The sequence below is a fragment of the Bacillus sp. T-10(2022) genome (assembly GCF_056502895.1).
Window position 1 is genome coordinate 3,872,435 of record NZ_CP113518.1, and the last position, 57,671, is coordinate 3,930,105.

Below are 57,671 nucleotides of genomic sequence, written 5' to 3' on the forward strand. Positions count from 1 at the left end.
TCTCAATTCCTTCTTAAAATAAAAAAAGAAGAGGTCAGACCTCCACTCGTACAGGATGATGTACGAACGGGGATTCTTGACCTCTTTATTATTTACTGGCTACAAACAAGATTCTTTCGGTTTCCGTTACGAGCGGTGCTTCTTCAAGATCCGCCAGAATTTCAGAAACCGTAAAACCTGCTTGCTCCAACCACTTTTTATATTGTTCAACCGGATAGGTCCGTTGATAATGCAACTCATCAAAACGGTCATACAGTCCGCTTTCATCGTCCCTTACGAAAAAACTTAAATCATGCTCAACACTGTAAAGTTCTTCACCCGGGAAGCAGTCCCATATATAGGATACTTCTTCACCGTTGACAGCAAACGTATTATCGCGAAAGATTTCTTCCATTTTATAAATGGAATGGATATCAAACAAGAATAATCCGCCATCCTTCAAATGCTCATGAACCCGGCTGAACGTCTTGACTATATCCTCCTCATCGCGAAGGTAGTTCAGCGAATCACAAAAAATCGTGACACAATCAAATTGGCCAAGTCCCTCGAGTTCTGCCATATTCTGCTGAAAAAGCGGAATTGATAATCCAAGCTTAACCGCCTTTTCATTGGCAACAAGAAGCATTTCATCAGATAAATCCACGCCGGTGACTTCGAATCCGTGCTGCGCCAATTCAACGGTCATTTCCCCGGTTCCACACGCTAAATCCAGGACTTTCCTTCCACCAATTCCATACTGTTCCAGCTTCGCCGTAAGGATCATCAGCCATTTTTCATAAGGTGCGTCCTTCATCAATTCATCGTATACATAGGCAAAGCGTTCATAAGTCATGTAGTCAGTTCACTCTCTAGATCTTCAAAAGGTGCATCTCCCCATAAACGTTCAAGATTATAGTAGTTTCTTTCATCTTTATGGAAAATATGGGCCACTACATCTCCAAGATCCACAAGCACCCATTTCGCCTCGTCAAAGCCTTCAAGACGTTTTACATTGATTCCTGATTCATCAGCTTTGCTCTTCATTTCACGAGCTATTGCTTGTACTTGTTTTTCAGAATTACCGTGGCAGATCAAAAAGTAATCCGCTACAAGGGAAATACCTTGCATGTTCAATGCCACGATATCCTCCGCTCTTTTATCATCCGCCGCTTTTGCTGCAATTACAAGAAGTTCACGTTCAGTCATTACATCTTCTCCTTCAAATTCATGATCAAATCATTATATGTCTTAAATGTGTCAGGGTAAATTGCCTGATTTCTTTTCATTAAAAAAACAACAGTATTCCTTAAAGCCTGGATGACAGCATGATCCAAGTTTTGCTTTGCCGTCTGCCTGACTTCTTCGACACCGGGAAAAGAACGTCCCGGCTCAATATAGTCGGCAAGGTATACGACTTTATCCAAAAGGCTCATGCCAACCCTGCCAGACGTGTGATAGGCAATCGCATCCAAGACTTCAGCGTCCTGAATGCCAGCTTCCTTTTTCACCAGATAAGCCCCGACAGGAGCGTGCCACAGCTCCATATTGTATTCAAGTAACGCCTGGTCCATTTTTTCAGCGATTATAATTTGCTCCATTTCCTCTTTTGGACGGAATTTTGCATAATCATGGAAAATGGCTGCCAGTTCCGCTTTTTGGACGTCGGCACCATACCGTTCAGCAAGTTCAATCGCTGACTCGACCACACCCAAGGTATGAATGTACCTGTGCTCAGTGATTTGTTCTTTGACCAGTGCCAATGCTTCCTCACGATTCATATAAACCATTCCCTTTAATATACTTCACCACTGGATCTGCTATTAAATATTTCACGGTTTTCCCCGTTCTTAACTTCCTTCGTATCATGGAAGAAGAAATGAACATTTGAGGGACTTTCACCATCGTGATTGGGTATACGGTCTTTTCATTATATCCAGGGCGCTTCACCCCGACGAAATTTACCATATGCACCAGCTCGTCGATACGGTGCCAATTCGGTAAGTACTCAATCATGTCTGCGCCAATTATGAAATAGAACTCATTGGTTGGCTCAAGCTCTTTAAGCAATTTTATCGTGTCATACGTATAAGATGTGCCTTTTCTTTCTATTTCAATACCCTCAATATAAAAAGATGGGTTTCCGGCTATCGCGTTTTCCAACATAGCCAGCCTGTCCATGTCCGTTACTTCCTCCGATTTTTCCTTATGTGGAGGAACGTGATTTGGCATGAACCTGATTTCATCTAGCTCAAGGGCATCAAGCACTTCATTCGCTATAATCAAATGCCCGATATGCGGAGGATTGAATGTACCGCCAAGAATTCCAATTTTTTTCATAGATAGGTTCCTTAAGGTAATTTAAGTTGTTTGTTTTCTTTTGATTCTTTATACAGCACAATTGTGTTGCCGATAATCTGAACCAATTCCGCCCGTGCACCCTTTGATAAAGAAAGTCCCACATCATCGCGGTCCTCTTCACAGTTTTGCAGGATGCTGACCTTGATTAATTCACGTACTTCAAGCGCCTCACCAATTTGCTTGATGAGATTATCATTGACGCCGCCTTTACCAACTTGAAAAATTGGATTGAGGTGGTGGGCCTTTGATCGTAAAAATCTTTTTTGTTTTCCTGTTAACATGTGTTACCTCCTAGTTTGTTCAAGACAATATCTGTCATTCTTGCTGTATCCGGCATAATGCCTGTCCATATCTCAAAAGCGAGCGCAGCCTGGTTGATGAACATCCCCAGCCCATTTTGCGTTTCCGCCCCTTTTTCCCCCGCTTCACGCAGCAGCTTGGTTTGCAGAGGGTTATAAATGATATCACTGACAATGGCACCGGTTTTAAGCTGGTCGACCTTTAACGGTGAATGATCCAATTCAGGACTCATTCCAGAAGAAGTCGTTTGGATGATTAAATCATATTGTGATAAGCTTTCTTCCGCTTCGATAATCGAGAGTGCCTTCGATACTTTATCATATGGGCAATCAGAAACAAGCTGGGCCGCTCTTTCCTTTGTCCGGTTTGCAATATCAACTTGCTTTACCCCTTCTTTCACGAGGGTAAAATAAATCGCACGCGCAGCACCGCCCGCTCCGATCACTAACGTTTTTTTAGCCTTGATGTCACCTGATATTTCATCGCATAAAGATTTGAAAAATCCTTTTCCGTCTGTATTATACCCTATAAACCGACCATTTTTGTTAACAACCGTATTTACAGCCCCGATTGCAAGGGCCAGTTCATCCACTTCATCAAGGAAAGGGATGATTGAAGTCTTATGAGGAATCGTGATGTTAAACCCTTCAATACCAAGGGCTTTCATGCCTTTTACGGCATCGTTCAATCGCTCAGGTGTCACATGAAAATGATGATAAACCGCTTCTATATTTTCTTTTTCAAAAGCATCATTATGAATGTCCGGTGACATCGAATGCGCAATTGGATCTCCCATTACCCCATATATCTTTTTCATAGACTAGACGACCCCTATATTTAGATTAATGATTTGCGAACGATCACATTGACGCCCTTTGGAACATGTGCAACGACTTTCGCTCCTGGCTCATTGACCGTCACCCAGCCAAGACCAGAAAACACAATATCCATTTTACCATCTTTCAAGGAGAATTCATGTGGAATCAGCTTCGGAAACTCCTCGATTTGTTCAGGCCGTGGGGGCGTCAATAATTCCCCGGCATGGTTTTTATACAATTCATCGGCATTTTCCAGTTTCGTACGGTGAATATTCAATTCATTCGAAAGGTAGCAAGTCAGTGAACGCCTTCCGCCTGAGACATAGTCCAGCCGGGCCAACCCTCCGAAAAATAGCGTCTGTCCTTCATTCAGTTGGTAAACTCTCGGCTTGATTTCCTTTTTCGGCATAATCACCTTGAAGTCCCGTTTGTCCACATAGTGAGCCATTTGATGATGATTAATGATTCCTGGTGTATCGATCAATGCCTGTTCATCATCCAAAGGAATTTCGATCATATCCAAGGTAGTCCCAGGGAAGTGGGAAGTCGTGATGATATCGTCTTCACCGCTCAATTCTTTTATAAGACGGTTAATGAAAGTGGATTTACCTACATTCGTACAGCCCACCACGTAGACATCTTTACCTTTGCGGTACCGCTCAATCGCATCAGCCGCTTCCAGTATGTGCTTTCCCTTTTCCGCACTGACAAGCAGGACATCAACCGGGTTTAGACCCAATTCCTTGGACGATTGCTTCATCCAATTGATCAACTTGTTCGTTTTTACGGATTTAGGCAATAAATCGACCTTATTTCCGATCAAAAGAACATCATTTCTTCCTACAAATCGATGAAGGCCAGGCAGCCAGCTTCCATTGAAATCAAAAATATCGACGACTTTGACGATTAAAGAGTCGGTTTCGCCTACTTTATTCAAGATTTTCAAGAAGTCATCGTCTGTTAAGGATACATCCTGAACTTCGTTATAATGTTTCAATTTAAAGCAGCGCTGACAAACGATCGTCTCTTTTTCCAGGGCTGATTTAGGGGCATAGCCCAACTCCTTCGGATCTTCAGTCTGGACCTTCACACCGCAGCCGATGCACACTAATTCTTGATGATTGTTCAATTGTGATCCTCCCATTCTATCATTCCTTTTCGTTTAAAGAACGCCATGATCTTTCTTTCAAAATAACGATTGATCCTTGTTCTGAATTCGTCGGTTTGTGCTACAGGGAGCACTAAGATCGTATGAAACCCGCCTCTGTTCCCTCCCAATACATCCGTCAATAACTGATCGCCGATTACCACCGTTTCTTCCAATTTCAATCCCATTGACTTACGGGCTTTATTGAAAGCTCTTACCATCGGTTTTCTGGCCTGGAAGATAAACGGAATGTGAAGCGGATCGGAAAAAGCCCGAACCCGATTTTCATTATTATTGGACACGATCGTCACTAAAATCCCATGATCCCGCAAATTGTCGAACCATTTGATTAAATCGGGGGTGGCAGTTGGCCTGTCCCATTCAACGAGAGTATTATCCAAATCGGTAATGACTCCCTTGATCCCTCTTTTTTTCAATTCTTGAGGATCTATATTAAAAATGCTTTTAACATGTTCACTCGGCAAAAATAATTTAAGCATATTGACACCTCTATATTTTCATTAAAATTTACCGTTTCCATCATATCGAATTTTTAGCTCACTTTCAAAAAAAATTAGGAAAGAAGGGCTGACGGTAAAGAAACATCATAATGGATGTTTTAAGATATGGAAAGGCATTTTTTATTAAATAATGGGAAATTTGCAGGCAGACCAGAACCAAAGAACTAATTATTCATAAAAGATTTCGACAAAAATTTCATTTGTTCAACCTGTGGATAACTTTACTAACATTTTCCATACTGATGTGCACCATTTCGTTCACCTTGTAAACAACTTAACCACAGGTTATCCACTTTCAACTGTGGATAACAGAACGATTGTTCTCCACGTTTATTTCTGATACAGTAGGGGTACATCAAGGAAGACTTATCAATATATGCAAGTAAACACCAAATTATTCCTCGCAATCCCTACTGGAGGTGAGCAGCCGTATATGGCGTTCTGATGCAAAAACTATCTGATGACCTGTTGCTTGAATCCTATTTTAAAGCACAGAATTTAAAGTTGAGTACCGATTTCATCCGCCTCATAGAAACGGAAATTCATCGAAGATCCCTAACGCATAAAATCCGATCAATATTTTAATATGGAATACATAGGCTGACATCAAATGTCAGCCTCTTATTTTCAATTGAAGTTAGACGGCCCTCATGAAACCGATCGTTTCACCTACACGGACATCTGCGGGAATGGATATGTTTCCTTCAAGTTCAAAACTGCCTTTTTCAAAAAGAAGCACCACTGTTGACCCAAAGCTGAAATAAGAAAATTCCTGCCCTTTTTCCAATTCATGAGATTCATCAGTAATGACGATCGAATTTATGAACATGGCCCCGACTTTCACCATAGCCAGACTTCCCGCTTCATTTTGCAATTCAGTTACTGTCCGATAATTTTTTGATAAAGGCTCTTTTCCATATTTCATCCCCCATTTATTGACGGGGTACGATTTCCTTCCAAGGGTCCAGCGTTTGACTACGGAACCCTTGATTGGTGAATGGATCCTATGGTAATGACTCGGGCTTAAGTATAACACGAGATATTTGCCCCCTAAGTACTTTTCCAAAAAAAGCTCATCCCCGAGCATTTCCTCCATTGAATATATCTTTCCCTTAACGACGATCTTTTTATCAGCCTGTATCTCCCCTGAATCCTCGAGAACACCGTCCACAGGACAAGCTACCGCAGAAGGATCTGCCGTAATTGGCCTGGCGTCCGCCTTTAACTGCCTTGTAAATAGCTCGTGCAGATTGGTATAAGCTTTTAACTCTTTACCAAATTCTTGTTGATTAAGGTTGAATGTTTTTACATACAGTAAAATTAAGGGCCTGCTCCAACGAGATTGGCTAAAATGCTTTAATAATCCTGATGAATACTGACCATTCGTCAGTTCAATAAGAATGCGATATAAAGACTGAAACAAATAAAACCACTCCAAATTGTAAAATTATTCTAAAATTCCCTTGCATAAATTGTGTTAAGTAAAATATTATTATATAATAAATACTTATGTTTACTATATATTGTTTTAATTTGTTTCATTTGAAAGGAGTGAAAAGATGTTTTTATTACACGCCCTCGATCAAACCATTAAAAAAGTGAAAGCACAAACAGCAAATATACTTACTTTAATGAATTTATCCCTTGGTGGATTTGCAATAATTGCCGTGATGCACGGCCAATTGAATTTAAGCCTGCTTTTAATCTTCCTGGCTGCCCTTGCAGATCGCTTTGACGGTATGGTTGCACGGAAGTTCAACATTGAATCGGAATTGGGTAAGCAGCTTGATTCCATGTGTGACATCATATCTTTCGGCGTCGCACCAGCTCTATTATTATACCAAGGAATATTGATAGAATTCGGAGCACCTGGCACACTCTTCACCGTTTTCTATATTGGCTGTGGCGCATTTCGTCTCGCCCGCTTCAATATAAGTGAAAGCAATGGATATTTTATGGGAGTGCCAATTACGGTTGCGGGCTGCATCGCTACATTAAGTTATCTCGCCATCCCGTATTTCCATCCGGTCTTTTTCTTATCCCTCATGATTATATTATCATTGCTTATGGTCAGTCCATTTAAACTGAAGAAAGTTTAAATAAGAAAGCGGATGTCCTATGGACATCCGCTTTTTTTCGTTCATATTCAGCCTAAACCCCTTTTATGCTTTTCGGACTAAGGGGTCGGTCAAACGCATGAATTCTTCAACATCCTCCATACAGGCATTGACCGCTTCTTCCCAAAAATCCCGGGTCTTCAAATCGACGCCTAAATGTTTCTCCGCCAGATCCTCGACCTTCATGGAACCGGTATCCTTTAATAGAGCGATATATTTTTCTTCGAATCCTGCAGGTTCTTTCAGGGCATTCGCGTAAATGCCTAATGAGAATAAGTAACCGAATGTGTACGGAAAATTATAAAATGGTACACCTGTAATATAGAAATGGAGCTTTGAAGCCCAGAACGTTGGATTATAATCACTTAAAGCATCGCCATAAGCTTCTTTTTGTGCATCGACCATCAGTTCATTCAACCGTTCGGCACTGACATACCCTTGTTTCCTCTCATCATAAAACCTTGTCTCGAATAAGTAGCGGGCATGGATATTCATGAGTAATGCAACCGAACGCTGTATTTTATCTTCTAAAAGCACAAGCTTTTCTTCCTCACTGGCCGCTTCCTTCACAGCCGCATCCGCTACGACCATTTCAGCAAAGGTTGAGGCGGTTTCAGCCACATTCATGGCATATGACCGATTCAATGGATGGATATCCCTCATTGCATAAGAATGGAATGCATGTCCCAATTCATGAGCCAATGTCGATACATTGGATGGGGTGCCCGAATACGTCATGAAAATCCTTGACTGCTTATTTAATGGGAAGCCGGTGCAAAAACCGCCTGGTCTCTTACCTGGTCTGTCCTCCGCTTCAATCCAGCTGTCTTCAAAAGCTTTTTGGGTGAAGCTTGCTAATTGAGAACCGAACTTAGAGAATTGCTGTATGATGAAGTCTGCACCTTCTTGATAATCCATTACTTTGGACTGTGCCGTAACAGCAAGCGGTGCATCCAAATCCGCCCAACTTAATTTATCCAAATCCAATAACTCCGCTTTCCTTTTTAAAAACCTCACAAGCGGCTCCTTATGATCGGCAATGACATTCCACATGCTTTCGAGGGTTTCTTTTTTCATCCTCCCTATTTCAAGAGGCTCTTTCAAAATATCATCCCAGCCCCTTTTTTCATTCACACTGAGACGGAATCCAGCCAAGTGGTTCAGCGTCCGGGCAAAAAGGTCACTCTTTTCCTCCCAAGCCTGTTCCCACCCGGTAAATAACTCTTTCCGGGCCCCTTCATCAGGATCAGAAAATTTATTCGCCGCTTGGCCTACAGAAAGCTTTTCACCCTTATAAGGGATCGTCATTGAACCGACGATTGTATCATACATTTGGCTCCATCCTTCGAAACCATCCATGGCCAATTGGGTGATTAATGCTTCTTCCTTTACGGAAAGCTTTTCCTTTGCCTTTTCCCGACGTTCATCCAATACAAATTTCAATTCATTCAATGGTTCTTTTTCGAGGATTTCTTTAAAAAACGCATCATCAAGCTGTATCAACTTTTCATCCAGCTTGCTTACCACCATTTTTAGTGAAGCGACTATCTTCATTTGTTTGATCCGCAGCTGACCAGCCTTTTTATCGTGCGCATTTTGAGCTTCCAGGCATCCAATGAATGCACTGGCCTGCGTGGATTTCATATTTGTATTTTTATAAAGATCAAATGCCTGGATTAAACTGCTTTCATCATTTCCTTCTGGATTGATATTGCTTACAACCCGGTCTAATTCTTTTACCTCTTCGTTAATTTCATCTAAAAAAATCAGGAACTCCTTAGAAGAGCTTCCTCCTTTAAAAAAGATATCCAAATCCCACGTCAAAGAATATCCCATCCTGCTTTGCCCCCTTTTTATCACTAATCCCATTATAGAGGTAAATTCAATATTTTTCTAATTAAAAGGAATTTTCAGTATTTTTGCCAGAACATTTTTCTATATCCCAGATTAAAAGCATGTTATGATGAATATATTCTTGGGAAAGGAGTGGTTGATTCATATGAAATTCTTTATTCACATGTCTGCCATCATCCTGCTCCTTTGGACGCTGCCCATACAGTTCCATCATCATGCACAGCAGCTGACCATTGAAGAACATACCGATGTTCACCATTGGGATAAGGCCGACAAGAAGCAGCCTTTCGTGCCTTCCTTCAATTCCTGGCAGTCACTTATCATTGTTCTCATTTTCGAATTTTCCATTTTGAGTTATCTTTATTTTCACTCAAATCTACGCCTGCGATATCTCAGTCCGGTTTTTTTTCAGGCGAATTACGTAGCCTTACGCTCTGACATTTTATAAAAACAATAAAATGGAGGAGTGATTCATATGTGGTTCCGACTAATTATGATAGGGGTATTTTCTTTAACCGCTTCACGTCTGTTCCTTTTTCAGGGAATCGAGATTTATCATGCATTTACGGATTTGATCCGAAATAAATATTAAAAAGAAGAGTGCGGGGAAATTCCCCGCACTCTCTTTGACTTTAACATTCCTATCCTTTAGCTTTCTTTTCCTTTTCTTTTTCTGCTCTGTAAAATTCGTGGAACATCTTCATCAATGCACGTTTTTCGATCCTTGATACATAACTGCGGGATATGCCAAGCTCCTTAGCGATTTCCCTCTGGGTTTTTTCCTTTTTCAAATCCAGTCCGAACCTGCCTACAATGACTTCCTTTTCGCGTTCATCCAAAATATCAATATACTTTTTCACTTTTTCTATTTCCATATTGAGCTGAATCGTATCGATGACATCTTCCGATTCCGATTTCAGTACATCGATTAAACTGATTTCATTTCCTTCTTTATCCTGACCGATCGGATCATGCAGGGAAATATCTTTCTTCGTTTTCTTTGTCGCTCGTAAATGCATCAGGATCTCATTCTCAATGCATCGTGCCGCATATGTGGCCAGCTTCGTACCCTTCCCATCCGAATAACTCTCAATGGCCTTGATCAAACCAATTGTCCCAATCGAAATCAAATCCTCTGTATCTTCGCCCGTATTCTCGAATTTCTTGACGATATGGGCAACAAGCCTGAGATTATGCTCGATCAGGATGTTACGGGCATCACCATCACCCTCACTCATAAGCTTCAGATATTTCTTTTCATCCTGAGATGACAGAGGCTGGGGAAAAGCGTTGTTTTTCACATAGGAAACGAATAAGTAAAATTCTTTGATAATATAACCGACAACTGTAAGTATTCCGGGCATTGGTTTCATCCCCCGTTTCTTTGGTTTCCCTATTCATACCTATGCAGCAGTGGGCTTGTTCGTGTCTGTCCCACTAAAAGAAATCAGGAAAGTGTTAAATGTTCAAACCAGCCTGGAGGAATTCCCAAACGAACGAAGGCAAATGTTCAAATGATAGGGAATTTTTTAGGGAAGGGGGTTTTTACGATGCGATATAACTATGGACCATACGGATGCAGCTATGGTTATCCGGCTCCTGTTCCTGCGCCTTGCTATGCAGGGTCCGGTTACGGCTTTGGTTATGGCCTGTTTATTGTCCTCTTGATTTTATTGCTCATTTTCGGGTTTTGGTGGTTGCCGGGATGTGGATTTGGTTATGGAGGATCAGGTCCGTGCTGCTGATTCAGGCAAAGAAAAAAACTCGGCCCGAGTGCCGAGTTTCCCCCTTTACATATTCATCTCTACCGTTGCAGTTCTGAGTTAGCGTCATAACAACATACCTTCAATTTTATCATGTTTCCAATAGCCTCTTCCGCTGTACATATATACATACAAACGCTGGCAATACACCGGCAGATCCGTTAGCCGGTATCCTTCTCCTGCCAATAGCAACGCTTCTCTCCTTTTACATAAAACAAATTCAACATTTTAACCTCCACCTTTCTTTAAATTTTATTTTAATGAACGGGATACCAACCTCGTATGTTTTTAGAAAAATGGACGGTGCTTCATCGCTTTATCTAGATGTTCTTCTCGAATCTTGTGAATTCTCTCCTGCTGCAAACATTCCTCGGCAGTCATTTTTTTCATTTTAATCGTGATTGTGAAAAAAAGCATATTCAGTGTCATAATATCACCTCCTTTAAAGGGGCGGCCCATCAAAAAGGCATAAAAAGGCCGCAGAAAGTTAAGTTCTCCTGCGGCTTCTTTTTGAAAATATAAAAAGGCCGCAGGATAAAACACTTCTCCCTGCGGCCGCTATGTTTGAATGATTAATAAAGCCAAATTGCTTTAGAAATATTCCGCTTGGCACAGGTCGAATGTTATTTGATTGTCATTTGAAACGGACCGGCTAATAGTGACGACTCCATGTAGATACAATGTCATTTTCTTCGACCTCCTTTGGAATATTTTTTATTACTTGGTAAGTATATCCACAAATCCGATATTTGTAAACGGCTTTTGCCTATTTATTTGAAAATTTCGATCTTTTTACCCATTTTCAAGAGCTATTATTACCTAAAGGAGGTAAGTGGTATGATAATCTGCCCCTTAATGGGCAACACCAACAGAAAAATAAAAAAACCTGATTCCATTAAAGAATCAGGTTTGCTTTTATTGTTTTAAAGAGTCCTGGTCATCCATTTCGGCCAAGATCTTTTTATATTTTTTGGATAATGAGAAAAATACTATGGATATGCCCAGGAATGTTATTGTCGCTCCCATATAGACATATGTGTCAATGATCGCTTTGTCGCCAGAGGGAAGGATGGTTCCTAAATAGAAGAACGAACCTACACATAACAAAGTGATCGCAAATTGTTTAAAATCGACCATTTTCGAACGCAGCATTGCCGCCGTTTGCATTTTGCGGTTTTTCATGCCATTCCACCTTCTTTCAAGCTAATAAGATATCGATATCTCATTCTACCATATTTATTCCAAATTCCAGGGTGTAAATAATGGCAGTAAGCTTGGAAGCGTTCCCTCTCCGATTATCCTTGTAGCGCTTGTTCCAAGTCTTCCAACAGGTCTTCAACATCTTCCAGGCCAACTGAAATGCGAATCAACCCATCGGTTATTCCAAGCTCTGCACGGCGCTCAGCCGGAATGGAGGCATGTGTCATCAAGGCTGGAATCGAAATTAAGCTCTCCACTGCTCCCAGACTTTCCGCAAGTGTAAAGAATCTCACTTTATTCAAAACGGATGCGGCTTTTTCGGCACTGCCGACATCAAATGAAACCATACCGCCGAATCCACGCGATTGTTTTTTGGCAATATCATGATTTGGGTGGTTTTCAAGACCAGGGTAATAGATTTTCGAAACGTCTTTATGCCCGGATAGGAAACGGACGATTTCGGATGTGTTTTTTTCATGTTCTTCCATCCGGATACCCAGCGTTTTAATGCCTCGCATCAGCAGCCATGAATCCTGGGGCCCTAGCACGCCTCCTGTAGAGTTTTGGATGAAATGAAGGTCATTGCCAAGTTTTTCATCATTCACCACGACAAGACCCGCTACAACATCGCTGTGTCCCCCCAGGTACTTCGTAGCGCTATGAAGCACGACGTCGGCTCCAAGTGTAAGTGGATTTTGCCAGTATGGCGTACTGAAGGTATTATCAACAATGGTCAGGATGCCGTTTTCTTTAGCTATTTTTGATACTTCCTCCAGATCGGTGATTTTCAATAATGGATTCGTCGGGGTTTCTATGAACAATGCCTTCGTATTGTCTTTTATCTCTTTTTCGATCGAGTGCATGTCACTCGTATTGATGAACGTAGCCTCCACCCCGAAGCGGTTAAGCACTTTAGTGATGACCCGGAAAGACCCTCCATAAACGTCATCGGTCATCAATACATGATCACCTTGATTGAACAGCATCATAACCGCGGTCATCGCTGCCATTCCTGATCCGAAGGCAAAGCCTCTTTTTCCTTCTTCTAGATCCTTGATCAACTCTTCGAGGGCATGGCGGGTTGGGTTGCCTGTACGGGAATATTCATATCCCCGGTGATCTCCCGGTCCATCTTGTTTATATGTGCTCACTTGATAAATCGGCACCGAAACCGCTCCTGTTTTTTCATCACCAACAATGCCGCCATGAATCAATTGTGTTTTTTTTCTCATTTCAAATACCTCCTTGATAAATTTTTTTGCTTAAGTATCGTTCACTGGAATCCGGAAATATGACGACGATATTCGACCCACGGGAAGCCTTCGCTGCTTCTTTCATGGCCGCTGCAAATGCCGCGCCCGAAGAACTGCCGACAAGGAGGCCTTCTTTAAGCGCCAATTCCTTTACCATATGGAAAGCATCATGATCGCTTATCGTATGGATTTGATCAAAATACGTTTCATCCATATAGGTTGGCAAAAATTCCATCCCGATGCCCTCTGTTTTATGGGGTCCTGCTTTGCCGCCGTTTAAAATCGATCCTTCTGGTTCGACAATGACCGTTTTGACAGCAGCGTTCTTTTCTTTTATATATCGCGATGTTCCCATGAATGTCCCGCCCGTCCCGGCACCGGCAACAAACACATCTACATCGCCTTCCATCTGTTCCCATATTTCAGGTCCCAGCGTTTTATAATATGCTTCAGGATTGGATGGGTTGGCGAATTGCTGAGGACAATAAGATCCCGGAATTTCAGCCAGCAGCGCCTTAGCCTTGGCAATCGCTCCTGTCATTCCTTCCTCTGTCGGGGTCTGGATCACATTCGCTCCAAGAGCACGCATCAATTCCTGTTTCTCTGCACTGAATTTCTCCGGAACGCAAAAAATCACGTCCACGCCACTGTTTATCGCAGCCAACGCCAAGCCAATTCCAGTATTTCCGGCAGTCGGTTCGATGATCGTCCCGCCCTTTTTCACCTTCCCTGTCTGTAACGCTTGGGCTAACAATTCTTGACCAAGCCGATCCTTCACACTGCCTCCCGGATTAAAGTATTCCAGTTTGGCAAAGATGCGGACTTCATCCGGAAGCGGGAACTGGGTGATTTCCATCATCGGTGTTTCCCCTATCAACTCATGAATGTTTTGAAAGACTTTCATATTCGGACATCCTTTCATAGTTATCCTACCAATTTAATAAGAATTATGCAATAAAGAATGATCAGCGGAAAGGCTTCCGCTGATCACTTACCATTCATTTCATTTTTTCGACCATTTTCAAAATCAGTGCCGCTGAATGAAGAGCCGCAGTTTCCAGGAATTTATCAAAGGAAATATTGGACTCCTTACCTGCGATATCCGAAAGGGAACGAATGATGACAAACGGTGTTTTGAATTGGAAGGCTACCTGTGCAATGGCTGCCGCTTCCATTTCCACCGCATATAAATCAGAGAATTTCCCTCTGACGAATTCAACCCTGACAGGATCATTCATGAAAGAATCCCCCGTAACGATCAACCCTTTCGCCACTTGAATATCCTCGATTTCTTTTGCTGCTTCTTCTGCGATTGCGAGAAGCTTTTCATCCGGGATGAAAGCTGCCGGAAGCTGAGGGACTTGACCGTACTCATATCCAAAAATCGTCACATCGACATCATGGTGGCGAACTTCCGTGGATATGACCACATCCCCTACATTAAGTGCTGGATGATATCCGCCGGCAGAGCCAGTATTGATGACTGCATCCGGTTTGAATTTTTCTAACAGAATCGTTGTGGACATTGCCGCATTCACTTTACCGATTCCCGATTTAAGCAAAATGACCTCGACACCATTCAGTGTTCCTGTATTAAACTCGGAACCGGCAATGGTCACCCGCTCCAAACCTTCCAATTTATCACGTAAAATCGTAACTTCTTCTTCCATTGCTCCGATTATGGCTACCTTCATTAGTATAACCTCTTCCTATAATTTTTCCGCCTCCATAATCCAGACAAATTGATTGCAGCGCTCGAAGTTCACTTTATATCCATTTGCTTCAAGTGCTTTTTCCAAAAAAGGAATAGTAGTATAATATTCCGTTTGCAAATCGTTCGCCAAATTATGAAAGCCTGCCTGCCTTGCATCTTGAATCGCTCGTTCATGAGCTTCCCTTGATTGATACATCGTATCCGCAAACACTATTTTACCACCAGTATTCAGTAACTTTCCATAGTTGGCTATCGCTTTTTCTTTTTCTTCATCGGTTAAATGATGAAACGCATACGTGCTCACGATCGAATCAACCTGTTCCGGCTTCGGAAAATCGATAAAATCCCCATCTGCAATTTCTGTTTTTCCACGCAGCTTGCTTACCGCTATTTCCCTCATCGCAGGTGAGGGTTCAATTCCCGATACCTTTAGGCCTTTCATCAAAAGCCTTTCCGTCAAATTCCCGGTACCTACGCCGAACTCCAACACATGACCATGAGCCCGGTCCGTGACGCTATCCAATATCCTATCATAATGTTTAAAAACCTCTTGATACTCAATATCGTGTCCACTAACCGTATCATCATACGATTTCGACCATTCTTCAAATAAATCGATAAATTCTCTGCCCATTTTTAATCACCTTTTTATGATAAGATAATAAAACCTATAAGCATAATATGAAATAAACGCAGAAACAGTTCTTGTTTTTTAGGCAAATCCATCATTCGGTTCAGATTCGGCGAAAATGGTGTTAAACTAACAGTATCTAAAATGTTGGAGGGGAACAGTCATGAGTTTTCAACTTGACTTAAACTTATTCGAAGATAAAATAGAATTTTTCGAGGCAGAAAGCATCAAGAATCTTGAAGAAAAAATCCAATCACAAATTGAAATCAATAAAGCGATCATGCTCCAGGTGGAATCCGTATCACACCAAATGTATGTAAGTGAGGAAGGCAGACGTTTTTATAGTGCAGTCGTCCACTTTAAAGCAAAAAAGTGATCACGATGAAAACCCCCGAAATGCGGAATACCTTTCGGGGGTTTTAAGTTTATGATTTTGAACATTACCTTTTATCGTTTGTCTTCAGCTCTTCAACTTTTACAGGCTTCCAACCTGATCCGTCCACCCATTCAATATAAACACGGAAGGTTTTAGGACTATCTCCTTCAGAAACGGTTCCGATTGCCGTATTGGGCGAACCGCCGTTTTGCAGCCACCATATTCTCATGCTGCCTTCATCGATTCCAGCCCCAGTTGCTATGGCTTTACTCATTTCATTCCAATCGACCGAGTCCTTTTCGAAGCTTGTAGTGTGTTCCCCGGATTGCTCAGTTCCTACTGGTTCCCAGCCCTCACTCGTATATGTGGCCGCAACATTGCTATCGCCGCTGCCTTCCACTTCCACAAGTTCGGCATCCCCTGCTTTTTCTGGATCTGCACCATCTTCTGCCTTCTCTTCTGAATCTTCCTCTGTTGCTTTACTATCTTCTTCTGAATCTTCCTCTTTTGCTTCACTATCTCCTACTGCGTCTTCCTTCTCTGAATCCGTTTCTTCCTTTTTGCCAGCAGGCTTGTCCGCTACCTTCCCTGAATCTGTATCGGCGATTTGCTTTGGTTCTGTCGTGGCTTTTTTTGTTTCGGTGCCATCGTCACTTAAGAAAATCGTGACTGCGACAATGACGATTAAAATGGAAACAATGGTGATAGCAATATTATATATTTTATTTACTTTTCTTTTTTGATCTCTCTGATTAAAACGTGAGCCCAAGGTCCATTCCTCCCTTACCTTTTCTTACTGCCTCATTTTAACATGATTTAGCTAGAGATAGAAGGGAAGGGTTTCCTACACTTTTCGTCAATTCTCGCTATTGTCCTGGTCCTTGGAGTACAGGACTTTTACAATATCTGAAAAAAGAGGCGTCATGCTGGAACTGTTTTCCTTTGTTTCAAAACTTACGGTAACAAGAGCATATTTGGGATCTTTATATGGAAAGTAGCCCGCAAACCATTTATTGAGCTCCCCTTTTTCGATATTGGTCTGAGCTGTTCCAGACTTGCCGGCGACCTCAACAGGCAAATCTCTCAAGGCAGCGCCCGTCCCTTTCTCTTCCGTCACGACCTTCCTAAGAAGATGCTGCATCTTCATCGCCGTATATGGAGACAGTGTCTCGCCGCCAATACTTTGATTGGGAAAATCGACTACGGTCGTACTGTTGTTAAATTCGACCTTTGAAACGGCTTTGACCTGTTCCTTCTTGCCGCCGCGGGCAATCGTAGCCATCATATTCGCTATAGCGAGCGGTGTCGTTTGGACATCCTGCTGGCCAATTGCCGTTTTGGCAATCATTTTCGGATCTTTTTTTAAATCGTCATCATGCCAGACCTTACCGGCTTGTTCATGATGCAACTGAGTGACTTCGGTGTGATACACATCCCCTTGCCAGCCCGTTTCACCAACCAGACCTAACATTTCAGCATATTTATCCAAAAATTCCGGATCCTTCTCAGCTATTTCCTGTGACAACTCGGCAAACGTCCTGTTGCAGCTTTGGGCAAAGCTATTTTCAAAATTAAGCATGCCCAGTTCCCTCTGTTTATCCGTTTTCCCGTCTATCGTCAAATTACAATTAAATGTCCGGGTGTGACTAGCGGCTTCATAATCGATGGCAGCTGCTGCCGTGACCGTTTTAAAGACGGAGCCCGGTGTTTTTTGAGTCAGCATCATATTGACGGCCCCTTCGCCATTCGGATCTTTTATATTAAGCGCCGGACGTGATACCATTGCGACGATTTCACTTTTTTCAATATCGATCAGTACAAGACCGCCTTTTTTTATCCCGCGGTCATCGACGAGCTTCTCCGCTTTTTCCTGAATTTCTTTATCGATCGTCGTCACGACCTTCACCGGGTAAAGCGGATTTGCAGGTTCCACATATTTAACATCGACACCGAACATTGGTCCTCCGCTGGCGTCCACGTGAAAAACGAGCTTCGATTCCCCAGCGGAAAGCAAGAACTCATCGAAGGTCCTTTGCAGCCCCGTATTGCCTATTTTCGTTTCAGGGGATAAATTCATGTCAGGATAACGTTTTTTCTTTTCTGCATCTGATATATTCGTCGTGCCGATCAATTGCGCTGCAGGGGTTTGATCATGATATAATTTCTCGTTCACGGCAAAGACCCCGGGAATCTTCAGTTCATTGATTGCCTTCGATTGGCTCGATGTCAACTCTATCGGTTCATCCCCGCCAAATACGAATGGTTCCTCTGCCAGTTCTATCGCCCGTTTTAACTCCGCTTCCGATTTGCCTATTATCGAGGCCACTTCATCTATAGGCCATGTCATTTTTTTCAAAAATGGAAATAGGACGAGCGTTGGGATTTCTTCATGTGCAAGCGGTTCTCCATTTCTGTCATAAAACTTTCCGCGTCCATCATCAATCTTTAATATCTGTGAACGCTGATTCACGCTTGCTTCTAATAGGTTCACATCATGCTTTGAAAAAGATTCTGTCGATACAAGTTGGATATAGGCAAGCCTGCCTATGAGCATCAGCATGAAAGCGGTCAAAAAAAGAGCCAGCAACCTCATTCGTTTCTTTTTCATAAAATACACCTCGTAACCATTGTTGACGAGGTGCGAATTTTTAAACAATTATGAACAAATTTAACGCGGCATTTTTCCGATAAAAAAGAGGATGCCCCATGGACATCCCCTTTTGCATTTAATTAGTCGATGGAAACAATCTTGACGCTCATTTCGCCGCCAGGAGTCATGATAGAAACCTTGTCGCCGACCCTTTTTCCTATCAGGCTTTTCGCGATCGGGGAATCATTGGAGATTTTCCCTTCGAATGGATCCGCTTCAACGCTTCCTACGATGGAATATGTTTCTTCGTCACCATTTGGAAGCTCAACGAATGTTACCGACTTTCCAAGTGAAACTGTATCTGTATTCGAATCATTGCCTTCAATGATTTTTGCATTACGGATCATGTTTTCGATTGTTGTAATCCGTCCTTCAACGAAAGCCTGCTCTTCTTTTGCGGAATCGTACTCTGAGTTCTCGGAAAGGTCCCCAAAACTGCGGGCGATTTTGATTCTTTCCACCACTTCTTTACGTTTAACCGTTTTTAACTGTTCCAGTTCCTGTTCAAGCTTTAACTTACCTTCAATAGTCATTGGATATTCTTTTTCAATTGCCAAAACCCTTCACTCCTTCAAATTCTTTACAGCAAGCATTCGCTGTCACAAGTTTATGTACTATATAGTGCTTAACCCTGAAATCGAGTCAGAATATATAATTGCGCGACTTAAAAAGTACGCGCTTCGATACTAAGAAACATCCGTTCCTTAGTATATAAACCGACTGCGGTGTGCAGCCGGTTCGTTCTGTATCAAGAATAGAGTATTGCGTTTTCCAACATTTGTCCAGTCTTTCCCAATAAATAGTTGGGATTATTTAAATAAACGGAGGAAAATGGCACCTATCATTATTTATGCTATGTTATTACAAAAAAGACTTTTGTTCAAGGATTGTTTGAATTTTTGTCACCATGAGGTCAATTGCCACATGGTTTTGACCGCCTTCCGGAATGATGATGTCGGCATAACGCTTCGTCGGTTCTATGAACTGATTATGCATCGGGCGAACGACACTGATGTATTGTTCGATGACGGAATCTATGGAACGGCCGCGTTCTTTAATATCACGGGTCATCCGACGAAGGATCCGCAAGTCTGCGTCCGTATCAACATATAGCTTCATATCCATCAAGTCTCGGAGGCGCTCGTCCTCCAGCACAAGAATCCCTTCAAGGATGATGACATCCTGGGGTTCAACTGTAATGACTTCTTCCGAACGCGTATGGATCGAATAATCATAAACCGGTTTTTCTATCGTTTCATAGCGCAGCAATGCGTTAATGTGATCGATTAGCAAATCATTATCAAATGCAAGCGGATGATCATAGTTCGTTTTCAAGCGCTCTTCAAAAGGCAGATGACTTTGATCTTTATAGTAATAATCTTGTTCGATCATCAAGATGGAATGTCCTTGAAAGAATTCAAAAATGGAACGGGTAACACTTGTTTTACCTGATCCAGACCCTCCGGTAACTCCGATGACCACTGGTTTCTTTCTTGTCATGTCAATTCTCCTTCCGCATCATATTGTTCACATAAACTCTATTATCTACTTGAATGCGGACAATTTGAAGCGGATGGCGGGCTGCCTCCAGCTCCTTACCTGACTCATCCCAGATCGTACCGATTTTTTGAGTGAAGTTTTCGATTTCCGGTCCAAAAAACTCCACTTCATCTCCAGGCTTGAAGAAGTTACGTTGCTGCATGGTAACGATTTTAGTTTCCTCGTCGTAATCAAGCACCAACCCTGCGAAGTCGAAGCGAGTCTTTACGGTATGATTCCCGAACATTTGCTGTTTATACCCAGGAATTTCACCTTCCATGAACGATGATGCCGTCTCACGATTCGCACACTTATCAAGCTCTTCCAGCCATTCTTGTTTAATCTTGAAATTGTCCGGATCGGCACAATACGCATCAATCACTTTACGATAGACGCTGACAACTGTTGCAATATAATGAATGGACTTCATTCTTCCTTCGACTTTTAAGCTGTCTATGCCAATTTCAATCATGCCTGGCAGTGATTCAATCAGCTTCAAGTCTTTTGGACTCATTGCGAATGGTGCATCTTCTTTATCGAATAAAGCCTTTTCCCCGTCTTGATCCAACTCATATAAATCATAATCCCAACGGCAAGACTGACAGCAGCCGCCGCGATTCGAATCACGCGCCGTCATATGGTTCGAAAGGGTGCAGCGTCCAGAATAGGCAATGCACATGGCTCCATGAACGAAAGCCTCGATTTCGATATCGACCTTCTCCTTCATTTCACGGATTTCATCAGCACTCGTCTCACGTGCCAAAACAACCCGCTCCAAGCCTTCCTCTTTCCAATACTGAACAGCCTTCCAGTTCGATAGGGATTGCTGTGTGCTTAAATGGATCTCGACGTTCGGAGCGACCCGTTTACAGGTTTCGATGATTAATGGATCGGCTACGATGATACCATGAACCCCAGCCTCCTGAAGTCCTTCCAGGTATTCATCCAAACCATCTATATTTTCATTATGAGCGAAGATATTTGTCGTTACATATACTTTAGCGCCATACTTTTTAGCGAATTCGACGCCTTCCTTCATTTCCTCAAACGTGAAGTTGCCGGCATTGGAACGAAGACCATATTCCTGACCGCCAATGAACACGGCATCCGCGCCGTAATGGACGGCAATTTTTAATTTTTCAAGGTTGCCGGCCGGAGCCAGCAATTCCGGTTTTTTTACAATGACTCTCTTTCCATCAACGATCTTGGAAATTTTATCAGCAATAGCATTCAAGGCTATTCCTCCTCTTTCTCTTACCCTTTTCTTTAATAAACCGATTCTTTAAAGAAGAACCCGGTATCCAACTCGCGATTATCCGGCTGAACCGCTTTGACTTTTTCAAAGAGCTCAGATTTAATATCATCATAGCGGTCAGGGTCTTCAGCACATACGTCAATCGCTTCCCGATATAGCTTTGTCATTTCAATGATATATTCCGGTGTTTGCAATAGCCCTTCGATTTTCAGTGAATCGATTTCCGTTTCAATCAATTCCTGAAGTTCATCAATCATGCACATATCATTCGGACTCATGATATGTGTGCCATTTTCATCCTCATAAATCGGGTATTTATTTTCACGTTCCTTATCATGCAAGAACATACTTCTATTTCCCTTCCGATTTTCCACTTCCATTGCCTTGCCTTGGTATTCAAAGTAATTACCTAGAAGCGTACGCTTCGATTGGAACATGCATGTCATGCCGTGCACTTGCACTTCCATCTCCACTTCGGCATTTTCCTTCATTTCCACTATCTCGTCCAGACTTATCTCACGGGCAGCCACGGCACGGACAGCACCGCGTTTCCCCCAGTAATTACATGTATACCAGTTCGTTACCGTCATCTCTGTATTCCAGTGCAGGGGCATATCAGGTGCCACGGCACGGACAGCCATTAAGACTGCGGGATCACCGAATATGATCCGATCGGCACCAGCTTCTTTAAGGAAGGTGACATACCCTTCAAGCTCGTCCACTTTTTCATTATGAAATATGGCGTTCATGGATACATACACTTTCTTGCCCGCAGCATGTGCAAGCTCAATCGCCTTCTCGACAGCTTCACGTTTGAACTCTCCTGCCAGCCTTAGTGCATAACGTTGTTCGCCAATGACGAAGGCATCAGCGCCGGCATCGATGAGTTCTGTTATATGTTCGACACTTGTCGGAGTCACGAGTAATTCAGGCTTTTTCATTTTTGTCACCTCTATGTTTACTTATGGCCACACCATCACCAATCGGCAAAATTACGGTATCGAAATTGGGATGGTCATGTAACCAGATGTTAAAATCTCTGATTTTTTTGATGAGAGCTCGCTTTCTTCTCGTCATTTCCATTTCTTCAATGTTTTCGGCAACCAGGCCTTTGAATAAAACATTATCAGTAATGATGATGCCAGCACTAGCAAGGAATGGTTCAAACAGTTCAAAGAATCGCTTGTACTGCCCTTTAGCTGCATCAACGAAGATGATATCAAACGGACCATGTTCCATGACTTTCGGCCCAGCTTCAAGGGCATCCCCTTCAATGAGGGTGATCCTTTCCGACAGTCCCGCCTTCTTGAAGTTAGCTCTTGCCTGCTCAATACGGGCTTCATTCCGTTCAAGTGTGACGATACGAGCATCCGGAAGGGTCTCAGCCATCCTTATAGCCGAATAGCCAATCGCCGAACCTACTTCCAATATCGCCTTTGGCTGATGAAGCCTTAAAATCTGTAGCAGTACCTCAATGCCTTCGGGCTCCATGATTGGCACATTATTTTCCAACGCAAAATCTTCCAACTCCTTAAGCAAACCCGTACGCTCCGGTATTAAGGAATGAAGATATTGTTCTATTTTTCCGTTCAAAACGTTTCCTCCAATTATAAGGAAAACAAAAGCGCTTGGTCAGTAACATGAAGAAATTGATAGGTCAATTTCTTCACAAGGAGCAGCTGAAACAAGTATGCTTGACGATCTACATTTCCTTATCTTTCAAAATAAAACCCGGCATTCGCCGAGTTACGTCACCGATAGGAATCGGATCTAAAATTCACTTGTACTATTCTATCATAAAAACAAGGGGAAAGTAATATCTCTCCCCCCTCAGTCTCATTGCATTTTTTTATTTATTTATTGGAAATATGCTCTGCCTTTTTGATATTGTGGTCATCCAAGGTCTTCGAGTAAAGGACTTCCCCTTCAGGTGTTGCCAAAAAGTATAGGTAATCCGTTTTCTCAGGTTTCAGTACCGCATCGATTGATGTCGTTCCGGCATTTGCAATCGGCCCTGGAGGCAGCCCCTTATTCTTATACGTATTATAAGGTGATTTCACCTCAAGGTCTTTATAATACACCCTGCTCTTATGTGAACCTTTCGCATACAAAACGGTCGGATCCGTTTGAAGCGGCATCTCTTCCTCAATACGATTGTAAAAGACGGAAGCTATTTTTCCGCGATCGACCTGTGCCGTCGCCTCTTCTTCAACAAGCGAAGCGAAGGTCAGCATCTCATGTACGGAATAATCGTTTTTGTCCATCTGGGTCTCGTATGCCTGCAATGTCTCTTCGGTTTTCTTCAGCATCTCGATGACGATCGATTCCAGTGTCGGCTTTTCCTCATAAAAGTCATAAGTAGCTGGGAAAAGGTATCCTTCAAGCGGATATAAAACCTTTTCATTTTCAATTTCCGAGGTCAAGAGCTGCGGAAATTTCTCTTGCATGGCATTAACGAATTTCTTATCATTCAATTCCTTAAATACCTTTTTCGGATCTTCACCCGTCTTGACTGCGATGATATCGGCAATTTGGACAAGCTGCTTTCCTTCAGGGATCGTTATCTTCATTGCAGCTTCCTTCATGAGTTTTCCGGTTTTGATGCTTGTGACGATATCTTCAATTGGCATGGAAGGTGATAATTTATACTCACCTGCCTGAAAACCGGATTCATTGCGGAATTTAATATAATATTTGAATACGCGTGCGTCCTTGATTATCCCCTGCTCTTCAAGCAGTGTCGAAATTCCGTTAACGGAAGAACCGATTGGGATTTTCACTTTCTTGATGGTGTCATCTTCAGGATCGACTGGTTTCATGGCTGAGTTGATATATAAAAAGCCCACAAGACCAACTATCCCAATTAGTACAATAAGCGAAGCTATCGTAATCATGATGATTTTACGAACCAGCTTGGCTTCTCCTTGCTGTTCTAACAATTTCATTCGGATATGTTCCTTTTTAGATAAATTTTTATCTTTTTCATCCATTTTCATTCCCCCTGCAAACTCACACCAACTACAGAATGGTTTCTAGATGATGCTTTCTCTAATTAGTCTTTGCTTCGAACATTATACTAAAATCAACAAATAATTACATGTTTTTTGCAAAACTACATTCATCAATACTCTATTTATGGCAAAAATGCACTAGTTTTGTCAATATACAGGTATTATTTAATAGGAAAATAGTGATATATTTGTCTAAGTTTTTTTGAGGGTATATTGATTTCCGCTCCAGGCACTCGCTTTCCGCGGGCGGTCCGGGAGCCACCTCGGCTACGCCTGCGGGGTCTCCCCTAGACGCGCTTTTCCCGCAGGAGTCTCGCACCTTACTCTCCAATCAACTTTGTTTTAATTATTTACTCAGCTTAAAAATTTGTTCCCTGCATGTATTAGGCATTTCAAGAAATGGCAGGAATATTCATATAGGAATGCCCTAATAATTTTGAGGAAAAGGAAAGGTGTGGAGGAGTTGGATAATTCTTATTTTGTAGGTTGGGGGACATTGGCACTCATAAACGCCGGACTTGCTCAAGGTAAAAATAGAACGGCGTTGAATTGGTTCTTGCTATCTTTATTTTTGGGTCCGCTCGCCACTTTTATGCTTTTATTCGCAGAGAAAAGATAAGGTGTTACTGGTACATAAATGAAAAAACCGACCTTTTTAAGGGTTTGTACAATTTGAACGTTGATTTCCTTTCCAGGCACTCGCTTTCCGCGGGCGGTCCGCCCTCGGCGCCTTTGCGCCTTTGGTGTCTCCCCTTGACACGCTTTTCCCGCAGGAGTCTCGCACCTTCCAATCAACTTTATTTTAAAATTTTAGATTGAGCCTTTTTTCAAAAAAAAAACCGACCTTTAGGGGCCGGTTTTTTTCTAATCTTATTCTTCTTCTGCTTCTTCTTGGTCAAGGAATGTATTTAACATTTCTTCGACAAGATCCCACTCTTCTTCTGTTTCGATCGGTGTAAGTTCACCATCTTTATTATCTTCGCTCGGTACGAATGATGAAGCGTGGATTTCGATTTCTTCCTCATCATCTTCCGCAGACATCGGATAGTAAAGTACATAAGATTTGTTGAATTTATCTGAGTCGAATGTGAAAAGGATTTCGCAAAGTTGCTCGTTTCCGTTTTCATCTACTACTGTAATGTTGTTTTCGCCGTGTTCCATTTGTATTCACCTCATATTGAATTTGTTTGTCTGTCCAAGAATCCTTGCAGAATCATGACAGCTGCCATTTTATCAATGACTTTCTTGCGTTTGCTTCGGCTCACGTCCGCCTCAAGAAGGACACGTTCAGCCGCCATAGTTGTCAACCGTTCATCCCAGAGAAACACCGGCAGCTTGAATTTGTTTTCTAATCGTTTAGCGAAATCTTGACTGATCTCGCCTCGCGGTCCAACGGTCCCATTCATGTTTTTAGGTAAACCGAGGACAATTTTAGAAACATCATGCTCTTTTATGATTTCATTGAGGCGTTTAAAGCCGAAGTCATTTCCAGCTTCGTTAATTTTGATCGTTTCCAATCCTTGTGCAGTCCAACCCATCGCGTCACTCAGGGCGACGCCGATGGTTTTTGAACCTAAATCAAGTCCCATTGTGCGCATTAGTATTCCTCTCGATGGTTCTTAAGATACGACTTAACCAATTCTTCGATGATTTCATCGCGTTCAAGCTTACGAATAATGTTTCGAGCATCCATATGGCGCGGGATGTAGGCCGGGTCACCAGATAATAGATAACCGACAATCTGGTTTATCGGGTTATAACCTTTTTCCTGAAGTGCAACATAAACTTGAGACAATACTTCTTGTACATCTCTTTCGAATGGTTCTTCGGGAAAATTAAATTTCATCGTTTTATCAAAGGAACTCATAAACATGCACCTCTCCTCAGCGTCCAGAATCCACTATTACCTACATTGTACAACACTTTCCATTGATTATGAAATCGATAAGACCCATTCTTCAACAAAATTAAGCGCTGCATCCAATTTTTCTGGGTCTTTTCCGCCGGCTTGGGCCATATCCGGACGTCCACCACCGCCGCCGCCGCAACGGGAAGCAACTTCTTTGACCAATTTACCAGCATGGAAGCCGCGGTCGATGTAATCCTTAGTCACTCCGGCAATCAAATTGACTTTATCACCTTGGGCCGAACCTAATACGATAATGACAGAATCGAGCTTTTGTTTCAAATCATCTGCCATTGCACGCAGATTATTCATGTCGGTAGCTTGAACCTTGGCCACCAATACTTGAACGCCATTTACGTCTTTTACGTTAGAAACAAGGCTGCTTGCTTCAATATTACTTAATTTTGCAGTAAGGCTTTCATTCTCACGATGAAGATCCTTCACTTCAGCCAGTACCGTTTCAATTCTTGAAGGTACATCTTTCAAGTTCGTTTTCAATTTGGCAGCCGCGTCTTTCAAGACACCGATTTGATCAGTCATCAATTTGTATGCCCCTGCACCCGTTACCGCTTCAATACGGCGAGTACCTGCGCCGATGCCGCTTTCGGATACGATTTTGAACAAGCCGATTACGGCTGTATTCGGAACGTGGACACCCCCGCAAAGCTCAAGGCTGTAATCGCCGATTTGAACGACACGGACAATCTTGCCGTATTTTTCGCCGAACAACGCCATTGCGCCCATAGCCTTTGCTTCCTCGATGTTTTTATAGTCCGTATTCACTTGTAAGCTTTGCCAAATCTTTTCATTTACAATCGTTTCGATTTGTTCAATCTCTTCCGCCGTTATCTGGCCAAAATGAGAGAAATCGAAGCGAAGGCGTTCAGCCTGTACGAGTGACCCTGCTTGATTGACATGTGTTCCAAGCACATCTTTCAACGCCTGATGCAGAAGATGCGTCGCTGTATGGTTTTTCGTGATATGGATCCGATTTTCTTGATTTACCGTAGCAACGATATTGGAATCTGCTGTTAAAGTGCCGGCAGTAACCGTTACACGGTGCAGATTTTGGCCATTAGGGGCCTTTTGGACATCATGGACATCAACCTTCACGGATTCACTGGCCATCGTTCCTATATCGGCTATTTGTCCGCCGCTTTCAGCATAGAAAGGAGTCTTGTTCAGTATCACTTGAACTTCTTCACCTTCTTGTGCCTCCGTTACAAGCTCGCCATTTTTTACTATGGCAGCAACTTTGGCTTCGACAGCGACTTGATCATAGCCGACAAATTCACTTTCAACTTTAATATCTCCCAATACCCCGCCTTGGATTTGCATAGAATCCACATCTTGACGCGCTGAACGGGCACGTTCACGCTGTGCATCCATTTCCTTCTCGAATCCAGCCTGATCGACCGTCATGCCTTCTTCTTCTGCATATTCTTCCGTTAACTCGATCGGGAAGCCATATGTGTCATATAAACGGAATGCATCACTGCCAGGAATGGTTGTACCGCCTTTTTCCTTTTCCTTTTTAATAACTTCAGAAAGGATGGCGAGTCCATCATTTAGAGTTTCATGGAAGCGTTCCTCTTCATTCTTGATTACTTTTGCAATGAACTCTTTATTCTTAAGGACTTCAGGGTAGAAGTCTTTCATGATTTCGCCGACGACCGTCACAAGCTCGAACATGAATGGTCGATTGATGTTGATTTGCTTAGCATACCGGACCGCTCTCCGGAGTAAACGGCGCAATACATAACCGCGGCCTTCGTTGGATGGAAGAGCCCCGTCACCTACTGCAAAGGCTACCGTACGAATATGGTCGGCAATGACCTTGAAGGCAACATCTTTTTCTGAATCAACACCATATTTCACATCGGAAATCTCTTCGACTGCCCGGATGATTGGCATGAATAAATCTGTATCATAGTTCGTCGCCACATCTTGAACGACGGAAGCCATACGTTCAAGGCCCATCCCTGTATCGATATTTTTCTTCGGAAGCGGTGTGTAAGAACCGTCCGGATTATGGTTGAATTGGGAAAACACAAGATTCCAGACTTCTAGATGCCGTTCATTCTCCCCGCCTGGATATAGTTCCGGATCATTCGGATCATCGCCATATGCTGGTCCGCGGTCATAGAAAATCTCTGTATTCGGGCCACTTGGACCTTCACCGATATCCCAGAAGTTCTCTTCCAGGCGAATGATCCTTTCAGCAGGAACACCGATTTTCTTATTCCAGAGTTCGAATGCTTCATCATCTTCAGGATGGATCGTCACAGCCAATTTCTCTTTGTCGAACCCAATCCATTTTTCATCCGTCAAAAATTCCCATGCCCATGTGATGGCTTCTTCTTTGAAATATTCGCCAATGGAGAAGTTTCCGAGCATTTCGAAGAACGTATGATGACGTGCCGTTTTCCCCACGTTTTCAATATCGTTTGTACGGATGGCCTTTTGAGCATTTGTGATCCTTGGATTTTCAGGAATCACCCGTCCATCAAAATATTTCTTTAACGTCGCCACCCCGGAATTGATCCAAAGCAATGATGGATCTTCATGTGGAACCAATGACGCACTTGGTTCGATGGTATGGCCTTTTTCACTAAAAAAATCTAAATACATTTGGCGGATTTGAGCACCAGTTAAATACTTCATATATATATCCTCCTTTAAAAATTATGTAATTTTGAGCACACAAAAAACCCCCATCCCAAAAACAGGGACGAGAGTTGACTCGCGGTACCACCCTGATTATGGACGCAGGAATTCATCCCAGGCCCATCACCTTCATAAAAGCCTTAACGCGGCATGACGGCAGGTATTAGCTGCTCTCAGGACTAGCTTTCTGCTGCTCTTCACCTTGCAGCCCCTTTCAGCCTGGGGGACCACTCTCTTTTAGATGGACTTCAGCATACTTCATCCTTCAACGAATTATCTTATGTTATGGATTATATTCACAAGACTTTTATTTGTCAATAAGGGGCGGCTTCTTTCTAAAGTGAACGCGGGCATGAAGTACAAAAACTTTCAATACAGCCAAGATGGGAATCGAAAGGACCATGCCCATGATACCTCCTATTTCACCCCCGGCCAATAATGCGAGCATGATGAACAGCGGATGCATATGGAGGCTTTTACCGACTATAAGCGGCGAAAGGATATTTCCCTCAAGAAATTGAAGTACAAGCACGATGACCGCGATGATCAACACCATTTTAACTGACATTGTCGCGGCAATGACCAGTGCAGGAATCGCCCCAATAATCGGTCCGAAATACGGAATGACATTCGTTATCCCGATTATCGCCCCCAATAGAAGCGGATATTGCATTCCGACTATCCAGAAGAGCAGCGAGGAAATCAAACCGATCACGACACAGACGATGATTTGTCCGCGGATATAGCCGCCAAGCGACGCATCCACATCACGAATGAATGCCCGTCCCTGCTTGCGCCATTTTTTCGGCGTCATATACCATGCCATTTTTTTTAAAACGGTGAAATCTTTCAGGATATAAAATGCGATGAATGGAATCAACGCAATCAGGACGATGAAATCAATCATCTTCATTGCATACTCCATCGCCTTTTCAGGTATACGCTTCAGCCAATCTTCGAAAAGGGTGACACCTTCTTCGAATCTTTCATGAATTCCGAACGGCCAGGCCGCCGTTTGATGATTGAGTTTATCAATGCTGCCCCGGTACTGTTCAACCAGTTCCGGCACGCTTTCCGACAGCTCGCGAACCTGGCTCACTATCACTGGAATGCCTTTATAAACAGCAAAGCCAATCCCTCCAAAAAACAATAAATAGATAATCGTAATCGAAAGCCAGCGACGCATCCCTTTCTCATTTAAATATTCCACTACAGGGTGCAGCAAGTAACTGATGAACGCACCAATCAAAAAAGGCAGCAGTACCGTCACACATACAGTAACGAAAGGTCCCCACATGGGCTTAAGTTTCATAAAGATATAGATAACAAAAAATAAGAGCAATAAAAAACCCAGGCGATAAAACCACTTTAGACGAATACTCACAATAAACACCTCCCGCTCATTTATTCTTCGAAAGGCGGAAGGTTTTCATACATGAAAAAAGAGTGCCCTCATTACCAGGACACCCATTGCCGCTATAATAATGACTTTAATCTTTTGCGTATTTTCTTCATGTTCCGTTTAATCATCTTCGAGTTCATCAAGTCCGAACCCAAGTTCATTAGAGTATTGCGTGAACGTCTAGCCATTGCAAACACCTCTTCCGTTATTTACATACCGAAGCGGCGGTCATTTTCCTCAAACAAATCGTCCAATGAGCTTAAACTTCCATCTTCCTCGACTTGGTGCGTATTTATGAGCCCTTCGGATAGAGTCATTTCAATAAAGCAATTCCAACAATAATATTGATTTACGCCAATCTTCCCAACATCTTTACTGCGGCAATTCGGACATTTAATTTCCAAAATGGACACCTCACTGTTCATAAACTGAAACAATGATGGTATCCTTCCCTAATGCAGGCGGCTGTTTTGATTCTATCACTGTCGACTCCGAGAAAAACCCATCCGTTGTTTCATACGCTATAATCGTGCCCATTTTCTCCTTGAAATATACATCCTGCAGTAAACCAAGCTCTTCGCCCATTTCTGAAAAAAGCATGCGTCCCAATAATTCGTCCTTCGAAAGGCAAATGGAATCCGCAGGCACCTTCCTGAAGGTTGAATCCTGTTGCATGATGACGATCCCATCTGGACCGAATGAAGAAATATCGTCGAGTTTTAAATGAAAAGCCCTTTTGAACAATGCTTGTTGATGAACGACCAAGCCTGTTACCTTACCCATTTCAGAAATTGATAAATCGTGGACCGTGCCGATTCTTTCTCCTTTGATTGTAAAAACCGGCATCCCTTTCAATAAAGAAAACGTCCGCAAGGTCATCCCGCCTTTCCGAACATTTTTATTATCTCTTTACTAATGTAAATAGATGTGCTGAAAGGTTTTCCATTGTTGGTCCCTCTTCCGTCAATACAGAATCCAGGCCACAAAAAAAAGACCGGTTTCCCGGTCTAATACACTTACCTTACCATCCTCTGCTGGCACCTCCGCCACCGGAACTTCCTCCGCCGCCGCCCCGTGGACCGCCGCTGCCGCCTCCACGGCCGCCGCCACCTCCGCGACTGATGAATATCAAAAGGATATTGATTAGCGTTTGAAGGAAAAATCCTTTAAAGAACTTGGCATCGAGGATGAATACGATGATGACTACGATGATAATGAGGAAAATCTGTAAACCTGATGGCTGAAAGGTTTCTGACTCGGGCTGAACGGTGAGATCTTGATAAAACTCGTCACCTAGGTCGTATTCTTTCGTGACATCGTTATATACAGCCTTATAGGTCTCCGTCAGGGCAACATCATATTTACCCTCTTTCAACGCAGGGATAGCCACATCATCCAAAATCTGTCCAGATCTTATATCGGTAATGGCCCCTTCCAAACCGTACCCCACTTCAATGTGGATTTTCTGTTCTTCCATGGCCAGCACAATGAGGACTCCATTGTTTAACTCGGCATCACCAAGCTTGAATGATCTAAATGCCTCGACCGAGTACTCCTCGATTTCGGATTCTTCCATCGAATCAACCGTCAAAACGGAAATTTGTGCTTTTGTGGCATCATCCAATCGTTTCCCAAGTTCGATGAGTTCGGATTTTTCCTGATCATCCAGGACTCCAGCAAAGTCCTGAACATATATATCCCCAACTGGTTCAGGGATGTTAGGTTGTGCTGCGGCTACGTTTGCTAAACCGAACGTGAGAATGAAGAATAGCGCAAACACAGCGAGTCTTTTCATTATTTATCGCTCCCGAAATCAACCTTTGGCGTTTCTTTTTCTTGATCGGTCACTTCAAAATATGGTTTGGCATCGAACCCGAACGCTCCTGCCATCATATTCTTCGGAAAGCGTTTAATCATTTTATTATAGTTGGTAACTTCATCATTATAGTCTTTTCGTGCTACCGTCAGCCGATTTTCCGTTCCTTCCAAACTATCCATGAGACCCTTAAAGTTCTCATTGGCCTTTAAATCCGGATAGTTTTCGACAACCACCAAAAGTCGGCTCAAGGCCCCACTCAATTCTTGATCGGCATCAATCGCTTCTTCAGTCGAATTGGCACCGGCCAGCTTCGAGCGTGCATCACTCACCGCTTTAATGGCTTCCGTTTCATGCGAAGCATAACCCTTCACCGTTTCGACAAGATTTGGAATCAAATCCGCTCTTCGTTTTAATTGATTATCCACCTGCGACCATTTATTGTCGACGTCTTCACTTGCACTTACAAGGCCGTTGTATGAAGATGCCCCATAAATGATAAGTAAAACGACCACGACTATTCCTATTATCCAACCTTTTTTCATCAAATCCCCCCTACTCTTTCACATATTAGTTATAGTTCCACCAAAACTATGAATTTTAAACAAAATTCATCCAAAAGAACCCGCTACATAAAATCATAAGGCGTGACATTCTCCATCCCGATCATCGGGTCAGCATGCATGAGAATATCAAGATAACTTGATTGTTGAGGTACCTCTCCCTTTTCCGCCGGCATTTCTTCTTCACTCAAAATTCCCTGCAGCTTTTCACGCAAAGTCGTTTTGCGGCGCATCTCATCATTACGCTCGATCCCTAAACGGAATGCATCTTCTTCACCACAAAGGATCAAGAAATTTTTACTGCGCGTAATCGCCGTATACAATAAATTACGTCGGAGCATCCGATAATAGCTTTTCACTACAGGTAAAATGACAATGGGGAATTCACTTCCCTGGGACTTATGGATGGAGCAGCAATAGGCATGTGTGATCTGGTTCAAGTCCTGCTTCGTGTATGTCACTTCGATGCCTTCGAACGATATGATTACTTTATCGACAGAATCGGTATTTTCTTTAGCGAACAATATCGACACGATTTCTCCCATATCGCCATTAAAGACGCCCTCCTCTGGCTGGTTCACCAGTTGAAGCACCTTATCTCCCGTTCTGTATATTACGTCTCCGAATTTTATTTCCCGCCGCTTTTCATCCGCATTGCTATTGAACACTTCCTGAAGCATTTTATTCAATGCATCAATGCCGGCAGGTCCTCTATACATGGGAGCCAGCACCTGTATATCCTTGGCCGTGAAGCCTTTCGTCCTGGCATTGGCAACCACTTTCTCGATAACTTGGGCGATTTGACCAGTTTGGCAGCGAATGAACGATCGATCTTCTTGCTGTTTCGTGACATCATCCGGAAGCCTTCCTTTTTTGATTTCATGTGCCAATTCAATGATCGACGAGCCATCGGCTTGACGATAAATATGTTCAAGACTGACAGTCGGTACACAATTCGATGCAAGCAAATCCTTTAAAACCTGCCCAGGTCCAACAGATGGCAGCTGATCTTCATCACCAACCAATATCACTTGGACATTTTCCGGCAGAGCTTTAAACAATTGATGGGCCAGCCACGTATCCACCATGGAAACCTCATCGATGATTACGATACGGCCATCCAGCTGATTATCCTCATCATGGGAAAAGCCTTCACTCCCGTTCCACCCGAGCAAACGATGGATCGTAACAGCGGGAAGCCCAGTCGATTCCGCCATGCGTTTCGCTGCACGGCCAGTAGGAGCCGCAAGTACGAATGGAAATGGATCGCTTCCTTCTTTTTTATAATCGTTAATGTCCATGGAAACGCCATGCAGCTCTGCATATAGCTCAACGATTCCTTTGATGACTGTCGTCTTACCCGTACCCGGTCCGCCCGTCAAGATTAACATGGGTGATTGCAGGGCCGTTTGGATCGCTTCCTTTTGGGCCGGGGCATAGGAAACATCCAGCCGCTCTTCAAGCTCCCCAAGTGCCAGCAAGAACTCTGATTCGGGGAACTGGTCCTCATACTCGGTTTGAGCAAGCAGCCGCTTGATGTTCATCACGATTCCCTTTTCCGAATAGAAAAGCGAAGGCGGATAAATTCGTTGATCCTCGACAACTATTTTCCCCTCTTGCGTCAATTCGATTATTTCCGAGGAAATGTTCGTGAACTCAATGCGGTCCCGCTTATTTTCCTCAAGCAGCCGTTTGACCGCTTCCAATAGCTGCTCAGCTTCTATGTAGATATTTCCGTCCTGCAGGCATTGAGATTCAAGCGTATACAAGCACGCAGCCTTGATTCGGTCGGGATGGCTGCCGGAAATGCCCAGCTGATGCCCAAGCTCATCCGCCCGTCCAAAACCAATCCCTTCAATATCCTCTACGAGCTTATACGGATTTCCCTGAACCATCGTGATCGTATCCTGTTTATACATTTGATAAATCTTCATCGACAGCTGCGGACCGAAGCCATATTGATTCAGGGCGATCATCACCTGCTCCAGACCTTGATGCTCGACCAATGTATCATAGAGGCCCTTTGCCTTTTCCCCGGATAGCTTCGGGATATCATCAAGTAGCGAGGGCTGAGCCAGAATTTTTGAAATTGCCTTTTCACCCAGTGTCTCAACAATGCTTTCTGCTGTTTTCTTCCCAATGCCCTTGAAAAGGTCACCTGATAAATAACTGACGATGCCTTCCTTGGATTGAGGCAGATCCTTGCGAAAATGCTCTACATGAAATTGAAGGCCAAAACGCGGATGTTCCTTCATCGCCCCATAAAAAATATAGATCTCATCCTCATGCATCCTTGGAAAATAACCAGTTACGACCGCTTCCTTCTCTTCATAATTCAGATTCGTTTCATGCACACGAATTCTTACAACCGAGTACATATTTTCTTCATTATGAAAGATCGTCACTAAATGACTTCCTTTCATGAACATTTTCTCTTCTGAAAACAAATCCAACGAATCTTGCTGGCTCAACTCTTCTCCCCACCTTTCCATGCATATGCTTTTTATTTACTCAGCATTCATTTCTTCCAACAGTTTCTTACCGTGCGCAGCAAGCATATGGTCAGGCTGTGCTTCCAAAGCCTTATCAAAATAAGCCATCGCTGCTTGCGCATCCTCACGATACCCTGCAAACGCAACACCTAAATTATAATAAGCATCCGCATGATTCGGATCCTGTTCCACAACTAAATTCAGTTGATTGATCAATTCATCATATAATTCCGCATTAGCAAGACATAACGCATATTGGAATCTTGCATCAACGTCCTCAGGGCTCAGCTCCACCGTTCTCTGTAAATAAGGCATCGCCAATTTCGGCTGATCTAATGCCATCAATGTCAATCCAAGCATGAAGTAAGCATCGCTGTTATCCAGCCCTAAACGGATTGCCTTTTCGAACATATCCTTCGCTTCGACTAGTTTAGAATCTGATTCATAATATAAGTTTCCTAAAGAATAGTAAGCCGCTGCTGCATTTTCATCCAGCTCGATCGCCTTTTTGTAAAACTTGACCGCTTTATCCGTTTCACCAACGGCAGTCAATACATTCCCAAAGTTTATGTAGGCAACAGGCTCATTCGGATTTTCCTCGATCGCCTCATTAAAAACTTTCGCCGCTTCTTCGTATTTCCCTTGCTCCATAAATTCAATTCCTTGTTGATTCTTATCCATATCCATTCACACTCCATTTTTATATTAAAAAGTATAGCATAAGCCAGTGGTCGAATTCAGGCGGTACACCCGCAATCCAAAAGAAGTCCCCAACCGCAAACACAGCTGGGGACATGCTTATTTTACCCTACGTAAGTCAGTTTTTCACCTTTTTTAAATACTTCATCAATCGTACCTCCGCCAAGGCACACTTCACCTTCATAGAATACGACTGCTTGTCCAGGTGTGATCGCGCGGACTGGCTCGTCAAAGATGACTTCGACGTCACCATTGTCCAAGACCTTCACCTTAACACCGCTATCCTCTTGACGATACCTGAACTTTGCCGTACAAGTAAATTCACCCGCAGGTATATGTTCCGCTACCCAGCTGACATTCACTGCACGAAGGGAATTGGAATACAGCACATCATTATCAAAGCCTTGACACACATATAAAACATTGCGCTTCAAGTCTTTTCCCGCAACAAACCAAGGTTCGCCGCTGCCGCCAATCCCTAGACCGTGACGCTGACCGATGGTGTAATACATCAATCCGTCATGCTTGCCCATGACCTTGCCATCCATCGTGACCATATCACCAGGCTGAGCTGGTAGGTAATTGCTTAAAAACTCTTTGAAATTGCGTTCACCGATAAAACAGATGCCTGTAGAATCTTTTTTCGTTGCCGTGGCAAGACCCGCTTCTTTCGCAATTTCACGGACTTCCTTCTTATCAATGTGTCCAAGCGGAAACATGACTTTTTCCAACTGTTCTTGAGTAAGCTGGTTCAAGAAGTACGTTTGATCTTTATTATTATCGACACCGCGAAGCATTTTGTATTCGCCATCCCGGTATTCAACCTGTGCGTAATGACCTGTAGCCACATAATCGGCACCAAGGCTTACTGCATGTTCAAGAAATGCCTTGAACTTGATTTCCTTATTGCACATTACATCCGGATTCGGGGTACGGCCCGCTTTATACTCATCCAAGAAATAAGTGAAAACTTTATCCCAATACTGCTTCTCGAAATTGACCGCATAATAAGGGATGCCGATTTGATTACATACGGCAATTACATCATTGTAATCTTCCGTTGCCGTACAGACTCCGTTTTCATCTGTATCATCCCAGTTCTTCATGAAAATCCCGACAACATCATAGCCTTGATTCTTCAATAGCAGGGCTGACACAGAAGAATCCACGCCTCCTGACATACCCACGACGACGCGGGTGTCCTGTGGTGCTTTTCTCATTCTGTCACCTCATTTATTTAAAGTAAGAATTATCTTCTCACTAATCTATTAACGATTTTAACGGTGGTTTCAGCCGCCTGCCTTACTTCCTCTTCCGTGTTGTTCAGACCGAAGCTGAAACGAATCGAATTCTTCGTCCGCTCCGAATCTTTCCCGAACATCGCCACAAGCACATGCGACGGATCGATTGACCCAGCTGTACAAGCGGATCCGCTCGATACAGCAACACCTGCCAAGTCCATATTAACGAGCATCGATTCCACATTCGTACCCGGAAAACTAACATTCAGCACATGCGGCAGCGACTGTTCCATAGATCCGTTAATTTCATATTGTACATCCGCCTCATCAAAGACGGCAAGCAATACGTCTTTAAATCGCTTGTATTGCTCCTTTTTCTCTTTCATCATGCTTTGTGCAATTGAAACGGCTTCTGCAAAACCGGCAATTGCAGGCACGCTTTCCGTACCAGCACGGCGCTTGCGTTCTTGTTCCCCGCCATATAATTGCGGATTCAGCTTCAAGCCTTCACGCATATAAAGAAAGCCAATTCCTTTTGGACCGTTGATTTTATGCGCGGTTACACTAAGCAAATCCACACCCAACTCTCGAACGTCGATAGAGATCAAACCATATGCCTGAACCGCATCCGTATGGAAAATGGCTTGATGCCCCTTGAGCAGCTCTCCAATTTCAGCAATCGGCTGGACCGTTCCAACCTCATTATTGCCGAACATGACCGAAACCAAAATCGTGTCATCCCGCAATGCGGCCTTTAGATCGGCAATTGAAATAAGCCCCGCTTCATTCACAGGTAAATATGTGACCTCAAAGCCAGACTTTTCAAGGAATTGGCATGTATGCAAAACCGCATGATGCTCAATCTCCGTCGTAATGATGTGCTTCCCTTTATCTTTATAAGCATTCGCAACACCCATGATCGCCGTATTATCCGCCTCGGTTCCGCCGCTCGTGAAAATGATTTCATTCCGCCCCGCACCGATGCTCGCCGCAATACTCGAACGCGCCTCATCCAAAACATGGCGTGCCTCCCGACCGAAAGCATGAATGCTCGACGGATTCCCGAAGTCATGGCTCATGACCGTCATCATCCTTTCGATCACATTCGGATGCATCGGTGAAGTCGCAGCATGATCTAAATATATTCTGTCCACTTTTTTGTCGCCTCCATTAAAAAACGCAAGCGCCTACATAATAGGCGCATTGCTAATCACTTAAATATAATACATATAAGAATCGATTTCACCCGTATCCTTGTAGCTTGCCAAATCCATAAGCGTCGTATTATCCAATACGTCCTTCACAGCATCGCGAATCCGGATCCAAAGCTGGCGCTTCACCGGCTCCTCATCCTCAATTCCTTCAACAGGGGTAATCGGCCCTTCCAATACACGAATGACATCACCAGAAGTAATCTCCTGAGGATCTTTAGACAGGACATACCCGCCATACGCACCGCGCACACTCTTCACCAATCCCGCATTACGAAGCGGCGCAATCAGCTGCTCCAAATAATGCTCCGACAGATTATGCGTCTGGGCAATCGATTTCAAACTCTTCGGACCTTCTCCATAATGTTTAGCAAGCTCAATCATAATTGTCAAACCATAACGGCCTTTAGTAGATATCTTCATACATATACACCTCAAATTATTTATCCGTTTCTAAATTCTTTTGAAATTATAGCATATTCCCGCCGGAAATGCATTCACCCGCCCTTCATTTGTCAAATTATCCTAATTGGAGAGGTAGGAAAAAGGAAGAAAAGAATGAAATGTGAACGATAGGGATGACGAATTTTATACAGCATTTTGGGTTAGGACTGAATTTTTCGCTCGGACGGTCGGATTATTGCCGGGATAGGGCGAATCTTTCGCTTGGACGGTCGGTTTATTGGGTGCTAGAGCGGATTTTTCGCTTGGACGGTCGGATTATTGCGGGGATAGGTTGAATCTCTCGCTCGGACGGTCGGATTATTGTGGGATAAGTCGAATCTTTCGCCCGGACGGTCGGATTATTGGGTGCTAGAACGGATTTTTCGCTTGGAAGCTGGATTATTTACGCTAGGTCGGATTTTTCGCTCGGACGGTCGGATTTTTGCGGGGATAGGTCGAATCTTTCGATCGGACGGCCGGATTATTGCGGGGATAGGGCGAATTAATAAGAAAGTACGTTACATGCCACATTTAATTTCACTAAAATACAGGAAATCACTTTATTAACCGAGAATACTTCACTTAAATCTATAAGGAGTGGTTATCATGATCATTAAAAACTGCAAGATGCCTTTAAAAATAGACATGCTCGAAGCTCTGATGAGACGCTTACCTCATGGACATGCGAAGCAACCGGCAATTATTGAAGATATCAAAAAAATCAAGGCCGGATACAACGGTGAAAACAGAGTCTTCCAATCTCTTAAATCCCTTCCTGAAAAAGAGTATCTACTCTTTCATGACCTCCGACTAATTGGATCATCTTTCCCCTTCCAAATGGACATCCTCATTCTCACATCCTCTTTCCTTTTAATCCTTGAAGTCAAAAACATGGCTGGTGAAATCTTTTTCGATAATGCATTCAATCAACTTATCCGTACAAATCCAGATGGAAAAACCGAAGCTTTTGATGATCCCATATTGCAAGTGAGCCGGCAGCGACAGCACTTATTAGACTGGTTAAAAACAAAAAGAATGAACAACCTTCCAGTTGAAACCCTCGTTGTCAGTGCCAATTCTTCAACGATCATTCGGGCCGGGAATACGGATATTAATAGAAAAGTGATACGTAAGGATCGGATTCTACTTAAAATTGAGGAATTAAAAAACAAGTATAACGAAGCGGTCCTTTCTACTAGAGTAATGAAACGATTATCGAATTTATTGCTTGATGGTCACATCCCTTATATTCCTAAACCGCTAGAGAATTATAGAATTCCGATTACCGCCCTCCAAACCGGAGTATTCTGCGATAAGTGTCATGCATTTTCGATGGAGCGGAAATCAAGAAAGTGGATTTGCCGTACCTGTTTGGATTTTTCCCTCGATGCTCACATTTCGGCACTTTATGATTATCTATACCTCGTCAAACCTACCATTACCAATAAGGAATTTCGAAACTTCCTACAACTCCAATCCCCATCCAGTGCAAAAAAACTATTACTTTCACTAAAATTGAATCATTCCGGACATACTAGAGGCAGATTTTATCTATTAAATTCTCTCATAGAAGCAGAGGTCGGATTATTACGCCGGTAGGTCGGATTTTTCCACTGGTAGGTCGGATTTCTCCGCTGGTAGGTCGGATTAATCCCCTGTAGGATGAAATATTCCGCTGATAGATTGAATTATCGAGCTCACAGCACAAATTAAATCCCCACACGGACTACTATAATAGGAATTCCCCCTCTTTTATAGCATAATCAGCGCATTTCCCCCATCAGTTGTGATACCTTATATAAAAAGGAGAGGTGCGCTATGAATATTAAACCGCTTGCTTTCCGGATGCGGCCTCGGTCGATAGATGAGATCATCGGGCAGGAGCATCTGGTCGGTGAAGGGAAAATTATCGCAAGGATGGTGAAAGCCAAGCAGCTTTCTTCCATGATCCTGTATGGTCCTCCGGGAATTGGCAAGACTTCGATTGCAAGTGCGATTGCCGGAAGCACGAAGTTTGCTTTTAGGACACTGAACGCGGTGACCAATAATAAAAAGGATATGGAAATCGTGGCTGCCGAGGCTAAGATGTCGGGGAAAGTGATTCTGCTGCTTGATGAGGTTCATCGTCTCGATAAGGCGAAGCAGGATTTCCTATTGCCTTATCTTGAAAACGGGATGATCACCTTGATCGGTGCAACGACCAGCAATCCCTATCATGCAATCAATCCGGCCATCCGAAGCAGGTGCCAGATTTTCGAGCTCAAATCATTGGAAAAATTTGATATAACCAAAGCTCTGGAACGGGCACTTCATGATGAAGAGCGCGGGCTTGGTGCGTATATAACGGATGTCAGCCTTGATGCCCTTACCCATTTCGCAACGGCTTCGAACGGAGATGTCCGCAGTGCGCTTAACGCTCTTGAGCTCGCCGTCATTTCCACCGAACCCGATGAGTCCGGAACGATTCATATAGATCTGCAAATTGCCGAGGAATGCATGCAGAAAAAAAGCTTCTCACATGACAAGGATGGAGATGCCCATTACGATGTTCTGTCGGCTTTCCAAAAATCAATTCGCGGCAGTGATGTGAATGCAGCCCTTCATTATTTGGGGCGATTGGTCGAAGCCGGCGATCTTGTCAGCATTGCCCGTCGCATGGTGGTCATCGCTTACGAAGACATAGGTCTTGCCAATCCGCAGGCTGGTCCCAGGGCCCTCGCTGCAGTCGAAGCCGCTGAACGGCTCGGGTTTCCTGAAGCCCGGATTCCACTTGCCAACTCCGTGATTGAGTTATGCCTATCACCTAAATCGAATACGGCTATTACCGCAATTGATGCGGCTCTTTCCGACATTCGCAGCGGCCATAGTGGAGATGTACCAGATCATCTTAAGGATGCCCATTACAAAGGGGCCACTGAACTCGGACGTGGCATCAGCTACCTTTATCCGCATGACTACGAGAATGGTTGGGTGAAGCAGCAATACTTACCGGACAAACTGCGCAGAAAAAAATACTACAAACCGAAAAAGAGCGGGAAATTTGAACAAGCCCTTGCCTCGGTCTATGAAAATATCGAGAAAAAGAAATAACTCCGGATCACTTCAGACCCGGAGTTTCTTTATTGTGGGAAATGAAAACTTTTAACATGCCTCATGTTGACAAAAATCGCCTCCCCTTGAGCATTCACCATCTCAATAATGCCATCTTTCACTGCACTGATCATCCCGATATTCTGCGGATGCATCCCCAAGTCGAGCACTACCAGTTTATTGGTTAACTTTTTCACCTGCTCCTCCAATGTCCGGGCCCAGCTTAAAGATGAAACCTGTGCCAATTGTTCCCCTTTATTCAAACCGTATGGACCCTTTGCATCATCGCAAACCGAAAGCCACTTTAAATGATCCATCGAAATGAACATCGTTTTAAATACTGGCGAATAAAAGACGAAATAGTTATTCATGATGCCCACGATATAACCATGAACCGAGTTTTTTTTTGTGAGCAGGATTTCAACAAACATCCCCTTCGCATTCATCAGTAATTTTCGGAACGATGTCTCGTCAATCTCCGGCTCTCCTCCCGAACCAATCTCCTCATCGATTATAGGAAAGGAAAAATTCTTAATGTGCCGGAATGGAATGTAACGGTAGGCTTTTCCAGTATACAAAACGATGATGTCAGAACTTACTTCAATTAAAATCCCCGCTTCATGTATATTCCCTGAGAGCTCCAGTTCCATATACTGGCCTATATGCTTTGCTAACAAGCGACTCTTCCCCCTTTATATTAAAATCAACCAAACAAAATGGTTGCTTGGCCATTTTACAAGCATTTGAACATCAACTTTTGAAAATGAAAAAAATCAAAATGGTGTAACGAATCCCAATAAATCCACCTTGGGCAATAACGGCATGTCCACCTTCCATAAGAAGGCACAACAACTCGATTTTGGTTGCTGTACCTGTTTGGTATTTCTTTACCGGATATTTTGATTTGAAGCTTTGATTAGGTTCTCAATCCAAATTTGCTTGAATGCATTTGCACGAGGACTTCTGCGTCTTGCTGATATTTCTTCTGAGCTTGAAGAGCTTTCATATGAGCTTGAGCTTGAAGAGCTTTCATATGAAGAACTGCTCTCTTCTGATGAACTGCTTTCATCTCTTCTACTTCCGTTTGCTGAATTTCCATTTGCTGAATTTGCGTTTGATGCATCACCGTCTGACGAACCTCCATCTTCGGAGTTTTCACCTGATTCCTCTTCAGCTTCTTCCTCTACCTGCACAGTTAAGGCAACGAATTGGACATGATCAGTTGTCACATAAAATAATTCTTGATTATGCACAACGATAAGGTACGTATCAGCCACTTCCATCAGGATGCCCTCAACCCTCTCAGGTCCACCAGCGAAAACGGATACCCAGTTGTGGACTAAGCGAGTCAGAATTCCATTTAGTGTATCAGTTCCGTTATAAACAAATTCAGGCAATAATTGTTCGTCTGATTGTTCTATCACTGTTACACTTTTAATATGGGAAATCGGGTATAAAACAAGCCCATCTTTCTCCGTGGATAAAACTAAAAATTCATCTTTCACATCTACAACCCGGCCAACTTTAGATGCCGGACCGCCGCCATTCACTTGAATGCAGCTAGTTTGAAGAGTTGCCAGCAATCCTAAAAAACTGGTCGGAAATACTATTTCTTCTTCCTCGGCCAATAAATCGACTTGTGACTTTTTCGCATTCGCGACAACGATTTTCAAATGATCCCTTGCGTAATACACAAGTTGAGTTTGTTCATCTTTCCCTGTTTGTAAAACGATATAATCGCTTAATACTCCTATAAGCCTGCCTTCTCTAGAATCAGGCCCGCCTTTAAACACCCTCACCGATTTTCCTGTTAAAGCATCAAGGTACGGTAAACCAACAGTCTCTGCCATTTTTCCTTTAGCCTCCAATAGTTATTTATACTTTAATGATATCCGTACTGCATATATATGCGCCTGCTTTCTAATACGGACTCTGCTTATCACCCATTTTGTAGGAAATCGTCGTACGCCTAGAAATCCCCTTTTGAAAAATCACTTTTTCCATTCTATTCAACTTTTAAAAAAGGGCCTTACTTTTTAATAAAAAAACCCCGGAATTTTTTCCGGAGTTACATCAACAAATCTCTATATAGAATGAAATGGCTTTCCTTTGCCCGGATTTTGTCACGGTCATATGCAGCTTGCCTGCGTTTTTCAAGTTAGGATGGACAATTCCTTCATTCTCAACTTTCACTAAGCACCACCCTCCTTAACTGAAAAAAACTCCAAATGAAATTTGGAGCATGACATTTACCTATGTTTTTCCTTTAGCCACCCGATTACCGATTTCCCACCTTTTTCGCGGAGATCTTCGGCTTCTTCCTTTCCAATGGCCTTTCCATCCTTGATTACGATCACCTCATCGAGGATGTTTTCGACTTCCTCAATTTCATGAGTCGCCATGATAACCATTTGCCTTTCAAAATCGATAGAAGATAGCAAGCTCCGGACAATCGAATCCCTGACCATAACGTCCAACCCTGAGAATGGTTCATCCAATAATACGACCGGTGCCTCCCGAGAAAGGGCTAGCACTAATTTAAGCCTTCCCCGATTCCCTTTCGACAAAGTACGGACCTTCTTCCGGACATCCAATTTCATGGTTTCCAGCATTTCAATTGCCTTATCCCGATTAAAATCACCAAACTGCGAAGCATGAAAATCAATATACTGACCTGCCGTAAAATTGGGATAGAAAAAATCAAGTTCTGTCAGATAAGAAACAACAGAAGCTGTTCTCCGGCATACCGGCATCCCAGCGACCGTCACCTCACCATGATCCGGTTTCGCGAGACCCGCAATCAGTTTGAGCAATGTTGACTTACCGCTTCCATTGGCTCCTAACACCCCATAAATCTTCCCCACTTCAAATGTGAGTGATACACCATCAAGGGCAGCAACGCTACCATACTTTTTCGATACATCATGCAGTTCAACCGTCATTCCGCATCCCCCTGCTTCTTCAAAAACTGCTGTACCGCTGTCAGCATTTCTTCTCTCGACAAGCCAATTTCTTTCATGTTCTCAACGAATGCCTCAATAACTTCCGTTCGGATCCGGGTACGCAGTGAAGCAATCAGCGCCGGATCATTTTTCACGAATGTACCTTGCCCCCTTCTCGTCTCCACAATTCCATCCCTCTCAATTTCGGTATAAGTACGCTGTATCGTATTCGGATTGACACCCATTTCGACAGCCATTTCGCGGACCGATGGCAACTTATCCCCACTCTTTATCTCACCCCGTACAATTGAATAACAAATTCGATCGGCAACCTGTAAATAAATCGGTTTTGAAGCATGAAAATCCTCTGGCATCCTTTACACCTCAATCTTTCGATCCAGCAGCCAACAAGAAGCAAGGAACAATATCACTAATCCAATAACATCCAACCCGCTTGTCAAAAGCGAAATATTTCCCCCGCCTTCCAAATAAAACTCCAATTTGGATTGAGACAAGCTAAAAGACGAACCGCTAAAAGCTGGTACAGCCCATATATCATTCAGTTTCTGATATAGCATTGTATGACCAACCCAATTTTTCAATAAAACCGTTCCTATAAACAGAAGAAACACTAACAGCCAACGAATATTTTTAATAAGTCGAATCCTTGCGAGTGCATGATACACTACCCATAAAAACATCATAAGCACAGCTATGACAATACTAACCGCCGTCATAACCCCGCCTACCTGTAACAGGCCTATCAACTCCATATTTTCCAGGTGAAAATCTTGCTGGAAATAACTAGTTGGTACCCTAAAAGCCACGAAAACTAAACAACAGGCAAATAAAATGGAAATTACCTGAAAAAGTACACATGACAATAATTTACTTCCAAGCAACATCGCTGCAGACTGGGGATTGTAAATCCACAATTGCGTCTTCCCTTCATAATTCAAACATCCAAAAATCAAAGAGAACATAATAAATGGTTGCAAGATCATGATTACCCATGTAGACATATAAAAAATACCTGCAACTTCCCAATACCTGGATACTAAAAAAGAAATAAACACAAATCCAACTTGCGCAACCAACAACCACAAAAGTGTGGATTTCCCAATCAACCACTCCTTTAGCACTAAACCTTTAAATGAACTCAATTTTTCCAACCCCTTAAGAATTGTTCTAGTTACATAGTACACAGTTACACCAAAATATGTCAAAGGTATTATAAAATAGCAAAATATACTATTATTTTATTAAGAAATTAAATATAATAGATTAAGTGGTTACAAAAAGAGGAAGGAAGTAAAATATGAGACATGAAAAGAAGAAGAAAAAGAAACGGACATGGCTGAAGGTAGTCGGGATAATTGTCCTACTTTTTATATTAGCAGGGGGAGCTTTTGCCTACTCGGTATGGAATTCACTGACAAAAACTGTTGATACGATGCATACACCAATAGACCGTACTACAGATAAACGAACTAAGGACCTCGCACTATCAGATCAGGAGCCATTCTCGATGCTCATGCTCGGTGTCGATGAACGTGATGGTGACAAAGGCCGTTCAGATACTATGATCGTCTTGACAGTCAATCCACAAAAGAAATCGGTCAAAATGCTAAGCATTCCGCGTGATACACGGACCGAAATCGTCGGTCATGGTACACAGGATAAAATCAACCATGCATTTGCCTTCGGCGGCGCAAAAATGTCCATGGATACCGTTGAAAACTTTCTTGATATCCCAATCGACTATTATATGAAGATCAATATGGAAGGCTTTAAGGATATCGTGGACGCAGTCGGCGGCGTGACCGTGCAAAACGATTTGGACTTCACTTATGAAGGCGTCCATTTTGCAAAGGGAAGCATTAATCTAAATGGAGAAGATGCGCTTAAATATTCACGAATGAGATATGATGATCCGAATGGTGATTATGGCCGTCAATCCAGACAACGTTCCATCATCGAGGCTGTCATCAAGGAAGGCGCTAGCCTTTCTTCACTGACGAAATACGATGATGTCTTCGATGCATTAAGTAAAAATATCCAGACGAATTTAACTTTTGATGACATGATGGACATCCAAAAGAACTACAGAGATGCTAGCAAAAGCATAACACAAGCAACCATTCCAGGAAATGGAACGAAAATCGACGGAGTCTACTATAATATCGTGTCGGATGAAGAAAAAGAAAAGGTCCAATCCGAATTAAAAGAACAATTATCCATCAAATAAGAAAAAATGAAAGAGCTGTCCGGAACCGCATCCCGACAGCTTTTTCATTTTCCCCGTCCAATATTCTGACAAAAAACGAACTCCAATTGTAGAGATTTGTTGGAATTTTTGTTGTTTATTAGGCACTAAAAGACGGTATAATCTAATATGAGCTGACAATTCCATCTTCCCCTTGCCCCTATAATCACTTGACACTATCATTCACTGGACCCAGAATTCCATCAACCGTCATTCATCAACTATAATAAATAATCCTAAACAAAAGGAGTGGATTTGTATGAAAATCAAAGCAGGCAGCTGGGCTATGCTAAGCAAACAGGACAAAATGTTTATTCTGAAAGCCATCAGTGATCGATCAAGAATGAAATATGTTTCATGAGAAGTGGCTCTTTTCGGCAATACATGAGAGCAACGCCTCTCCCTTTTCAATAAAACGAACTCGAGCCTGAAAAAGGAGAGGAATCTATTTAAACCGATAATCCCATTACAAACAGCATTCGCCTTTTTCTTTGATAATATAGCTATCTTGTTCCATATAAACACCCCAATGCGAGAATTGAAGACCTGTGTAACTGGAATTTCATAGGCCGCTTTATGCTGCCCTCCAACCCTATCCAGAATCCAGTTCTTCACTTTCTTAAGTATCGGCCTACAAATCATACTGAAAGGCCTATACTTCCATATTGTAAAATCGCTCGGTAAATGAAAATCATACAAGCCACCCACATAGCGTAGCATTCATAAACGACAAAAAAGAAGCATGTTGCAGACATGCTCCTTAATTAAATGTATTGAAAATAAGTACTTCAGATCCGATGACGCCTTCTCCTTCGATAAATGAAAAGAAAACAGAAGATTCCAAGCAAACCGCCAAACGTGTCCAGCATGACATCCTGCCATAAAGGGGTACGGCCACCGGTTATTTTCTGATGCAATTCATCTGCACTCGCATAAAAAAGGACACATATCAGAGCCCCTGAAAACGAAAGAATAGGATTCCTTACAAAACTGCGCCAAACACCCAAAGTCAAAAAACCAAACACAAAAAAGATAAAAAGATGGGCACCCTTCCGAATGAAAAACTCCACAAAACCACTCACTCCAGCAGTATGGGCACTAACCTCAACCCCTCCATACATGAATGATATGCCACTTAGCTTATCATACCAATACGGCGTATTGAACTGCGCCAAAAAAGGGGTAACGCTTTGCTCCTCATACGTCTGCGAGGAAAAAAAGAAGATCAGCATCGCCCATGAAATGAGAAGGATGGGGAATATGTATTTACTTTTCATATGTTGATTAACCCTTTCCAAATACCTATTAGTTTCTATTTAAGCTCGAGTTCAGTTACAGTAATATCCTCCCCAGACTCTCATTTTGAAAACGTGTCTTTTAAAATATCAAAAAAATCCATTAGAAATTTCCACTGCAATATAATAGAGCCACTATCTCAAACTTCTATCTTATTCTTACTTTTCAAAAATAAGGAATTCAGCTCTTTTATTTGATAATTACATATAGAGTGGGGTTTGGCAAGTGGTATATACCTGATAAGCTTGAAACATTAAACATTTGATAAAAGAAGGAACGGATTTATTAATAAGGTATATGTATAGATAAATATCAAAAAGAAACAAAAATTGGACGATTTCTCAGCCTCCTCAATACCTTATTTAACTTATTACTTATTATTGATTTATTTGTCTTTTTATGGAAGGCCACCTAACTATATAAGTCCTTCAAATATGTACTTATCTAGTAAGAAAAGGACGAAACAGCAAATAGACTTGGAGAAGACTATTTATAAAAAAAAGACTAGCTTAAAGCTAATCTCTCACTCTTACTTACCTTATAGTTTTATCCTACTGCACATCATATAATTAAAATGTTATTCACTCAAATTATTGAAGCATTTTTAGAATATTTTCGTCTTCCTCCAGAACCCAATTGCCATTATTCATAAAGACCCATTTACCGTTACTATTTTTTGAATAATATTTATTATTATTGCTTTCTTTCTGTATAACTCTGGGAGCTTGTGCAACAATAACTGAGTTACTTGGGATATCTTGAAATACTACACAATTCGCACCTATTCTAACGTTGTCCCCGATAGTTAGGTTTCCGATTATTTTAGCTCCAGTACCTATGAAACAATTTTCGCCAATTGTAGGAGAACCTTGCCCTTTTGAATCTGGAAGTGTATTTGACCCTATTGTTACTTGATGAAAGATTACACAGTTCTTTCCTATTTTTGAAGAACCAGAAATGAAAATACCATTAATTCCATGCGGAAATATTGGAACACTTTCAATCTTAGAGGTATAGCCTATATAGCTACCTTTTTTATCCAAGAAACTATTATAAAGTCGTATCAAAATTTTGCTATTATCCTTGATACATTTGTCTTTGAGAGACCAAATGCCTCCCATTAATTTAACGAATACTTTTTCTATCATTGCATTATTCCCTTCAAATTATCATAATGATATATAAGTAAATTTAAACTAGGCGCTTTTTGGGTGAAAAATAAACATGAAAGTTAACTTTTTTATAAAAGAGTAGTATTAGGTTATCCTATCCATACAATCTTTTGTTTGTAAATTCAACTTATTCTTATAGGGTTTTAAATGAATTAATATTAAAATCAAAAAACATAATTGTGCAAAAGCATCCTGTCCTAAATTAGTAATGCCATTATTAGTATTTAGAAAAATTAAAAACCCACTGAAAACAAAAAAAATATAGAATTGTTTTTTTTTCCAAAATATATATAATGGGTAAATATGAGTAAGTATATATATAATCAAAGTACATAGAATCCCATAATCATTAATAAACATTAGCAGAGGATATTCAAAATTGTTTATCTGTGAATTCAAATAAGTTACAATATCACGAGAGTATTGATATCCTCCACCTGTAAAAAAAGAAGGAAAGTCTATATTATCGTTTTTTAGTGCACTAAAATACAAGTTCAGTAAATCACTTCTACCTGAAGATAGATCATCAGTATTAAATCTCATTCCAATATTATCTTTAAATAACTGTGTATTCACAAAGATTAATAATGTCAGCAAAACAGTGACAAAATATAACCATTTAAATCTTTTTAAACTATTAAATAATAAAATTAAAACTATACCAACAATTAGCCCCACTTTACTACCGCACAAAATTAAACCAATTAATGTAATAACCGATACTAAATACCCTCTAATCATTGGTTTCGAATATCTAGCATAAATATTATTCATCATATAAAAAATCAGAAAATACTTAGCACCTTGTAAAGGATGTCCCATAAAAGAATAATACCTATAAATCCCCCAGTTTTGTTCTATTAGAATTAAATCCTTAAAAGGTGTTCCCATTTTCACTAAAAACATTTGAATAGAACTGTTTGTAACATAGTCAATTATCCCAACTATTAGTAAGATAATTATTAATGGATTATAAATTTTATTAAAAGTTCTTAATCCCGCTAATGCTTGACCATGGGTTATTTTTAAACTTATTAAAAATAAAGGGATTATCATGCTAATAATTGCTGACAATAAATACATTTTAGAGCTACTTTTATATAATGTTAATAATAAGAATGCAGAAAAAACAACTGTTAATAATAACAAAGAATAGTTATATTGATTATTCGCATATACCTTTAAAATATAAAAGATACCAATTACTAAGAAGAAAATATTAAATATACTAAAAATATCACTAAACATACCTCTAACAGCTTCATTAATAATGAATAACGTAATAACCATTAAGAGTGTTATGTTAATTTTAATTTTATGTTCTCTATCAGACTGTAAAAACTTCATCGATTGAATTGATTCCATTTATAATCACCATCCATGATTAACATCTCTAATTCATTCTACACATACAAGATTTTATATCAAGAGAATGTTAAACTTTATTTTAACTGTTGTCTTATCCAATTAATATCATTTAGCACTTATAACGCTTAGAAATCTAAACTACTTAACTAAAAAAGGACTATAAAAATAGGCTTTCTTTCATAACTTATAAATATAATAGCCAACTTTATTATTTCTTTGCTTTTTAAGATGAAATACGAACCAATAGAACTGAAAATCCAATTAGCGGAATTTACAAATAAGATTTCTTGCCTTTTTCTTTGTTATGACAAGATATTAGATATTTTGTATTTGGATAGGTCTATTTCAAAAAAAGAGGGAGCTGAAACTAATAGATGCATCTGAACAATAGGCCACAGAACCCTCAATAAATTGAAACTTTTTTTAAAAATTTCACTTTATAATCATCTCTTATTTTTTCTAAAGTTATGCTTTCAGTTTTAAAAGAAATCTCTTCAATTAAAAGAATTTTACTAAAGAAAATAATAATCGAATATAAAATGGATGAAAAAGTTATATGAATAAATAGTAACTACTAGCTGTTTCTAGTGATTCTCATAATTTTTTTTTATGGTTTCAGCTGTCGGTGAATCTAAGAAATCAAATGGAGGATTGACATGCCAAATGTAAACTCCTTTTACTTCGTCCATTTTTAATAATACACCTAATACTCTCTTCATCCATTCGTTTTGATCAACATAATCATTTGTTTTAGTATTTTCATTAACAAAAACAAACGGATCAATATAATCTTTTGTTTTATCTGACTTAGGTGTTGCGCCGACTTCTGTAATTAAAATATTTTTATTGAAATATTGATTTGCCTTCTTTATAGCTTCAACAAACCCATATGTACTTGATTCATTTATAAATATCTCATCTTTTTCTGAGGTATTTGCATTTAACCTTCTAACTTTTGGATACATATTTAAAGATATGTAATCAAGAGAGGTACTTATACTATTTAGCCCTTGCTCATGATACATTAACTCCCTATCTAACTCACTTTTTTTATAGGACATTGTAATTTTTAACTGAGGATATTTTGCTCTTATATCATTAATTATTACCATCCATTGAGATACATATTTATTTTGAGTTAGTTCTGACGTTTCGGTTGTTAAACTTAGAATAGGTATGTTATTTTCCGTGCAAATATATGCATAATATAAGAGTATTTCCTTCCAGTTACGGAAAAACAAATCCACATCACTTGGTTTATATAACCCTCTATCAAGATTATCTCCAAAATTAGGGAACATAATATGGGGCTTTATAATTGTAATTGGTACTTGGTATTCTTTACTTTTTTTAACTAAACGATGAATTTTTTCATAGATTTTTGGATCATTGACTGGATTTGAATCGGTTTCATTTTGAACCGTTACTGCTGTAACAACTTCTAATTCTGCCCCTAAATTTTTTATTTTAGGTAAAGTAATATCAAACCAACTATCACTATTGTTTGAGTCAAACAGTGTTATTGCTACTCCCTTTTGCTTTACTGATGTTTGCCCGTGTTGTTCAAGGGAAATATCATTCCCCACTTGATTGTTATCATTATTTATAAATGAAAATATTAATAATATTACACTAATAAAAATCAATATAAAATGTTTAAGCATCATTTCAACCCTTAATTTTGGGAATTTAACCATTACTTTCCTTTTTTATTTTAATTAAATTAATATTATTTTAATCTTGTGGAAACAGCAGAATCACATTGTCCGTCAATGGTTTCAACATAGTTATCAAACCAATGCTATTAAGACCTGAGATTGAGAAATATAATGAATTAATTTTGAAATATTTTATTAAACAATTCGGGGTTCTACTAAATGCACCCTTTCTATTATCATAGACTGGGGACTTATATTTTGTAGAATATCACTTTGAAAAAGCTATTGTCTAATAATGAAATACTTATCCTACAAAGAAAAAGCTATAGCTCTCAAAGAATGTATCAAAAAATTTTTTTGAATTAGTTAATCTTTCTTAATCCATTATAAAATAGACGGATTATTTCAAATCAGATTACATTAATTAGTTAATTTATTTTTGTATTGTTTTTTAATATATTCTTTATATTCTCCGCTAATAATTTGCCCCCACCATTCATTATTATCAAGATACCATTGAATAGTTTGGGCAATGCCTGTGTCAAAGTCATAAGTCGGTTTCCAACCCAATTGTTCTAATTTGGTAGGATCTATTGCATATCGCTTATCATGACCCAGGCGATCCTTTACAAATTCAATTAGGTCTTCTGATTTACCGAGAGTATTAATAATAGCTTTAACAACCTCTAAGTTGGTTCGTTCGTTATGACCACCAACATTATATACTTCACCGTTTTCACCCTTATGTAGAACTAAATCTATTGCTGCACAATGATCAATAACATGTAACCAGTCACGGATGTTTTTTCCATCACCGTAAACAGGCACCTTTTGGTCATTGACTACTCTGGAGATAGTCAATGGAATTAATTTTTCAGGAAAATGATATGGACCATAGTTATTCGAGCAGCGAGTAATATTAACCGGCAATTGGAACGTTTCGTAATAAGCCCGTACTAATAAGTCAGAAGATGCCTTACTAGCACTATATGGGCTATTCGGTTGCAGTGGAGTTTCCTCTGTAAAGAAAGTTGTAGGATCAAAATCTAATTCTCCGTATACTTCATCTGTTGATACGTGAACAAATTTAGTAATATTGTATTCCTTTGCGGCATCTAATAATACTTGTGTGCCTAGTACATTTGTCAAAACAAAAATCTCCGGATTCGTTATAGATCGATCCACATGGCTTTCAGCTGCAAAATGAACTACATAATCAAATTTCACTCGCTCGAACAAAGACATGATAGACTTACGATCCGCAATGTCTGCTTTTACGAAATGATAGTTTGGTTTATTTTCTATCTCCCGGTGCTTCGTTAAATCCCCTGCATAAGTCAATGAATCTAAGTTGTAAATATCATAATCCGGATACTTATTCACCATAAATTGAACAAAATTCCCACCAATGAATCCTGCTCCGCCTGTCACTAGCATCTTTTGTTTCTTCATATCAGTTCTCCTCTTGATTTAACTCTTCTATATACCGGGTTAACGCATCTTCCCATTTAGGTAAAGCAACAAATCCACTGTCTATTAACTTTTGCTTAGACAGTCTTGAATTTTTTGGCCGCACTGCCCTTGTTGGATATTCTTCAGTATTTATTGAGCTTACCTTTACATTTTTATTAGCAATTTTAAAAATTACTTGAGCAAATTCTGCCCAACTACAAAATCCTTCATTTGATGCATGGTAGATTCCATAACGATCCGTTAGAATCATATCCAATAACAAACAAGACAAATCATAAGTATACGTAGGAGAACCTATTTGATCGCCTACTACATTTAATTCATCTCGCGACTCAGATAATTTAAGCATAGTTTTGATGAAATTATTTCCATTACTACCAAAAACCCAAGAAATCCGCACAATAAAATAATTTTCCAAGAGAGATTGTACGATTTTCTCCCCTTCAAATTTGGTTAGACCATAATAACCAATAGGATTAGGAGGATCAGTTTCTTTAAATGGCTTATCTCCCTGCCCATCCAATACATAATCCGTGCTAATATAAACAAATTTAGCCCCTATCTCCTTTGCGGCTTCAGCCAAATACTTAGTGCCATTTACATTAACATCATAACATTTTTCTTTATCATCTTCCGCTTTATCAACAGCTGTGTAAGCAGCACAGTGAATAATTGCTTCAGGTTTTAATTCTGAAACATATTTAGATACGCTTTCTTTATCAGTGATATCTAAATCACGAGAGCTGGAACCATACATCTGCAGCCCTCTACAATTACCTTCCTTGACCACATCAAAGCCAAGTTGTCCACTATAACCAGTTACTAAAACTTTCATGACTTATTCTCCACTCACAAAATTATTTTCAGCATCCTTTAGTAACGGAGCATTTTCATCTTTAGCAGATAAGACAGGTTTAATATCCATTGGCCATTCAATCCCTATTTCTGGATCATTCCAAATAATTCCTCGATCATTTTCTGGAGAATACAACTCATCCACTTTATACTGAACCTCAACATCATCTGTTAGCGTCATAAAACCATGAGCAAATCCTTTTGGAACTAATAATTGCTTTTTATTTTCTTCACTAAGCTCTACTCCATACCATTCACCATAGGTAGGGCTTTCTTTTCGAATATCAATTGCTACATCAAAGATTGAACCTTTTGTACAACGAACAAGCTTTGTTTGTGCTTTTGGATCCTTTTGATAATGTAATCCTCGTAGCGTTCCTTTTGTGGCAGAAAATGAATGATTATCTTGTATAAAAACTGTGTCTATACCAGCCTTTTTAAAGTTCTCTTCATTATAAGTTTCAGTAAACCACCCACGGTGATCACCAAAAATTTTTGGTTCAATCACCATTACACCATTTAATTTGGTTTTAGTAATATTCATGATTTTACACCCACTAAATTTTTATCGATTAATACTTGCTCAGCTAAGCGCATCATATATTTCCCGTATTCATTTTTCTTTAAGGGTTCAGCCAACTTTATGAGTTGATCTCTTGAAATATATCCTTTTCGATAAGCAATCTCTTCTAAACAAGCAACCTTTAAACTTTGCCGTTTTTCTATCGTTTCTATAAAAGTAGAAGCTTCTAATAAAGATTCATGAGTCCCTGTATCTAACCATGCAAAACCACGCCCCATTAACTCTACTTGAAGCTTTCCTCTCCGTAAATATTCCTCATTCACAGATGTAATTTCCAATTCGCCCCGTTCAGAAGGTTTAATAGATTTCGCTATTTCAACTACATCGTTATCATAAAAATATAGTCCTGTTACTGCATAGGTTGATTTTGGAGTTTGCGGTTTTTCTTCAATAGATACCGCCTTCCCACTTTCATCAAATTCAACAACTCCAAAGCGCTCTGGATCTTTAACATTGTAGCCAAATATAGTCGCGCCTTTTTTTTGACTGGCAACTCGTTCCAAAACTTTAGTAAAACCGTGCCCATAGAAAATATTATCACCTAGAACTAGTGCAACCGATTCATCACCAATAAAATCTTCTCCAATGATAAATGCCTGTGCTAAACCATCTGGTGAAGACTGGATAGCATAACTTAATTCGATTCCCAATTCTTTTCCATCACCCAATAGTTGCTCAAATCTAGGCGTATCTTCTGGTGTTGATATGATTAATATATCCCGGATACCTGCAAGCATTAATACAGATAGCGGATAATAAATCATTGGTTTATCGTAAACCGGAATTAATTGTTTTGATATCGACTTAGTTATAGGATAAAGGCGTGTGCCACTTCCACCTGCTAATATAATTCCTTTCATATTTTTACCGCCTCATTTGTATTAAAATCTAATGGTTTTTTTTCATTTAGACCAAAGTGATGTAAAATCCCTTCTACTATTCTACTTGATGCCTCACCATCTCCATATGGATTTGATGATTGAGCCATCTTGTCATATGCGGCTTTGTCTATTAACAACGTATTAGCTAAATTGAATATCACATTTTCATCTGTTCCAGCTAATTTTAATGTTCCCGCTTCTATACCTTCTGGTCTTTCAGTTGTATCTCTAAGAACAAGCACAGGTACACCTAATGAGGGAGCTTCTTCTTGAACACCACCCGAATCAGTCATAATTAAGAATGCTTTGGATGCAAAATTATGAAAATCAATTACATCTAGCGGATCTATCAAATGAATACGAGGATGTTCCCCAAGTATTTCATTTGCAATTTTTTGAACTATAGGATTCATATGAACAGGATATACAACTATTGTATTTTCGTGGCAATCAACTATTCTCTTAATAGCTTTGAAAATATTTCTCATAGGTTCACCCAAATTTTCTCTGCGATGAGCTGTAACTAAGATTAATCTTTTGTCACCGATAGAATCCAAAATAGGATGACTATACTCATCTAAGATAGTCGTTTGTAGGGCATCGATAGCCGTATTACCAGTCACATAGACATTTTTCTCTTTCTTATTTTCTTTTATAAGATTCGAAGCAGCTTTTTTAGTTGGCGCAAAATGTAAATCAGCTAAAACACCTGTCAATTGACGATTAGCTTCTTCTGGATAAGGAGATAACATATTCCCTGTCCGTAATCCTGCTTCTACGTGCCCTATAGCTATTTGATTATAAAATGCAGCCAAACTAGCAATAAATGTTGTCGTAGTGTCACCATGAACCAATATCAAATTAGGCTTTACTTCTTGTATGACTTGATTCAATCCTTCTAATCCCCTTGTTGTAATATCAACTAGTGTTTGATTAGCTTTCATTATATTTAAATCGAAATGGGGCTTTATCTTAAATATATCTAATACCTGATCTAACATTTCTCTATGTTGTGCCGTAACAACAACTATTGAATCTAGTTGTTCCTTATATTTTTCTAATTCTAATACTAGAGGAGCCATTTTTATAGCTTCTGGTCTAGTACCAAACACAGTCATTACCTTAAGTTTTTTATTTAACATAGTTCACACTCCCATTGA

The 57,671-nt window shown here is 41.0% G+C and carries 63 protein-coding genes; 9 read left to right on the forward strand and 54 right to left on the reverse strand.

The annotated features are described in order from the left end of the window. Positions 1-88: 88 nt before the first annotated feature. Genes OSJ91_RS18915 through OSJ91_RS18950 form a run of 8 tightly spaced genes read right to left on the reverse strand, consistent with a single transcriptional unit; the run spans position 89 to position 5,102 of the window. The gene (locus OSJ91_RS18915) at positions 89-832 is read right to left on the reverse strand and encodes a class I SAM-dependent DNA methyltransferase (protein WP_350299525.1); all 744 of its coding nucleotides are present in this window, start codon (positions 830-832) and stop codon (positions 89-91) included. After that, a complete protein-coding gene (rsfS, locus tag OSJ91_RS18920; RefSeq protein WP_101222622.1) occupies positions 829-1,185 on the reverse strand; it encodes a ribosome silencing factor in 357 nt (118 codons plus the stop codon). The genes OSJ91_RS18915 and rsfS overlap by 4 nt, the downstream gene beginning before the upstream one ends. Next, positions 1,185-1,757, reverse strand: coding sequence for a bis(5'-nucleosyl)-tetraphosphatase (symmetrical) YqeK (yqeK, locus tag OSJ91_RS18925; protein WP_350299526.1), 573 nt, complete (start codon positions 1,755-1,757; stop codon positions 1,185-1,187). The genes rsfS and yqeK overlap by 1 nt, the downstream gene beginning before the upstream one ends. After that, complete coding sequence (locus OSJ91_RS18930; RefSeq protein WP_098369749.1) at positions 1,747-2,316, reverse strand: nicotinate-nucleotide adenylyltransferase; 570 nt, start codon at positions 2,314-2,316, stop codon at positions 1,747-1,749. The genes yqeK and OSJ91_RS18930 overlap by 11 nt, the downstream gene beginning before the upstream one ends. Positions 2,317-2,327: 11 nt before the next feature. Continuing rightward, positions 2,328-2,618: a ribosome assembly RNA-binding protein YhbY gene (yhbY, locus tag OSJ91_RS18935; protein WP_076365174.1), complete on the reverse strand. Its 291-nt coding sequence runs from the start codon at positions 2,616-2,618 to the stop codon at positions 2,328-2,330. Then, the gene (gene aroE / locus OSJ91_RS18940; protein ID WP_350299527.1) at positions 2,612-3,454 is read right to left on the reverse strand and encodes a shikimate dehydrogenase; all 843 of its coding nucleotides are present in this window, start codon (positions 3,452-3,454) and stop codon (positions 2,612-2,614) included. The genes yhbY and aroE overlap by 7 nt, the downstream gene beginning before the upstream one ends. A 20-nt stretch (positions 3,455-3,474) precedes the next feature. Then, entirely contained in the window at positions 3,475-4,584 is a 1,110-nt protein-coding gene (gene yqeH / locus OSJ91_RS18945; RefSeq protein ID WP_413018975.1) for a ribosome biogenesis GTPase YqeH, read from the reverse strand. Further along, the gene (locus OSJ91_RS18950; protein WP_101222627.1) at positions 4,581-5,102 is read right to left on the reverse strand and encodes a YqeG family HAD IIIA-type phosphatase; all 522 of its coding nucleotides are present in this window, start codon (positions 5,100-5,102) and stop codon (positions 4,581-4,583) included. The genes yqeH and OSJ91_RS18950 overlap by 4 nt, the downstream gene beginning before the upstream one ends. Positions 5,103-5,567: 465 nt before the next feature. Between OSJ91_RS18950 and OSJ91_RS18955 the strand changes: the two genes are divergently transcribed. Next, complete coding sequence (locus OSJ91_RS18955) at positions 5,568-5,708, forward strand: sporulation histidine kinase inhibitor Sda (RefSeq protein WP_034311351.1); 141 nt, start codon at positions 5,568-5,570, stop codon at positions 5,706-5,708. A 52-nt stretch (positions 5,709-5,760) separates the two neighbouring features. On the opposite strand, the gene OSJ91_RS18960 is transcribed toward OSJ91_RS18955, so the two are convergent. Beyond that, the gene (locus tag OSJ91_RS18960) at positions 5,761-6,546 is read right to left on the reverse strand and encodes a phosphatidylserine decarboxylase (protein WP_350299529.1); all 786 of its coding nucleotides are present in this window, start codon (positions 6,544-6,546) and stop codon (positions 5,761-5,763) included. 136 nt (positions 6,547-6,682) lie between these two features. Here OSJ91_RS18960 and pssA point away from each other — a divergent pair, with 136 nt between their 5' ends. Further along, positions 6,683-7,222 (forward strand): CDP-diacylglycerol--serine O-phosphatidyltransferase, encoded by a 540-nt coding sequence (gene pssA / locus OSJ91_RS18965; RefSeq protein ID WP_350299530.1) that lies wholly within the window; start codon positions 6,683-6,685, stop codon positions 7,220-7,222. A 63-nt stretch (positions 7,223-7,285) separates the two neighbouring features. On the opposite strand, the gene OSJ91_RS18970 is transcribed toward pssA, so the two are convergent. Continuing rightward, positions 7,286-9,076 carry a M3 family oligoendopeptidase gene (locus OSJ91_RS18970; RefSeq protein WP_485890221.1) on the reverse strand — a complete coding sequence of 597 codons (1,791 nt, stop codon included), beginning with the start codon at positions 9,074-9,076 and terminating at the stop codon, positions 7,286-7,288. Positions 9,077-9,239: 163 nt separating this feature from the next. Here OSJ91_RS18970 and OSJ91_RS18975 point away from each other — a divergent pair, with 163 nt between their 5' ends. Then, positions 9,240-9,542, forward strand: coding sequence for a hypothetical protein (locus OSJ91_RS18975; RefSeq protein ID WP_350299532.1), 303 nt, complete (start codon positions 9,240-9,242; stop codon positions 9,540-9,542). A gap of 193 nt (positions 9,543-9,735) precedes the next feature. Here the strand turns inward: OSJ91_RS18975 and sigK are convergent, their stop codons facing one another. Beyond that, a complete protein-coding gene (gene sigK / locus OSJ91_RS18980; RefSeq protein ID WP_034308596.1) occupies positions 9,736-10,458 on the reverse strand; it encodes an RNA polymerase sporulation sigma factor SigK in 723 nt (240 codons plus the stop codon). 186 nt (positions 10,459-10,644) lie between these two features. On the opposite strand from sigK, the gene OSJ91_RS18985 reads away from it, so the two are divergent. Continuing rightward, positions 10,645-10,839, forward strand: coding sequence for a hypothetical protein (locus OSJ91_RS18985; protein WP_413018981.1), 195 nt, complete (start codon positions 10,645-10,647; stop codon positions 10,837-10,839). A 306-nt stretch (positions 10,840-11,145) separates the two neighbouring features. On the opposite strand, the gene OSJ91_RS18990 is transcribed toward OSJ91_RS18985, so the two are convergent. From OSJ91_RS18990 to OSJ91_RS19015, 6 genes are all read right to left on the reverse strand, one after another. Then, positions 11,146-11,286 carry a YrzI family small protein gene (locus OSJ91_RS18990; protein ID WP_072273247.1) on the reverse strand — a complete coding sequence of 47 codons (141 nt, stop codon included), beginning with the start codon at positions 11,284-11,286 and terminating at the stop codon, positions 11,146-11,148. 486 nt (positions 11,287-11,772) lie between these two features. Further along, on the reverse strand, positions 11,773-12,039 hold the full coding sequence (locus OSJ91_RS18995) for a YrhC family protein (protein ID WP_350299534.1): 267 nt from the start codon (positions 12,037-12,039) through the stop codon (positions 11,773-11,775). Positions 12,040-12,152: 113 nt separating this feature from the next. Continuing rightward, on the reverse strand, positions 12,153-13,289 hold the full coding sequence (locus OSJ91_RS19000; RefSeq protein WP_350299535.1) for a bifunctional cystathionine gamma-lyase/homocysteine desulfhydrase: 1,137 nt from the start codon (positions 13,287-13,289) through the stop codon (positions 12,153-12,155). Position 13,290: 1 nt separating this feature from the next. After that, positions 13,291-14,214: a PLP-dependent cysteine synthase family protein gene (locus OSJ91_RS19005; RefSeq protein WP_413018984.1), complete on the reverse strand. Its 924-nt coding sequence runs from the start codon at positions 14,212-14,214 to the stop codon at positions 13,291-13,293. A 94-nt stretch (positions 14,215-14,308) separates the two neighbouring features. Continuing rightward, a complete protein-coding gene (mtnN, locus tag OSJ91_RS19010; RefSeq protein WP_101222634.1) occupies positions 14,309-15,004 on the reverse strand; it encodes a 5'-methylthioadenosine/S-adenosylhomocysteine nucleosidase in 696 nt (231 codons plus the stop codon). A gap of 15 nt (positions 15,005-15,019) precedes the next feature. Continuing rightward, the gene (locus OSJ91_RS19015) at positions 15,020-15,658 is read right to left on the reverse strand and encodes a class I SAM-dependent DNA methyltransferase (protein ID WP_350299537.1); all 639 of its coding nucleotides are present in this window, start codon (positions 15,656-15,658) and stop codon (positions 15,020-15,022) included. Between the two features lie 160 nt (positions 15,659-15,818). On the opposite strand from OSJ91_RS19015, the gene OSJ91_RS19020 reads away from it, so the two are divergent. Continuing rightward, positions 15,819-16,031 (forward strand): DUF2536 family protein, encoded by a 213-nt coding sequence (locus OSJ91_RS19020; protein WP_048682770.1) that lies wholly within the window; start codon positions 15,819-15,821, stop codon positions 16,029-16,031. 64 nt (positions 16,032-16,095) lie between these two features. Here the strand turns inward: OSJ91_RS19020 and OSJ91_RS19025 are convergent, their stop codons facing one another. The 8 genes from OSJ91_RS19025 to mltG all read right to left on the reverse strand — a co-directional run bounded on the left by OSJ91_RS19025 (position 16,096) and on the right by mltG (position 24,465). Further along, positions 16,096-16,800 (reverse strand): YrrS family protein, encoded by a 705-nt coding sequence (locus tag OSJ91_RS19025; RefSeq protein ID WP_485890222.1) that lies wholly within the window; start codon positions 16,798-16,800, stop codon positions 16,096-16,098. 87 nt (positions 16,801-16,887) lie between these two features. After that, on the reverse strand, positions 16,888-18,639 hold the full coding sequence (locus OSJ91_RS19030; protein WP_350299539.1) for a peptidoglycan D,D-transpeptidase FtsI family protein: 1,752 nt from the start codon (positions 18,637-18,639) through the stop codon (positions 16,888-16,890). A 122-nt stretch (positions 18,640-18,761) separates the two neighbouring features. After that, the gene (gene greA, locus OSJ91_RS19035) at positions 18,762-19,238 is read right to left on the reverse strand and encodes a transcription elongation factor GreA (protein WP_101222638.1); all 477 of its coding nucleotides are present in this window, start codon (positions 19,236-19,238) and stop codon (positions 18,762-18,764) included. A 304-nt stretch (positions 19,239-19,542) separates the two neighbouring features. Next, entirely contained in the window at positions 19,543-20,181 is a 639-nt protein-coding gene (gene udk, locus OSJ91_RS19040; protein WP_034308619.1) for a uridine kinase, read from the reverse strand. A 1-nt stretch (position 20,182) separates the two neighbouring features. Further along, on the reverse strand, positions 20,183-21,454 hold the full coding sequence (locus OSJ91_RS19045; protein ID WP_144479406.1) for a peptidase U32 family protein: 1,272 nt from the start codon (positions 21,452-21,454) through the stop codon (positions 20,183-20,185). A gap of 32 nt (positions 21,455-21,486) precedes the next feature. After that, positions 21,487-22,416 (reverse strand): peptidase U32 family protein, encoded by a 930-nt coding sequence (locus OSJ91_RS19050; protein ID WP_485890223.1) that lies wholly within the window; start codon positions 22,414-22,416, stop codon positions 21,487-21,489. After that, complete coding sequence (locus OSJ91_RS19055) at positions 22,403-23,068, reverse strand: O-methyltransferase (protein ID WP_350299541.1); 666 nt, start codon at positions 23,066-23,068, stop codon at positions 22,403-22,405. The genes OSJ91_RS19050 and OSJ91_RS19055 overlap by 14 nt, the downstream gene beginning before the upstream one ends. Positions 23,069-23,328: 260 nt before the next feature. Beyond that, positions 23,329-24,465, reverse strand: coding sequence for an endolytic transglycosylase MltG (mltG, locus tag OSJ91_RS19060; protein ID WP_350299542.1), 1,137 nt, complete (start codon positions 24,463-24,465; stop codon positions 23,329-23,331). Positions 24,466-24,949: 484 nt separating this feature from the next. On the opposite strand from mltG, the gene OSJ91_RS19065 reads away from it, so the two are divergent. Next, positions 24,950-25,105, forward strand: coding sequence for a hypothetical protein (locus tag OSJ91_RS19065; protein ID WP_202190573.1), 156 nt, complete (start codon positions 24,950-24,952; stop codon positions 25,103-25,105). 251 nt (positions 25,106-25,356) lie between these two features. Here OSJ91_RS19065 and OSJ91_RS19070 read toward each other — a convergent pair whose 3' ends face one another. From OSJ91_RS19070 to cymR, 14 genes are all read right to left on the reverse strand, one after another. Next, on the reverse strand, positions 25,357-25,647 hold the full coding sequence (locus OSJ91_RS19070) for a DUF1292 domain-containing protein (protein WP_063232962.1): 291 nt from the start codon (positions 25,645-25,647) through the stop codon (positions 25,357-25,359). An 11-nt stretch (positions 25,648-25,658) separates the two neighbouring features. Next, a complete protein-coding gene (gene ruvX, locus OSJ91_RS19075) occupies positions 25,659-26,084 on the reverse strand; it encodes a Holliday junction resolvase RuvX (protein ID WP_034308633.1) in 426 nt (141 codons plus the stop codon). Next, positions 26,084-26,353, reverse strand: a complete 270-nt coding sequence (locus tag OSJ91_RS19080) for an IreB family regulatory phosphoprotein (protein WP_034311358.1) — start codon at positions 26,351-26,353, stop codon at positions 26,084-26,086. The genes ruvX and OSJ91_RS19080 overlap by 1 nt, the downstream gene beginning before the upstream one ends. Positions 26,354-26,419: 66 nt before the next feature. Further along, the gene (gene alaS / locus OSJ91_RS19085; protein ID WP_485890224.1) at positions 26,420-29,056 is read right to left on the reverse strand and encodes an alanine--tRNA ligase; all 2,637 of its coding nucleotides are present in this window, start codon (positions 29,054-29,056) and stop codon (positions 26,420-26,422) included. Positions 29,057-29,366: 310 nt separating this feature from the next. Then, positions 29,367-30,443: an AI-2E family transporter gene (locus tag OSJ91_RS19090; protein WP_350299544.1), complete on the reverse strand. Its 1,077-nt coding sequence runs from the start codon at positions 30,441-30,443 to the stop codon at positions 29,367-29,369. Positions 30,444-30,670: 227 nt separating this feature from the next. Then, positions 30,671-30,886 (reverse strand): hypothetical protein, encoded by a 216-nt coding sequence (locus OSJ91_RS19095; protein ID WP_034311361.1) that lies wholly within the window; start codon positions 30,884-30,886, stop codon positions 30,671-30,673. Further along, positions 30,876-31,334 (reverse strand): PRC-barrel domain-containing protein, encoded by a 459-nt coding sequence (locus OSJ91_RS19100; RefSeq protein WP_350299545.1) that lies wholly within the window; start codon positions 31,332-31,334, stop codon positions 30,876-30,878. Before OSJ91_RS19100 ends, OSJ91_RS19095 begins: the two co-directional genes overlap by 11 nt. Positions 31,335-31,482: 148 nt before the next feature. Further along, positions 31,483-32,256, reverse strand: coding sequence for a TPM domain-containing protein (locus tag OSJ91_RS19105; RefSeq protein ID WP_485890225.1), 774 nt, complete (start codon positions 32,254-32,256; stop codon positions 31,483-31,485). Beyond that, the gene (locus OSJ91_RS19110) at positions 32,256-32,825 is read right to left on the reverse strand and encodes a LemA family protein (protein WP_485890226.1); all 570 of its coding nucleotides are present in this window, start codon (positions 32,823-32,825) and stop codon (positions 32,256-32,258) included. The genes OSJ91_RS19105 and OSJ91_RS19110 overlap by 1 nt, the downstream gene beginning before the upstream one ends. 80 nt (positions 32,826-32,905) lie before the next feature. Next, complete coding sequence (recD2, locus tag OSJ91_RS19115; RefSeq protein WP_485890227.1) at positions 32,906-35,311, reverse strand: SF1B family DNA helicase RecD2; 2,406 nt, start codon at positions 35,309-35,311, stop codon at positions 32,906-32,908. 36 nt (positions 35,312-35,347) lie between these two features. Beyond that, positions 35,348-36,013 carry a tetratricopeptide repeat protein gene (locus OSJ91_RS19120; protein WP_485890228.1) on the reverse strand — a complete coding sequence of 222 codons (666 nt, stop codon included), beginning with the start codon at positions 36,011-36,013 and terminating at the stop codon, positions 35,348-35,350. Positions 36,014-36,135: 122 nt separating this feature from the next. Further along, positions 36,136-37,251 carry a tRNA 2-thiouridine(34) synthase MnmA gene (gene mnmA, locus OSJ91_RS19125; RefSeq protein ID WP_101222649.1) on the reverse strand — a complete coding sequence of 372 codons (1,116 nt, stop codon included), beginning with the start codon at positions 37,249-37,251 and terminating at the stop codon, positions 36,136-36,138. 29 nt (positions 37,252-37,280) lie between these two features. Next, entirely contained in the window at positions 37,281-38,426 is a 1,146-nt protein-coding gene (locus tag OSJ91_RS19130) for a cysteine desulfurase family protein (RefSeq protein ID WP_485890229.1), read from the reverse strand. Between the two features lie 60 nt (positions 38,427-38,486). Next, positions 38,487-38,906, reverse strand: coding sequence for a cysteine metabolism transcriptional regulator CymR (cymR, locus tag OSJ91_RS19135; protein ID WP_034308657.1), 420 nt, complete (start codon positions 38,904-38,906; stop codon positions 38,487-38,489). Between the two features lie 627 nt (positions 38,907-39,533). Between cymR and OSJ91_RS19140 the strand changes: the two genes are divergently transcribed. Together OSJ91_RS19140 and OSJ91_RS19145 are read left to right on the forward strand one after the other, a co-directional pair. Further along, positions 39,534-40,526 carry a nuclease-related domain-containing protein gene (locus OSJ91_RS19140; RefSeq protein ID WP_485890230.1) on the forward strand — a complete coding sequence of 331 codons (993 nt, stop codon included), beginning with the start codon at positions 39,534-39,536 and terminating at the stop codon, positions 40,524-40,526. 225 nt (positions 40,527-40,751) lie between these two features. Next, entirely contained in the window at positions 40,752-42,017 is a 1,266-nt protein-coding gene (locus OSJ91_RS19145; RefSeq protein WP_485891924.1) for a replication-associated recombination protein A, read from the forward strand. A 29-nt stretch (positions 42,018-42,046) separates the two neighbouring features. On the opposite strand, the gene OSJ91_RS19150 is transcribed toward OSJ91_RS19145, so the two are convergent. From OSJ91_RS19150 to OSJ91_RS19170, 5 genes are all read right to left on the reverse strand, one after another. Beyond that, the gene (locus OSJ91_RS19150; protein ID WP_413019015.1) at positions 42,047-42,694 is read right to left on the reverse strand and encodes a DUF2642 domain-containing protein; all 648 of its coding nucleotides are present in this window, start codon (positions 42,692-42,694) and stop codon (positions 42,047-42,049) included. 210 nt (positions 42,695-42,904) lie between these two features. Then, positions 42,905-43,867 (reverse strand): hypothetical protein, encoded by a 963-nt coding sequence (locus OSJ91_RS19155; protein ID WP_485890231.1) that lies wholly within the window; start codon positions 43,865-43,867, stop codon positions 42,905-42,907. A gap of 399 nt (positions 43,868-44,266) precedes the next feature. Beyond that, complete coding sequence (locus OSJ91_RS19160; protein WP_485890232.1) at positions 44,267-44,959, reverse strand: ABC transporter ATP-binding protein; 693 nt, start codon at positions 44,957-44,959, stop codon at positions 44,267-44,269. Then, positions 44,956-45,333 carry a GntR family transcriptional regulator gene (locus OSJ91_RS19165; RefSeq protein ID WP_350299556.1) on the reverse strand — a complete coding sequence of 126 codons (378 nt, stop codon included), beginning with the start codon at positions 45,331-45,333 and terminating at the stop codon, positions 44,956-44,958. The genes OSJ91_RS19160 and OSJ91_RS19165 overlap by 4 nt, the downstream gene beginning before the upstream one ends. Positions 45,334-45,336: 3 nt before the next feature. Further along, a complete protein-coding gene (locus tag OSJ91_RS19170; protein ID WP_485890233.1) occupies positions 45,337-46,122 on the reverse strand; it encodes a hypothetical protein in 786 nt (261 codons plus the stop codon). Positions 46,123-46,277: 155 nt separating this feature from the next. On the opposite strand from OSJ91_RS19170, the gene tagU reads away from it, so the two are divergent. Further along, positions 46,278-47,207 (forward strand): polyisoprenyl-teichoic acid--peptidoglycan teichoic acid transferase TagU, encoded by a 930-nt coding sequence (gene tagU / locus OSJ91_RS19175; protein WP_048681289.1) that lies wholly within the window; start codon positions 46,278-46,280, stop codon positions 47,205-47,207. On the opposite strand, the gene OSJ91_RS19180 is transcribed toward tagU, so the two are convergent. The 10 genes from OSJ91_RS19180 to wecB all read right to left on the reverse strand — a co-directional run bounded on the left by OSJ91_RS19180 (position 47,193) and on the right by wecB (position 57,653). Beyond that, entirely contained in the window at positions 47,193-47,366 is a 174-nt protein-coding gene (locus OSJ91_RS19180) for a hypothetical protein (RefSeq protein WP_485890234.1), read from the reverse strand. The genes tagU and OSJ91_RS19180 overlap by 15 nt on opposite strands. Positions 47,367-48,013: 647 nt before the next feature. Beyond that, positions 48,014-48,502: a VanZ family protein gene (locus OSJ91_RS19185; RefSeq protein WP_485890235.1), complete on the reverse strand. Its 489-nt coding sequence runs from the start codon at positions 48,500-48,502 to the stop codon at positions 48,014-48,016. 609 nt (positions 48,503-49,111) lie between these two features. Beyond that, positions 49,112-49,669, reverse strand: a complete 558-nt coding sequence (locus OSJ91_RS19190) for a serine O-acetyltransferase (protein WP_485890236.1) — start codon at positions 49,667-49,669, stop codon at positions 49,112-49,114. 108 nt (positions 49,670-49,777) lie between these two features. After that, the gene (locus OSJ91_RS19195; RefSeq protein WP_485890237.1) at positions 49,778-51,058 is read right to left on the reverse strand and encodes a hypothetical protein; all 1,281 of its coding nucleotides are present in this window, start codon (positions 51,056-51,058) and stop codon (positions 49,778-49,780) included. Positions 51,059-51,645: 587 nt separating this feature from the next. Next, positions 51,646-52,758 carry a glycoside hydrolase family 113 gene (locus tag OSJ91_RS19200; RefSeq protein WP_485890238.1) on the reverse strand — a complete coding sequence of 371 codons (1,113 nt, stop codon included), beginning with the start codon at positions 52,756-52,758 and terminating at the stop codon, positions 51,646-51,648. A 381-nt stretch (positions 52,759-53,139) separates the two neighbouring features. Beyond that, positions 53,140-54,171 carry a dTDP-glucose 4,6-dehydratase gene (rfbB, locus tag OSJ91_RS19205; RefSeq protein ID WP_485890239.1) on the reverse strand — a complete coding sequence of 344 codons (1,032 nt, stop codon included), beginning with the start codon at positions 54,169-54,171 and terminating at the stop codon, positions 53,140-53,142. A gap of 1 nt (position 54,172) precedes the next feature. Next, on the reverse strand, positions 54,173-55,027 hold the full coding sequence (rfbD, locus tag OSJ91_RS19210) for a dTDP-4-dehydrorhamnose reductase (RefSeq protein WP_485890240.1): 855 nt from the start codon (positions 55,025-55,027) through the stop codon (positions 54,173-54,175). Between the two features lie 3 nt (positions 55,028-55,030). Further along, positions 55,031-55,591: a dTDP-4-dehydrorhamnose 3,5-epimerase gene (rfbC, locus tag OSJ91_RS19215; RefSeq protein WP_485890241.1), complete on the reverse strand. Its 561-nt coding sequence runs from the start codon at positions 55,589-55,591 to the stop codon at positions 55,031-55,033. Then, on the reverse strand, positions 55,588-56,490 hold the full coding sequence (gene rfbA / locus OSJ91_RS19220) for a glucose-1-phosphate thymidylyltransferase RfbA (protein ID WP_485890242.1): 903 nt from the start codon (positions 56,488-56,490) through the stop codon (positions 55,588-55,590). Before rfbA ends, rfbC begins: the two co-directional genes overlap by 4 nt. Continuing rightward, positions 56,487-57,653 carry a non-hydrolyzing UDP-N-acetylglucosamine 2-epimerase gene (wecB, locus tag OSJ91_RS19225; RefSeq protein WP_485890243.1) on the reverse strand — a complete coding sequence of 389 codons (1,167 nt, stop codon included), beginning with the start codon at positions 57,651-57,653 and terminating at the stop codon, positions 56,487-56,489. The genes rfbA and wecB overlap by 4 nt, the downstream gene beginning before the upstream one ends. Positions 57,654-57,671: the final 18 nt, after the last annotated feature.

What these genes read in the sequence shown, in the direction of transcription:
- OSJ91_RS18915 (WP_350299525.1), bottom strand. Translation starts at nt 832, where the DNA reads ATGACTTATGAACGCTTTGCCTATGTATACGATGAATTGATGAAGGAC.
- rsfS (WP_101222622.1), bottom strand. Translation starts at nt 1,185, where the DNA reads ATGACTGAACGTGAACTTCTTGTAATTGCAGCAAAAGCGGCGGATGAT.
- yqeK (WP_350299526.1), bottom strand. Translation starts at nt 1,757, where the DNA reads ATGAATCGTGAGGAAGCATTGGCACTGGTCAAAGAACAAATCACTGAG.
- OSJ91_RS18930 (WP_098369749.1), bottom strand. Translation starts at nt 2,316, where the DNA reads ATGAAAAAAATTGGAATTCTTGGCGGTACATTCAATCCTCCGCATATC.
- yhbY (WP_076365174.1), bottom strand. Translation starts at nt 2,618, where the DNA reads ATGTTAACAGGAAAACAAAAAAGATTTTTACGATCAAAGGCCCACCAC.
- aroE (WP_350299527.1), bottom strand. Translation starts at nt 3,454, where the DNA reads ATGAAAAAGATATATGGGGTAATGGGAGATCCAATTGCGCATTCGATG.
- OSJ91_RS18950 (WP_101222627.1), bottom strand. Translation starts at nt 5,102, where the DNA reads ATGCTTAAATTATTTTTGCCGAGTGAACATGTTAAAAGCATTTTTAAT.
- OSJ91_RS18955 (WP_034311351.1), top strand. Translation starts at nt 5,568, where the DNA reads ATGCAAAAACTATCTGATGACCTGTTGCTTGAATCCTATTTTAAAGCA.
- pssA (WP_350299530.1), top strand. Translation starts at nt 6,683, where the DNA reads ATGTTTTTATTACACGCCCTCGATCAAACCATTAAAAAAGTGAAAGCA.
- OSJ91_RS18970 (WP_485890221.1), bottom strand. Translation starts at nt 9,076, where the DNA reads ATGGGATATTCTTTGACGTGGGATTTGGATATCTTTTTTAAAGGAGGA.
- OSJ91_RS18975 (WP_350299532.1), top strand. Translation starts at nt 9,240, where the DNA reads ATGAAATTCTTTATTCACATGTCTGCCATCATCCTGCTCCTTTGGACG.
- sigK (WP_034308596.1), bottom strand. Translation starts at nt 10,458, where the DNA reads ATGCCCGGAATACTTACAGTTGTCGGTTATATTATCAAAGAATTTTAC.
- OSJ91_RS18985 (WP_413018981.1), top strand. Translation starts at nt 10,645, where the DNA reads ATGCGATATAACTATGGACCATACGGATGCAGCTATGGTTATCCGGCT.
- OSJ91_RS18990 (WP_072273247.1), bottom strand. Translation starts at nt 11,286, where the DNA reads ATGACACTGAATATGCTTTTTTTCACAATCACGATTAAAATGAAAAAA.
- OSJ91_RS18995 (WP_350299534.1), bottom strand. Translation starts at nt 12,039, where the DNA reads ATGAAAAACCGCAAAATGCAAACGGCGGCAATGCTGCGTTCGAAAATG.
- OSJ91_RS19000 (WP_350299535.1), bottom strand. Translation starts at nt 13,289, where the DNA reads ATGAGAAAAAAAACACAATTGATTCATGGCGGCATTGTTGGTGATGAA.
- OSJ91_RS19005 (WP_413018984.1), bottom strand. Translation starts at nt 14,214, where the DNA reads ATGAAAGTCTTTCAAAACATTCATGAGTTGATAGGGGAAACACCGATG.
- mtnN (WP_101222634.1), bottom strand. Translation starts at nt 15,004, where the DNA reads ATGAAGGTAGCCATAATCGGAGCAATGGAAGAAGAAGTTACGATTTTA.
- OSJ91_RS19015 (WP_350299537.1), bottom strand. Translation starts at nt 15,658, where the DNA reads ATGGGCAGAGAATTTATCGATTTATTTGAAGAATGGTCGAAATCGTAT.
- OSJ91_RS19020 (WP_048682770.1), top strand. Translation starts at nt 15,819, where the DNA reads ATGAGTTTTCAACTTGACTTAAACTTATTCGAAGATAAAATAGAATTT.
- OSJ91_RS19030 (WP_350299539.1), bottom strand. Translation starts at nt 18,639, where the DNA reads ATGAAAAAGAAACGAATGAGGTTGCTGGCTCTTTTTTTGACCGCTTTC.
- udk (WP_034308619.1), bottom strand. Translation starts at nt 20,181, where the DNA reads ATGACAAGAAAGAAACCAGTGGTCATCGGAGTTACCGGAGGGTCTGGA.
- OSJ91_RS19050 (WP_485890223.1), bottom strand. Translation starts at nt 22,416, where the DNA reads ATGAAAAAGCCTGAATTACTCGTGACTCCGACAAGTGTCGAACATATA.
- mltG (WP_350299542.1), bottom strand. Translation starts at nt 24,465, where the DNA reads ATGGATGAAAAAGATAAAAATTTATCTAAAAAGGAACATATCCGAATG.
- OSJ91_RS19070 (WP_063232962.1), bottom strand. Translation starts at nt 25,647, where the DNA reads ATGGAACACGGCGAAAACAACATTACAGTAGTAGATGAAAACGGAAAC.
- ruvX (WP_034308633.1), bottom strand. Translation starts at nt 26,084, where the DNA reads ATGCGCACAATGGGACTTGATTTAGGTTCAAAAACCATCGGCGTCGCC.
- OSJ91_RS19080 (WP_034311358.1), bottom strand. Translation starts at nt 26,353, where the DNA reads ATGAGTTCCTTTGATAAAACGATGAAATTTAATTTTCCCGAAGAACCA.
- alaS (WP_485890224.1), bottom strand. Translation starts at nt 29,056, where the DNA reads ATGAAGTATTTAACTGGTGCTCAAATCCGCCAAATGTATTTAGATTTT.
- OSJ91_RS19095 (WP_034311361.1), bottom strand. Translation starts at nt 30,886, where the DNA reads ATGAACAGTGAGGTGTCCATTTTGGAAATTAAATGTCCGAATTGCCGC.
- OSJ91_RS19105 (WP_485890225.1), bottom strand. Translation starts at nt 32,256, where the DNA reads ATGAAAAGACTCGCTGTGTTTGCGCTATTCTTCATTCTCACGTTCGGT.
- OSJ91_RS19120 (WP_485890228.1), bottom strand. Translation starts at nt 36,013, where the DNA reads ATGGATAAGAATCAACAAGGAATTGAATTTATGGAGCAAGGGAAATAC.
- mnmA (WP_101222649.1), bottom strand. Translation starts at nt 37,251, where the DNA reads ATGAGAAAAGCACCACAGGACACCCGCGTCGTCGTGGGTATGTCAGGA.
- cymR (WP_034308657.1), bottom strand. Translation starts at nt 38,906, where the DNA reads ATGAAGATATCTACTAAAGGCCGTTATGGTTTGACAATTATGATTGAG.
- OSJ91_RS19140 (WP_485890230.1), top strand. Translation starts at nt 39,534, where the DNA reads ATGATCATTAAAAACTGCAAGATGCCTTTAAAAATAGACATGCTCGAA.
- OSJ91_RS19155 (WP_485890231.1), bottom strand. Translation starts at nt 43,867, where the DNA reads ATGGCAGAGACTGTTGGTTTACCGTACCTTGATGCTTTAACAGGAAAA.
- OSJ91_RS19160 (WP_485890232.1), bottom strand. Translation starts at nt 44,959, where the DNA reads ATGACGGTTGAACTGCATGATGTATCGAAAAAGTATGGTAGCGTTGCT.
- OSJ91_RS19165 (WP_350299556.1), bottom strand. Translation starts at nt 45,333, where the DNA reads ATGCCAGAGGATTTTCATGCTTCAAAACCGATTTATTTACAGGTTGCC.
- tagU (WP_048681289.1), top strand. Translation starts at nt 46,278, where the DNA reads ATGAGACATGAAAAGAAGAAGAAAAAGAAACGGACATGGCTGAAGGTA.
- OSJ91_RS19185 (WP_485890235.1), bottom strand. Translation starts at nt 48,502, where the DNA reads ATGAAAAGTAAATACATATTCCCCATCCTTCTCATTTCATGGGCGATG.
- OSJ91_RS19190 (WP_485890236.1), bottom strand. Translation starts at nt 49,669, where the DNA reads ATGATAGAAAAAGTATTCGTTAAATTAATGGGAGGCATTTGGTCTCTC.
- OSJ91_RS19195 (WP_485890237.1), bottom strand. Translation starts at nt 51,058, where the DNA reads ATGGAATCAATTCAATCGATGAAGTTTTTACAGTCTGATAGAGAACAT.
- OSJ91_RS19200 (WP_485890238.1), bottom strand. Translation starts at nt 52,758, where the DNA reads ATGGTTAAATTCCCAAAATTAAGGGTTGAAATGATGCTTAAACATTTT.
- rfbB (WP_485890239.1), bottom strand. Translation starts at nt 54,171, where the DNA reads ATGAAGAAACAAAAGATGCTAGTGACAGGCGGAGCAGGATTCATTGGT.
- rfbD (WP_485890240.1), bottom strand. Translation starts at nt 55,027, where the DNA reads ATGAAAGTTTTAGTAACTGGTTATAGTGGACAACTTGGCTTTGATGTG.
- rfbC (WP_485890241.1), bottom strand. Translation starts at nt 55,591, where the DNA reads ATGAATATTACTAAAACCAAATTAAATGGTGTAATGGTGATTGAACCA.
- rfbA (WP_485890242.1), bottom strand. Translation starts at nt 56,490, where the DNA reads ATGAAAGGAATTATATTAGCAGGTGGAAGTGGCACACGCCTTTATCCT.
- wecB (WP_485890243.1), bottom strand. Translation starts at nt 57,653, where the DNA reads ATGTTAAATAAAAAACTTAAGGTAATGACTGTGTTTGGTACTAGACCA.